The 57,070-nt window shown below is 69.6% G+C and carries 50 protein-coding genes (1 of these 50 running past the window's edge); 24 read left to right on the plus strand and 26 right to left on the minus strand.

Annotated features, from left to right (window positions below; genetic code table 11):
* Positions 1–11 precede the first annotated feature (11 nt).
* From trpS to sdhC, 7 genes are all read right to left on the minus strand, one after another.
* Positions 12–1,016, minus strand: coding sequence for a tryptophan--tRNA ligase (gene trpS / locus ACIQTT_RS16080; RefSeq protein ID WP_402792300.1), 1,005 nt, complete (start codon positions 1,014–1,016; stop codon positions 12–14).
* Between the two features lie 41 nt (positions 1,017–1,057).
* Positions 1,058–1,897, minus strand: coding sequence for an exodeoxyribonuclease III (locus ACIQTT_RS16085; protein ID WP_402792302.1), 840 nt, complete (start codon positions 1,895–1,897; stop codon positions 1,058–1,060).
* Between the two features lie 10 nt (positions 1,898–1,907).
* On the minus strand, positions 1,908–3,059 hold the full coding sequence (locus ACIQTT_RS16090) for a YihY/virulence factor BrkB family protein (RefSeq protein WP_402792305.1): 1,152 nt from the start codon (positions 3,057–3,059) through the stop codon (positions 1,908–1,910).
* A 97-nt stretch (positions 3,060–3,156) separates the two neighbouring features.
* On the minus strand, positions 3,157–3,924 hold the full coding sequence (locus tag ACIQTT_RS16095) for a succinate dehydrogenase iron-sulfur subunit (protein WP_247624840.1): 768 nt from the start codon (positions 3,922–3,924) through the stop codon (positions 3,157–3,159).
* A 2-nt stretch (positions 3,925–3,926) separates the two neighbouring features.
* The gene (gene sdhA, locus ACIQTT_RS16100; RefSeq protein WP_336641940.1) at positions 3,927–5,753 is read right to left on the minus strand and encodes a succinate dehydrogenase flavoprotein subunit; all 1,827 of its coding nucleotides are present in this window, start codon (positions 5,751–5,753) and stop codon (positions 3,927–3,929) included.
* A gap of 19 nt (positions 5,754–5,772) precedes the next feature.
* Positions 5,773–6,216, minus strand: coding sequence for a succinate dehydrogenase hydrophobic membrane anchor subunit (locus tag ACIQTT_RS16105; protein ID WP_402792310.1), 444 nt, complete (start codon positions 6,214–6,216; stop codon positions 5,773–5,775).
* Positions 6,216–6,653, minus strand: coding sequence for a succinate dehydrogenase, cytochrome b556 subunit (gene sdhC, locus ACIQTT_RS16110; RefSeq protein WP_247624837.1), 438 nt, complete (start codon positions 6,651–6,653; stop codon positions 6,216–6,218). The genes ACIQTT_RS16105 and sdhC overlap by 1 nt, the downstream gene beginning before the upstream one ends.
* A gap of 178 nt (positions 6,654–6,831) precedes the next feature.
* Between sdhC and ACIQTT_RS16115 the strand changes: the two genes are divergently transcribed.
* The 9 genes from ACIQTT_RS16115 (at position 6,832) to ACIQTT_RS16155 (ending at position 17,345) form a co-directional block, all read left to right on the plus strand.
* A complete protein-coding gene (locus ACIQTT_RS16115; protein WP_402792313.1) occupies positions 6,832–7,947 on the plus strand; it encodes a mannose-1-phosphate guanylyltransferase in 1,116 nt (371 codons plus the stop codon).
* Positions 7,948–8,096: 149 nt separating this feature from the next.
* Positions 8,097–9,191, plus strand: coding sequence for a BMP family protein (locus ACIQTT_RS16120; protein WP_402792316.1), 1,095 nt, complete (start codon positions 8,097–8,099; stop codon positions 9,189–9,191).
* 98 nt (positions 9,192–9,289) lie between these two features.
* Positions 9,290–10,798: an ABC transporter ATP-binding protein gene (locus ACIQTT_RS16125; RefSeq protein ID WP_402792318.1), complete on the plus strand. Its 1,509-nt coding sequence runs from the start codon at positions 9,290–9,292 to the stop codon at positions 10,796–10,798.
* A complete protein-coding gene (locus tag ACIQTT_RS16130; RefSeq protein ID WP_402792321.1) occupies positions 10,795–12,066 on the plus strand; it encodes an ABC transporter permease in 1,272 nt (423 codons plus the stop codon). Before ACIQTT_RS16125 ends, ACIQTT_RS16130 begins: the two co-directional genes overlap by 4 nt.
* Entirely contained in the window at positions 12,063–13,343 is a 1,281-nt protein-coding gene (locus ACIQTT_RS16135; RefSeq protein ID WP_402792324.1) for an ABC transporter permease, read from the plus strand. The genes ACIQTT_RS16130 and ACIQTT_RS16135 overlap by 4 nt, the downstream gene beginning before the upstream one ends.
* 7 nt (positions 13,344–13,350) lie before the next feature.
* Entirely contained in the window at positions 13,351–13,749 is a 399-nt protein-coding gene (locus ACIQTT_RS16140) for a cytidine deaminase (protein WP_247624831.1), read from the plus strand.
* Positions 13,746–15,041 (plus strand): thymidine phosphorylase, encoded by a 1,296-nt coding sequence (locus tag ACIQTT_RS16145; protein WP_402792327.1) that lies wholly within the window; start codon positions 13,746–13,748, stop codon positions 15,039–15,041. The genes ACIQTT_RS16140 and ACIQTT_RS16145 overlap by 4 nt, the downstream gene beginning before the upstream one ends.
* Positions 15,042–15,108: 67 nt before the next feature.
* Positions 15,109–16,224, plus strand: coding sequence for an adenosine deaminase (locus ACIQTT_RS16150; RefSeq protein WP_402792330.1), 1,116 nt, complete (start codon positions 15,109–15,111; stop codon positions 16,222–16,224).
* A 2-nt stretch (positions 16,225–16,226) separates the two neighbouring features.
* Entirely contained in the window at positions 16,227–17,345 is a 1,119-nt protein-coding gene (locus ACIQTT_RS16155; protein ID WP_402792333.1) for a polysaccharide deacetylase family protein, read from the plus strand.
* A 7-nt stretch (positions 17,346–17,352) separates the two neighbouring features.
* On the opposite strand, the gene ACIQTT_RS16160 is transcribed toward ACIQTT_RS16155, so the two are convergent.
* From ACIQTT_RS16160 to ACIQTT_RS16195, 8 genes are all read right to left on the minus strand, one after another.
* Positions 17,353–18,111, minus strand: a complete 759-nt coding sequence (locus tag ACIQTT_RS16160) for an alpha/beta hydrolase (protein WP_402792335.1) — start codon at positions 18,109–18,111, stop codon at positions 17,353–17,355.
* A gap of 40 nt (positions 18,112–18,151) precedes the next feature.
* Positions 18,152–19,444, minus strand: a complete 1,293-nt coding sequence (locus ACIQTT_RS16165) for a flavin-containing monooxygenase (RefSeq protein ID WP_402792337.1) — start codon at positions 19,442–19,444, stop codon at positions 18,152–18,154.
* Between the two features lie 81 nt (positions 19,445–19,525).
* Positions 19,526–20,683 carry a mannitol-1-phosphate 5-dehydrogenase gene (locus ACIQTT_RS16170; RefSeq protein ID WP_402792340.1) on the minus strand — a complete coding sequence of 386 codons (1,158 nt, stop codon included), beginning with the start codon at positions 20,681–20,683 and terminating at the stop codon, positions 19,526–19,528.
* Positions 20,680–21,114 carry a PTS sugar transporter subunit IIA gene (locus ACIQTT_RS16175; RefSeq protein ID WP_402792343.1) on the minus strand — a complete coding sequence of 145 codons (435 nt, stop codon included), beginning with the start codon at positions 21,112–21,114 and terminating at the stop codon, positions 20,680–20,682. Before ACIQTT_RS16175 ends, ACIQTT_RS16170 begins: the two co-directional genes overlap by 4 nt.
* Positions 21,115–21,177: 63 nt before the next feature.
* A complete protein-coding gene (locus tag ACIQTT_RS16180; protein ID WP_402792346.1) occupies positions 21,178–22,794 on the minus strand; it encodes a PTS mannitol transporter subunit IICB in 1,617 nt (538 codons plus the stop codon).
* Positions 22,791–24,476, minus strand: coding sequence for a phosphoenolpyruvate--protein phosphotransferase (gene ptsP / locus ACIQTT_RS16185; RefSeq protein ID WP_402792349.1), 1,686 nt, complete (start codon positions 24,474–24,476; stop codon positions 22,791–22,793). Before ptsP ends, ACIQTT_RS16180 begins: the two co-directional genes overlap by 4 nt.
* Positions 24,476–24,751: an HPr family phosphocarrier protein gene (locus ACIQTT_RS16190; protein WP_247624821.1), complete on the minus strand. Its 276-nt coding sequence runs from the start codon at positions 24,749–24,751 to the stop codon at positions 24,476–24,478. The genes ptsP and ACIQTT_RS16190 overlap by 1 nt, the downstream gene beginning before the upstream one ends.
* Positions 24,748–25,062 (minus strand): PTS sugar transporter subunit IIB, encoded by a 315-nt coding sequence (locus tag ACIQTT_RS16195; RefSeq protein WP_402792352.1) that lies wholly within the window; start codon positions 25,060–25,062, stop codon positions 24,748–24,750. Before ACIQTT_RS16195 ends, ACIQTT_RS16190 begins: the two co-directional genes overlap by 4 nt.
* A 171-nt stretch (positions 25,063–25,233) precedes the next feature.
* On the opposite strand from ACIQTT_RS16195, the gene ACIQTT_RS16200 reads away from it, so the two are divergent.
* Positions 25,234–27,153 (plus strand): BglG family transcription antiterminator, encoded by a 1,920-nt coding sequence (locus ACIQTT_RS16200; RefSeq protein WP_402792355.1) that lies wholly within the window; start codon positions 25,234–25,236, stop codon positions 27,151–27,153.
* Positions 27,154–27,202: 49 nt separating this feature from the next.
* On the opposite strand, the gene ACIQTT_RS16205 is transcribed toward ACIQTT_RS16200, so the two are convergent.
* The 3 genes from ACIQTT_RS16205 to ACIQTT_RS16215 form a co-directional block, all read right to left on the minus strand.
* On the minus strand, positions 27,203–27,466 hold the full coding sequence (locus tag ACIQTT_RS16205) for an HPr family phosphocarrier protein (RefSeq protein WP_402792358.1): 264 nt from the start codon (positions 27,464–27,466) through the stop codon (positions 27,203–27,205).
* Between the two features lie 66 nt (positions 27,467–27,532).
* Positions 27,533–29,203 carry a phospho-sugar mutase gene (locus ACIQTT_RS16210; RefSeq protein ID WP_402792361.1) on the minus strand — a complete coding sequence of 557 codons (1,671 nt, stop codon included), beginning with the start codon at positions 29,201–29,203 and terminating at the stop codon, positions 27,533–27,535.
* Complete coding sequence (locus ACIQTT_RS16215) at positions 29,200–30,033, minus strand: purine-nucleoside phosphorylase (RefSeq protein WP_402792364.1); 834 nt, start codon at positions 30,031–30,033, stop codon at positions 29,200–29,202. The genes ACIQTT_RS16210 and ACIQTT_RS16215 overlap by 4 nt, the downstream gene beginning before the upstream one ends.
* A gap of 49 nt (positions 30,034–30,082) precedes the next feature.
* Here ACIQTT_RS16215 and ACIQTT_RS16220 point away from each other — a divergent pair, with 49 nt between their 5' ends.
* Positions 30,083–31,531, plus strand: a complete 1,449-nt coding sequence (locus ACIQTT_RS16220; RefSeq protein ID WP_402792367.1) for an NAD(P)H-quinone dehydrogenase — start codon at positions 30,083–30,085, stop codon at positions 31,529–31,531.
* 95 nt (positions 31,532–31,626) lie between these two features.
* On the opposite strand, the gene ACIQTT_RS16225 is transcribed toward ACIQTT_RS16220, so the two are convergent.
* Positions 31,627–33,393, minus strand: a complete 1,767-nt coding sequence (locus ACIQTT_RS16225; RefSeq protein WP_402792370.1) for a biotin carboxylase N-terminal domain-containing protein — start codon at positions 33,391–33,393, stop codon at positions 31,627–31,629.
* Positions 33,394–33,471: 78 nt separating this feature from the next.
* The gene (locus ACIQTT_RS16230) at positions 33,472–34,128 is read right to left on the minus strand and encodes a Maf family protein (RefSeq protein WP_402792373.1); all 657 of its coding nucleotides are present in this window, start codon (positions 34,126–34,128) and stop codon (positions 33,472–33,474) included.
* A gap of 39 nt (positions 34,129–34,167) precedes the next feature.
* Between ACIQTT_RS16230 and ACIQTT_RS16235 the strand changes: the two genes are divergently transcribed.
* The 6 genes from ACIQTT_RS16235 (at position 34,168) to ACIQTT_RS16260 (ending at position 42,916) form a co-directional block, all read left to right on the plus strand.
* Positions 34,168–35,415 (plus strand): class I SAM-dependent RNA methyltransferase, encoded by a 1,248-nt coding sequence (locus ACIQTT_RS16235; RefSeq protein WP_402792375.1) that lies wholly within the window; start codon positions 34,168–34,170, stop codon positions 35,413–35,415.
* Positions 35,416–35,428: 13 nt separating this feature from the next.
* Positions 35,429–36,088: a response regulator gene (locus ACIQTT_RS16240; protein ID WP_402792378.1), complete on the plus strand. Its 660-nt coding sequence runs from the start codon at positions 35,429–35,431 to the stop codon at positions 36,086–36,088.
* Positions 36,078–37,313, plus strand: coding sequence for a sensor histidine kinase (locus ACIQTT_RS16245; RefSeq protein ID WP_402792381.1), 1,236 nt, complete (start codon positions 36,078–36,080; stop codon positions 37,311–37,313). Before ACIQTT_RS16240 ends, ACIQTT_RS16245 begins: the two co-directional genes overlap by 11 nt.
* Positions 37,310–38,317: a hypothetical protein gene (locus ACIQTT_RS16250; protein WP_402792384.1), complete on the plus strand. Its 1,008-nt coding sequence runs from the start codon at positions 37,310–37,312 to the stop codon at positions 38,315–38,317. Before ACIQTT_RS16245 ends, ACIQTT_RS16250 begins: the two co-directional genes overlap by 4 nt.
* A gap of 277 nt (positions 38,318–38,594) precedes the next feature.
* The gene (locus ACIQTT_RS16255) at positions 38,595–39,851 is read left to right on the plus strand and encodes an ROK family transcriptional regulator (RefSeq protein WP_402792386.1); all 1,257 of its coding nucleotides are present in this window, start codon (positions 38,595–38,597) and stop codon (positions 39,849–39,851) included.
* Positions 39,852–39,907: 56 nt separating this feature from the next.
* On the plus strand, positions 39,908–42,916 hold the full coding sequence (locus ACIQTT_RS16260) for an alpha-mannosidase (RefSeq protein ID WP_402792388.1): 3,009 nt from the start codon (positions 39,908–39,910) through the stop codon (positions 42,914–42,916).
* Between the two features lie 30 nt (positions 42,917–42,946).
* Here ACIQTT_RS16260 and ACIQTT_RS16265 read toward each other — a convergent pair whose 3' ends face one another.
* The 4 genes from ACIQTT_RS16265 to ACIQTT_RS16280 all read right to left on the minus strand — a co-directional run bounded on the left by ACIQTT_RS16265 (position 42,947) and on the right by ACIQTT_RS16280 (position 46,629).
* Positions 42,947–43,168 (minus strand): acyl-CoA carboxylase subunit epsilon, encoded by a 222-nt coding sequence (locus tag ACIQTT_RS16265; protein WP_402792391.1) that lies wholly within the window; start codon positions 43,166–43,168, stop codon positions 42,947–42,949.
* Positions 43,165–44,754 carry an acyl-CoA carboxylase subunit beta gene (locus ACIQTT_RS16270; protein WP_402792394.1) on the minus strand — a complete coding sequence of 530 codons (1,590 nt, stop codon included), beginning with the start codon at positions 44,752–44,754 and terminating at the stop codon, positions 43,165–43,167. Before ACIQTT_RS16270 ends, ACIQTT_RS16265 begins: the two co-directional genes overlap by 4 nt.
* A gap of 90 nt (positions 44,755–44,844) precedes the next feature.
* On the minus strand, positions 44,845–45,840 hold the full coding sequence (locus ACIQTT_RS16275; RefSeq protein WP_402792397.1) for a hypothetical protein: 996 nt from the start codon (positions 45,838–45,840) through the stop codon (positions 44,845–44,847).
* Between the two features lie 96 nt (positions 45,841–45,936).
* Entirely contained in the window at positions 45,937–46,629 is a 693-nt protein-coding gene (locus tag ACIQTT_RS16280) for an NTP transferase domain-containing protein (protein WP_247624803.1), read from the minus strand.
* A 240-nt stretch (positions 46,630–46,869) separates the two neighbouring features.
* Between ACIQTT_RS16280 and ACIQTT_RS16285 the strand changes: the two genes are divergently transcribed.
* From ACIQTT_RS16285 to ACIQTT_RS16295, 3 genes are read left to right on the plus strand one after another with little or no spacing between them, the layout of a single operon-like run.
* On the plus strand, positions 46,870–48,645 hold the full coding sequence (locus ACIQTT_RS16285) for an ABC transporter ATP-binding protein (protein WP_402792401.1): 1,776 nt from the start codon (positions 46,870–46,872) through the stop codon (positions 48,643–48,645).
* Positions 48,621–50,180: a hypothetical protein gene (locus ACIQTT_RS16290; protein ID WP_402792404.1), complete on the plus strand. Its 1,560-nt coding sequence runs from the start codon at positions 48,621–48,623 to the stop codon at positions 50,178–50,180. The genes ACIQTT_RS16285 and ACIQTT_RS16290 overlap by 25 nt, the downstream gene beginning before the upstream one ends.
* A 40-nt stretch (positions 50,181–50,220) precedes the next feature.
* A complete protein-coding gene (locus ACIQTT_RS16295) occupies positions 50,221–50,487 on the plus strand; it encodes a DUF3039 domain-containing protein (RefSeq protein ID WP_247624800.1) in 267 nt (88 codons plus the stop codon).
* A 16-nt stretch (positions 50,488–50,503) separates the two neighbouring features.
* Here the strand turns inward: ACIQTT_RS16295 and ACIQTT_RS16300 are convergent, their stop codons facing one another.
* Positions 50,504–51,829 (minus strand): nicotinate phosphoribosyltransferase, encoded by a 1,326-nt coding sequence (locus ACIQTT_RS16300; RefSeq protein ID WP_402792408.1) that lies wholly within the window; start codon positions 51,827–51,829, stop codon positions 50,504–50,506.
* Positions 51,830–51,891: 62 nt separating this feature from the next.
* Between ACIQTT_RS16300 and murI the strand changes: the two genes are divergently transcribed.
* The 4 genes from murI (at position 51,892) to ACIQTT_RS16320 (ending at position 55,408) form a co-directional block, all read left to right on the plus strand.
* Complete coding sequence (gene murI, locus ACIQTT_RS16305; protein WP_402792411.1) at positions 51,892–52,728, plus strand: glutamate racemase; 837 nt, start codon at positions 51,892–51,894, stop codon at positions 52,726–52,728.
* 43 nt (positions 52,729–52,771) lie between these two features.
* The gene (rph, locus tag ACIQTT_RS16310) at positions 52,772–53,509 is read left to right on the plus strand and encodes a ribonuclease PH (RefSeq protein ID WP_402792414.1); all 738 of its coding nucleotides are present in this window, start codon (positions 52,772–52,774) and stop codon (positions 53,507–53,509) included.
* Positions 53,510–53,511: 2 nt separating this feature from the next.
* Positions 53,512–54,105, plus strand: a complete 594-nt coding sequence (gene rdgB, locus ACIQTT_RS16315) for an RdgB/HAM1 family non-canonical purine NTP pyrophosphatase (protein WP_402792417.1) — start codon at positions 53,512–53,514, stop codon at positions 54,103–54,105.
* A gap of 382 nt (positions 54,106–54,487) precedes the next feature.
* Positions 54,488–55,408 carry a cation diffusion facilitator family transporter gene (locus ACIQTT_RS16320; protein WP_402792420.1) on the plus strand — a complete coding sequence of 307 codons (921 nt, stop codon included), beginning with the start codon at positions 54,488–54,490 and terminating at the stop codon, positions 55,406–55,408.
* Between the two features lie 3 nt (positions 55,409–55,411).
* On the opposite strand, the gene ligD is transcribed toward ACIQTT_RS16320, so the two are convergent.
* Positions 55,412–57,070, minus strand: the 3' portion of a protein-coding gene (ligD, locus tag ACIQTT_RS16325; protein WP_402792423.1) for a non-homologous end-joining DNA ligase. 306 nt of this gene lie beyond the right edge of the window; 1,659 of the gene's 1,965 nt are visible here — the last part of the coding sequence; its start codon lies beyond the right edge, outside the window — the gene reads right to left on this strand; its stop codon occupies positions 55,412–55,414.

Below are 57,070 nucleotides of genomic sequence, written 5' to 3' on the forward strand. Positions count from 1 at the left end.
AGGGTGAGGGGTCAGACCCGGCGGAGCAGGCCGACGCGGTCGTAGACCTGTGCGAGCGTCGCATCGGCCACGGCATCCGCGCGGCCGGCGTTGTCGGCCAGGATGCGGTCGAGCTCGGCCGGGTCGTCGAGGAGCTCGAGCGCGCGGGCGCGCACCGGCTCGAACTCCGAGACGACGACCTCCGCGAGGCCCTTCTTGAAGTCCCCGTAGCCGCGTCCAGCGTACTCGTCTTCGATCGACGCGACCTGGCGGCCGGAGAGGGCCGCATAGATCGTGAGCAGGTTCGAGACGCCGGGCTTGTTCTCGCGGTCGAAGCGCACGGAGCCCTCGTTGTCGGTCACCGCGCGCATGATCTTCTTCGCGGACTTGGCCGGGTCGTCGAGCATCCATAGCACGCCGGCATCGCTCTCAGCCGACTTCGACATCTTCGACGTCGGGTTCTGCAGGTCGTAGATGCGCGCGGTGTCCTTCTGGATCACCGGCATCGGCACCGTGAACGTTTCGCCGAAGCGCGAGTTGAAGCGCTCCGCGAGGTCGCGCGTGAGCTCGACGTGCTGCTTCTGATCGTCACCCACGGGTACCACATCGGTCTGGTACAGCAGGATGTCGGCGGCCATGAGCACCGGATACGTGAACAGCCCGACGCTCGTGGCGTCCTGACCGTAGCGCGCCGACTTGTCCTTGAACTGCGTCATGCGCCCGGCTTCGCCGAAGCCGGTGATCGTGCTGAGGATCCAGGCGAGCTCGGCGTGCGCGCGCACGTGCGACTGCACGTACAGGGTCGACAGCGACGGCTCGATGCCGGCGGCGATGTACTGCGCGGCGGTGCGGCGCGTCTTCTCGCGCAGCACCGCGGGGTCTTGAGCGACGGTGAGGGCATGCAGGTCGACGACCGAGAAGTAGGCGTCGTACGAGCTCTGCAGATCACGCCACTGGAGGAGCGCCCCGATGTAGTTGCCGATCTGGAGGGAGTCGGCGGAGGGCTGCATTCCGGAGTAGAGGCGAGGCTTGGTCACGCGTTCAATCCTATGGGGCGGCGGAAGTTCTGAGCGCCGGGTCAGTAGGTGTAGTCGACGACGACCGGGGCGTGGTCGCTCCAGCGCTGATCGTAGGCGGCCGCGCGGGCCACGTGGTAGCCGGTGGCGCGCTCGGCCAGCGCCGGCGTCGCGAGGTGGTAGTCGATGCGCCACCCGGAGTCGTTGTCGAACGCCTGTCCGCGCATCGACCACCAGGTGTAGGGCCCCTCGACTTCGCCGTGGAAGCGGCGGCCGACATCGACCCACCCGAGGCCGGTGCCGACCGTGCCGTCGACGCCCGTGACCTCGGTTCCTGCCGCGCCGAGGAAGCGGTCGAAGTACGCGCGTTCACGGGGGAGGAATCCGGCCTTCTTGCGGTTGCCGCGCCAGTTCTTGATGTCGAGCTCGCGGTGGCCGACGTTGAGGTCGCCCGTCACGAGGGCGAGGGCGTCCTCGGCTCCGAGCTCGCTCAGGCGCGGGCCGAAGGCGTCGAGGAACTTCCACTTCTCGTCCTGCTTGGGGGTGTCGGCCTCGCCCGAGTGCACGTAGGCGCTGACCACGGTGAGCGGACGGTCGCCGATCAGGAAGTCGGCCTCGATCCATCGGCCCTTCGAATCGAAGTCCTCGGCGCCGAAATCGGTGCGCGAGGCCCGGGCGGGAACGCGGCTGGCGATCGCGACGCCGGCGCGGCCCTTCGCGGTGGCCTCGTCGTGCACGAAGGACCACCCCGGCAGGGCGGCTTCGAGGTGCTCGTCCTGCCCGCGGACCTCCTGGAGGGTGAGGATGTCGACCTCGGCGGAGTCGAGCCATCCGCTCATCCCGTTCCGGGCGGCCGCCCGGATCCCGTTGACGTTGACCGAGGCGATACGCAGGTGAGGCATGTGATCCAGCCTACGGGCGGGGGCGGACATTGCCGGTCGTCACGCCGTCCGCCTCGGCATCCGCCCGCGCATCCGTCAGTCGCCGCTGCGCGGCCTTCAGCGTTCGCCGTGCGACCGGCCGCCGGTACCACGGCGCCGTGTCGACCGCTTCCTGCGCGCGCCGGACCTCGACCCGCGCGGCGAGGAGGAGCGCCTGCTCCTCGGCGCGCCGGGCGGCGGCCGCGTCCTCGTGCTCGAGCGGCTGATCCTTGTCCTCCGCAGCCACCGCGATCCAGGAGGCGGCCATGAGCACGACGATCGCCAGCCAGCGGCACCACAGCAGCAGACCGACGATCACGGTGAAGGAGGCGAGCAGGGGATTGCTCGGCACGTGCGAGAGCAGCAGGCCGGCGCCGAGCTGCAGCACGACCATCGCGCCCCCGCCGAGCATCGCGCCCGGCCAGATGAATCGCCAGTGCAGCTGGGTGCCGGTGAGGAAGCGCACGAGCATCGCCAGCGCCGTCGCGTCGAGCGCGAACGCGACGACGACCGACACGGTCTGCGCCCCGAACGAGAAGAACCAGGTGCTGGTGCTCCACGCGAAGAGCAGGAAGATCTGCTCGAGCGCCCAGACGCTCAGCGAGATGAGCACCGCGCCCACGAGCATCGCGCCGCCGAAGACGATCGCCGCGAAGAAGTCGCGAGCCTTGAGCAGCCAGTAGGCGCGGGCATCGAACGGCAGACCGAAGAGATCGCGCACGGCGCGACGGGTGAAGGTGACGGCGCTCACCGCTGTCCACAATGCCACGCCGACGGCGATCGCACCGGTGATCCCGAGGACCCCCGAGGCGTTCTGGGCGATCTCGGTCACGTTCTCGACCGTGAACACGCCGTCCGGGCCGATCAGGCCGGGGAGATACGTGTTCACGAGGCGCACGAGCGCCTCGATCGCGATACTGCTCGCCCCGAGCCAGAGGCCGGCGCCCGCGAACCCGACGTACAGGAGGGCGAAGAGGGCGAAGAGCACGTAGTAGCTCATGCCTGCCGACAGCAGGAAGCCGTTGCTGAACGCGAAGTTGCGCCAGACCCGCACCGGGAAGGCGGCGAGGGTGCGATCCTTCAGCTCCGTCACGCGCTCGAGGGGAGCCTCGAGTCGGGCGCGAAGGGGACGGGGAGCGGACATGCCCTCCACATTATCGACAAGGGAGAACAGGCCGAAACGCGAGAACAGGCGGTTCCGCGAGGGAACCGCCTGTTCTGAAAAGACTGCCTGCTGCGGGTCAGGGGCGACCGCGCAGGACCGCCTGCTTGACCTCGGCGATCGCCTTCGTGACCTCGATACCACGGGGGCAGGCCTCGGAGCAGTTGAAGGTCGTGCGGCAGCGCCAGACGCCTTCCTTGTCGTTGAGGATGTCGAGACGCACGGCGGCGTTGTCGTCGCGAGAGTCGAAGATGAAGCGGTGCGCGTTGACGATCGCGGCCGGGCCGAAGTACTGACCGTCGGTCCAGAAGACGGGGCACGACGAGGTGCACGCCGCGCACAGGATGCACTTGGTGGTGTCGTCGAAGATCTCGCGGTCGGCGATCGACTGCGTGCGCTCCTTGCCCTTCTCCGGGACCGAGCTCGCGACGAGGAACGGCTGCACCTCGCGGTAGGAGGCGAAGAACGGCTCCATGTCGACCACGAGGTCCTTCTCGAGGGGGAGACCCTTGATGGCTTCGACGTAGATCGGCTTCGAGATGTCGAGGTCCTTGATCAGCGTCTTGCAGGCGAGACGGTTGCGGCCGTTGATGCGCATGGCATCCGATCCGCAGATGCCGTGCGCGCAGGAGCGACGGAAGGTCAACGAGCCGTCGACCTCCCACTTGATCTTGTGCAGCGCGTCGAGCACGCGGTCGGTGGAGTAGAGCTCCACGTCGTAGTCGACCCAGTGCGGCTCGGAGTCGACCTCGGGGTCGAAGCGGCGGATGTTGAAGGTGACGATGAAGGACTGGATCCCGGTCTCTTCGGTCGTGTCTGCGGGGGCTTCGGCGATGGCGTTCGACATGCTCAGTACTTCCTCTCCATCGGCGGGTAGTTCAACTCGCCCTGCTCGTTCTTGGTGAAGACGACGGGCTTCCAGTCGAGCTTGATGTGGTCGCCCGGGTCGGACGAGTGCGCGTCTCCGGTGAGGTACGCCATCGTGTGCTGCATGTAGTTCTCGTCGTCGCGCTTCGGGAAGTCGTCGCGCATGTGACCGCCACGGCTCTCTTCGCGGTTCTGCGCGGCGTAGACGACGACCTCGGCGATGTCGAGCAGGAAGCCCAGTTCGACGGCCTCGAGGAGGTCGGTGTTGAAACGGTGGCCCTTGTCGTCGACGTGCACGTTCTTGTACCGCTCGCGCAGCTCGGCGATGACGCCCAGCACGTGCTGGAGCGACTCGTGCGTACGGAAGACCTGTGCGCCCTTGTCCATCTCGTCCTGCAGCGTCTTGCGCAGAACGGCGATGCGCTCGGTGCCCTGGTTGTTGCGCAGGCCCTCGAGCATGTCGGAGACGAAGGCCGCCGGGTTCTCGGGGAGCGGCACGAACTCGGCCGTCTTGACGTACTCGACCGCGTTGCGACCGGAGCGCTTGCCGAACACGTTGATGTCGAGCAGCGAGTTCGTGCCGAGGCGGTTGGCTCCGTGCACCGAGACGCATGCGCACTCGCCGGCCGCGTAGAGCCCCGGGACGATCGTGTCGTTGTCGGCGAGTACCTCGCCGTTGTTGTTCGTGGGGATGCCGCCCATCGCGTAGTGCGCGGTCGGCATCACGGGCACCGGCTCGACGACGGGGTCGACGCCCAGGTAGGTGCGCGCGAACTCGGTGATGTCGGGGAGCTTGGTCTCGAGGACCTCGGCACCCAGGTGCGTGCAGTCCAGCAGCACGTAGTCCTTGTGCGGACCGGCACCGCGGCCCTCCGCGACCTCCTGCACCATGCAGCGCGCGACGATGTCGCGGGGAGCGAGGTCCTTGATCGTCGGTGCGTAGCGCTCCATGAAGCGCTCGCCCGAGGCGTTGCGCAGGATCGCGCCCTCACCGCGGGCACCCTCGGTGAGCAGGATGCCGAGGCCGGCGAGGCCCGTCGGGTGGAACTGGAAGAACTCGAGGTCCTCGAGCGGGAGGCCCTTGCGCCAGACGATTCCGACGCCGTCGCCCGTGAGGGTGTGCGCGTTGGAGGTGGTCTTGAAGATCTTGCCGAATCCGCCGGTGGCGAAGATCACGGCCTTCGCCTGGAAGACGTGCAGCTCACCGGTGGAGAGGTCGTAGGCGACGACGCCGGAGACCTGCGTCTTGCCGTCGGCATCCTTCACCGTCAGCAGGTCGAGCACGTAGAACTCGTTGAAGAAGTTGATGCCGAGCTTCACGCAGTTCTGGAACAGCGTCTGCAGGATCATGTGGCCGGTACGGTCGGCCGCGTAGCAGGCGCGGCGCACCGGAGTCTTGCCGTGCTCGGCCGTGTGACCGCCGAAGCGGCGCTGGTCGATCTTGCCCTCGGGCGTGCGGTTGAAGGGGAGGCCCATGTTCTCGAGGTCGATGACCGCGTCGATGGCCTCCTTCGCGAGGATCTCCGCCGCGTCCTGGTCGACGAGGTAGTCGCCGCCCTTGACCGTGTCGAAGGTGTGCCACTCCCAGGAGTCCTCCTCGACGTTGGCGAGCGCTGCGGCCATGCCGCCCTGCGCCGCACCCGTGTGCGATCGAGTCGGATACAGCTTCGAGATCACCGCGGTCTTCGCACCGGGGCCCGCCTCGATCGCCGCGCGCATGCCGGCGCCGCCGGCGCCCACGATGACGATGTCGAACTGGTGGTAGTGCACGCCGTCACGGACGACGGAATCCTGCGTCTCGGTAGTCACTTCTCGTATGCCTTCTTCTTTAGTTGCCCAGCGACTGGCACGAATCCCACAGCGTGCTCGACTCGGTCACGCCCAAGCAGGGGTCGAACGTGAACACGACGAGCGTGCCGAGCAGGATCAGCAGTCCGGCGGCGAGGCCGAGTGCCCAGATGAGCGCCTTGCGGGCGGTGTTGTTCGTGACGTAGTCGTTCACGATCGTGCGCATGCCGTTCGCGCCGTGGATCAGCGCGAGCCACAGCATCAGCACGTCCCACCACTGCCAGAACGGGGTCGCGAACTTGCCGGCGATGAACGCGAAGTCCAGGGCGTGGATGCCCTCGCCGACCATGAGGTTGATGAAGAGGTGGCCGAAGATCAGCACGACGAGCACGAGGCCCGAGGCGCGCATGAAGATCCAGCCCCACTTCTCGAGGTTGAATCCGCGGCGGCGACGGGCCGGCGCTGCGATGGTCTGCGCGGACATCAGTGTCCACCTCCCGTGAATCCGGCGAACGCGAGCATGAGGTGTCGCGGCACGAAACCGGCCATGATGATGCCCCACACCAGCAGAACGCCCCAGAAGAGCTGGCGCTGGTACTTCGCGCCCTTCGACCAGAAGTCGACGGCGATGATGCGCAGTCCGTTCATGGCGTGGAACACGATGCCCGCGACCAGGACGACCTCGCCGATCGCCATGATCGGGTTCTTGTAGGTGCCGATGACGGCGTTGTACGCCTCCGGCGAGACCCTGATCAGCGCCGTGTCGAGCACGTGCACCAACAGGAAGAAGAAGATGGCGACTCCGGTGATGCGGTGAAGCACCCACGACCACATGCCTTCGCGACCCCGGTAGAGGGTGCCGCGGGGGGTCTTGGACGTGGTTTCCGAAATCGACGGTGTCAAGCGAGCGCTCGTGGACACGGTCGTCCTCCCTGGATCGATGTGCGTCGGTCGCATGCCGACAGGCACGCCCGATCGGGGTCCATCCTATTCCCGTCTCGGGTGGCGAGGCGACGAAGGGGAGCCTAAGTCCGGCGGGTCTTGAGGCGTTCTTGAGCGGCACCCCGAGTCTCCGATCGCCGCGGGATACCCTGGCGGGATGACGGACCCGATCGAAGACTTCTACGCCGTGATCCCCGCGGGCGGCATCGGCAGTCGGCTGTGGCCGCTGTCCCGAGCGGATGCACCGAAGTTCCTGCACGATCTCACCGGGTCGGGTCACTCGCTGCTGCGCGACACCTGGGACCGGCTCGTCCCCCTCGCGGGTCCCGATCGCATCGCCGTCGTCACCGGGCGCGCCCACCGCGCCGCCGTCGAGGAGCAGCTGCCGGGCATCGCCGATCTCAACGTCTTCCTCGAATCCGAGCCGCGCGAGTCCGCTGCCGCGATCGGCCTCGCCGCCGCCATCCTCCACCGCCGCGACCCCGACGTGATCATCGGCTCCTTCAGCGCCGACCACGTGATCCGCGGCACGCGCGTGTTCGAGTTCGCGGTGCGGGATGCCGTGGAGGTCGCCCGCGAGGGGTACATCTGCACCATCGGCATCTCTCCCACGGAGCCGGCCGTCGGATTCGGCTACATCAAGATGGGGCCCGAACTCGTGGTCGACGGGGCTCGCGAGGCCGCCCTCGTCGACACCTTCGTCGAGAAGCCTGATCTCGAGACGGCCAAGGAGTACCTCGCCGACCGTGGCTACCTCTGGAACGCGGGCATGTTCATCGCGAAGGCGAGCGTGCTGCTCGACGAGCTCGCGGCGAACGAGCCCGAGCTGCACGCCGGGCTCCAGGAGCTTGCCGAAGCCTGGGACGACCGCGAGACCCGAGGCCCCGCGGTCGATCGGATCTGGCCGCGTCTGAAGAAGATCGCGATCGATTACGCGGTGGCCGAGCCCGCCGCGCGCCGCGGGCGCCTCGCCGTGGTGCCGGGTCACTTCGACTGGGACGACGTGGGGGACTTCGCCTCTCTCACGAAGCTCATCACGAACGGGCGCAAGAACGACCTGGCCGTCCTCGGTCCGAACGCCCGCGTGCTCTCGGATGCCGCGAGCGGAATCCTCGTGAGCCAGACTTCGCGGGTCATCAGCCTGGTGGGCGTGCAGGACATCGTGGTGGTCGACACGCCCGATGCACTGCTGGTCACGACGGTCGAGCACGCGCAACGGGTGAAGGGCGTCGTGGAGTCGCTCAAACTCACGGGACGAGGCGATGTGCTCTGATGAGCACGGGGCGGTGCTCATCGGCGCTCCAGGTTTCGAGTTTGTAAAGATTCACCGGAGCGAGGGGCGCCGGTATACGCAATCGTTGAAACAGTAGGTAACTTTGATCGATCCGCGAGGGACGCGGTTCCGTTCAGGGAGGCACTGAGTTGACCATCTCCACCACCAAGAAGCTTCTCGGCGCGACCGTCGCCGCGAGCGTCATCTTCGCTCTCGCCGGTTGTGGCCAGGCACCGGCCGAATCGGGCGGCGACGCGGGCGGCGACACCCCCGACTTCCTGCCCTGCATCGTCTCCGACATGGGCGGCTTCGACGACAAGTCGTTCAACCAGCTCTCGTTCGAGGGCGCGACGAAGGCCGCCGATGAGCTCGGCGTCAAGCTGAAGGACGTCCAGTCCAACGCCGAGACCGAGTACGGCCCCAACATCACCAACCTCGTCGACGAGGGCTGCAACGCGATCGTCGCCGTGGGCTTCGCCCTCTCGGCCGCCACGGTCGAGGCCGCCACCGCCAACGAGGACGTCGACTTCATCCTCGTCGACGACGCCGCCGACAACGACTTCGACGGAACCAAGGATGCGGACAACATCAAGCCGCTCCTCTACGACACCGCTCAGGCCGCCTTCCTCGCGGGCTACCTGTCGGCCGGCTACTCGAAGACCGGCAAGGTCGGCACCTTCGGTGGCATGGAGTTCCCGACCGTCACCATCTTCATGGACGGCTTCAAGCAGGGCGTCGACCACTACAACGAGGTCAAGGGCACCGATGTCCAGGTCGTCGGTTGGGACGGCACGACCGGTTCGTTCACGGGCGGCTTCGAGGCCAACCAGGACGCCAAGCAGGTCGCGGTCAACGTTCTCGACCAGGACGTCGACGTCATCTTCCCCGTCGGCGGCCCGATCTACCAGTCGGCGCAGCAGGCCATCAAGGAGTCCGGTAAGGACGTCGCTCTGATCGGCGCCGACGCCGACCTGTTCGAGACCGACCCGAGCACGGCGGACGTCGTCCTCACCTCGGTCCTCAAGGCCATGGACCTCTCGACCTACGAGGCCGTCCTCGCCAGCGGCAAGGGCGAGTTCGACCCGGAGACCTACATCGGCACGCTGGAGAACGAGGGCGTCGGCATCGCCGACCTCCACAACTTCTCCGACAAGGTCGACTCCGGCCTGCAGGACGAGGTCACCCAGCTGCAGCAGGACATCATCGACGGCACCGTCACCGTCAACTCGTACCTGAGCGAGTGAATCACTGAGAACGGGGAGGCCGACGCTCGTCGGCCTCCCCGTTCCGTCCTGTCGGGAGGCATTCCCGACGCTCCGGTCTGCTGAATAGGATCGAATACATGAAGCTTGAACTGCGCGGCATCACGAAGAGATTCGGGGCGCTGACAGCCAACGACCACATCGATCTCACCGTCGAAGAGGGCGAGATCCACTGTCTTCTCGGTGAGAACGGCGCCGGGAAGTCGACGCTGATGAACGTTCTCTACGGCCTCTACCAGGCCGACGAGGGCGACATCCTGCTGGACGACGTCGTCCAGCACTTCGACGGACCCGGCGACGCCATGGCGGCCGGCATCGGGATGGTGCACCAGCACTTCATGCTGATCCCCGTCTTCACCGTCGCCGAGAACGTCATGCTCGGCCACGAGCAGACCCGATTCGGAGGTCGTCTCGACCTCGCGGCCGCTCGCGCGAAGGTGCGCGAGATCTCGGACCGCTTCGGATTCGCCGTCGACCCCGACGCGCTCGTCGAGGACCTCCCCGTCGGCGTGCAGCAGCGCGTCGAGATCATCAAGGCGCTCTCGCGCGAGGCGAAGGTGCTCGTGTTCGACGAGCCGACCGCCGTGCTCACGCCGCAGGAGACCGACGAGCTGATGGCCACGATGCGCCAGCTCAAGTCGCAGGGCACCTCGATCGTCTTCATCACCCACAAGCTCCGCGAGGTCCGCGAGGTCGCCGATCGCATCACCGTGATCCGCCTCGGCAAGGTCGTCGGCGAAGCATCGCCCACGGCTTCGAACGAGGAGCTCGCGTCGCTCATGGTCGGCCGCGCGGTCGAGCTCACCGTCCACAAGGACGCCCCGACGCTGCGCGACAACGGCCTGAGCGTCCAGGGCCTCACCGTCACCGACCGCTCCGGCATCGTCCTCGTCGACGACGCGAGCTTCGAGGTGCACGGGGGAGAGGTCCTCGCGATCGCCGGTGTGCAGGGCAACGGCCAGACAGAGCTCACCGAGGCGATCCTCGGCCTGCAGGATCACGTGCGCGGCAGCATCCGTCTCGACGGCGAGGAGCTCGTCGGACGCAGCGTGCGGCAGATCCTCGACGCGGGTGTGGGCTTCGTGCCCGAGGACCGCAGCGTCGACGGCCTCGTCAAGGAGTTCTCGATCTCGGAGAACCTCATGCTCGACCGGTCGTTCGGCGGGGAGTTCGTCTCCGCCGGAACGGTGCGCCGTGGTGCTCTCGACGAGTTCGCCCGCGCCAAGATCGCCGAGTTCGACATCCGTACGCAGGGACCGGCGCAGGCCGCCGGCCGCCTGTCGGGCGGCAACCAGCAGAAGGTCGTCCTCGCCCGCGAACTCAGCCGCGACCTCGCGCTGTTCGTCGCCGCGCAGCCGACCCGCGGAGTCGACGTCGGGTCGATCGAGTTCATCCACAAGCGCATCATCGACACGCGCGATGCCGGTGTTCCGGTGATCGTGATCTCGACCGAGCTCGACGAGGTCGCCGCCCTCGCCGACCGGATCCTCGTGATGTACCGCGGCCGCGTCGTCGGCATCGTGCCCGGCAACACCCCCCGCGATCAGCTCGGTCTGATGATGGCGGGCATGAACGGAGAGAACGCATGAGCGTCGCAGAGACCAAGGGACCGCTCGCCGAGCCGGAGACCGTCGTGGCCCCCTCGCGCTGGCGTGTGGCGTTCCAGCAGATCATCTCGGGCAACGCGATCATCTCGGTGCTCGCCGTCCTGATCGCGGTCGTCGTCGGCTCGATCATGATCGCGGCCACCAACGAAGAGGTGCAGGAGGCGGCGGGGTACTTCTTCGCCCGTCCCGGTGACATGATCGCCGCCGTCTGGCAGGCCGTCAGCGGTGCGTACGCCGCGCTGTTCCGCGGAGCGATCTACAACTTCAACGCCGACGACTTCGCCACCGGCATCCGCCCGCTCACCGAGACGCTCAAGTTCGCGACGCCGCTGATCGCGGCCGGACTCGGTGTCGGTCTGGCGTTCCGCGCCGGTCTGTTCAACATCGGTGGCCAGGGACAGATGCTGATGGCGGCCGCGGCCGGCGGATACGTCGCGACGCAGATCGACATGCCGTTCCCGCTGCACCTGATCGCCGCCGTCATCGCGGGTATGGTCGCCGCGGCCCTGTGGGCCGGTATCGCCGGATTCCTCAAGGCACGCACCGGCGCGCACGAGGTGATCACGACGATCATGCTCAACCACATCGCCTTCTACCTCCTGGCGTGGATGCTGGCGACGCAGGGCATCCTGCAGGCGCCGGGTTCGAGCAACCCGAAGACGGCTCCGATGCCCGACTCCGCGGTGCTCCCGTCGCTGCTGGGCGATTCCTACAAGCTGCACTGGGGCTTCGTCGTGGCACTCGCCGCCGTCGCCTTCACCTGGTGGCTGCTGGAGCGCTCGTCGCTCGGCTTCCGCTTCCGTGCCGTCGGCGAGAACCCGGCGGCCGCGCGCGTCGCCGGCATCAACGTCGGAAAGATGTACTTCGTCGTGATGCTGATCGCCGGAGCCCTCATCGGCATCGCGGGCATCAGCCAGATCCTCGGCACCGAGACCAGCGGCTTCGGCGGTTCGATCGACGCCGGTATCGGCTTCGACGCCATCACGGTCGCCCTGCTCGGGCGCTCGTCGCCGATCGGCATCCTCGGCGCCGGACTCCTCTTCGGCGCGTTCAAGACCGGTGGCTTCACGATGCAGTCCTCGCAGGGCATCCCGATCGAGATCGTGCTCGTCGTGCAGTCGCTGATCGTGCTCTTCATCGCCGCGCCCCCGCTGGTGCGTGCGATGTTCGGTCTCCCGCAGCCCGGGCGTCCCTCACGCAAGAAGACCCGAGCGGCCAAGAAGTCGCAGAAGCAGGAGGTGTCGGCATGAGCGCCGTCACGAATGCCGCCGTCGCGATCGAGGAGCCGCGCGCCGTCGCCGTCGCCTCGTGGAAGGCGCCGATCATCTTCGGGATCTTCACGGTCCTGTTCGCCCTGCTGCCCTTGCTGGCGCCGCGCGAGGGAGAGACGACCTTCCGTCTGGCCTCGGCCGATGCGTTCTTCGCGATCCCGGATGTGGTCCTGCCCGCGAACGCGACCGCGTGGATCGCCGTCGTCGTGCTCGCCGCCGTCACCGTGTTCGCGTTCGTGCGGGCATCGGCTCGCCGCAGCATCCCGCTGTGGCTGGTGATCGTCTACGTCGCGGCGCTCCTGCTGGGCTTCCTCGCCTGGGCCGCGGCCGGTGAGACGCTGCGCATGATCAGCCTGCTCGGGGGAGCGCTGGCCCTGGCCACGCCCCTGATCTTCGGCGCCCTGGGTGGCGTGATCGGTGAGCGCGCCGGTGTCGTGAACATCGCGATCGAGGCGCAGCTGCTGGCCGGTGCCTTCTCGGCCGCGATCGCCTCGTCGATCACGGGGTCGCCGTGGGCGGGTCTGGTCGCTGCGATGGGGGCGGGCATGCTCGTCTCGCTCGTGCTCGGCGTCTTCACGATCACGTACTACGTCGACCAGGTCATCGTCGGTGTCGTGCTGAACGTGCTGGTGATCGGTCTGACGACCTTCCTCTTCCGCGTGGTGCTCGCCCCGAACACCGAGACCCTCAACAGCCCGGCCACGTTCGACACCGTGTCGATCCCCGTGCTGAGCGAGATCCCGGTCATCGGCCCGATCCTGTTCCGCCAGTCGTTCATCGTCTACCTGATGTTCTTCGTGGTCGCGCTGGTCTGGTTCGGTCTGTACCGCACCCGCTGGGGTCTGCGTCTGCGCGCGGTCGGCGAGCACCCGCAGGCCGCTGACACGGTCGGCATCAAGGTGCTGGCGACCCGCTACCGGGCGATCCTGCTCGCGGGTGCCGTGGCCGGAATGGGCGGTGCGTTCTACACGCTCGTCTCGGTGCCGCGCTTCAACCAGGAGATGACGGCGGGCGCGGGATTCATCGCTCTCGCCGCGGTGATCTTCGGTAAGTGGGACCCGATCAAGGCCACCCTCGCGGCGCTGCTGTTCGGCTTCGCCACCAACCTGCAGGGCGTGCTCAGCGTCATCGGATCCCCGGTGCCGAGCCAGTTCATGCTCATGCTGCCGTACGTCGTGACGATCTTCGCGGTCGCCGGCCTCGTCGGGAAGTCGCGGGCCCCCGCGGCCGACGGCGAACCGTACATCAAGTCCTAGGAGAGACATGACAGACATCGACTGGGACGAGCTGCGTCAGGTCGCCACGTCCGCCATGGAGAAGGCCTACGCCCCGTATTCTCGCTACCGCGTGGGGGCTGCGGCCCTGGTGGGCGACGGTCGCATCGTCGCCGGCTGCAACGTCGAGAACGCCTCCTACGGCGTCACGCTGTGCGCCGAGTGCGCTCTCGTCGGCGATCTGCACATGTCGGGCGGCGGCCAGCTCGTCGCCTTCGTGTGCGTGAACAACGACGGGCAGACGATCATGCCGTGCGGACGCTGCCGTCAGCTGCTGTTCGAGCACGCGATGCCCGGGATGCTGCTCGAGACCGTCTCCGGCATCCGCACGATCGACGAAGTACTGCCGGATGCGTTCGGCCCCCGCGACCTGGAGGACGCACGATGATCACGGTAGAGCCCTACGACGCGGTCGACGTGATCCGCGCGAAGCGCGATGGCGGAGCCGTTCCGGAGCCCGCCCTGCGGTGGATGGTCGACGCGTACACGCGCGGCTACGTCTCGGACGCGCAGATGGCGTCGTTCGCGATGGCGATCTTCCAGCGCGGCATGGAGCGCGATGAGATCCGGGTGCTCACCGACGCGATGATCGCGTCGGGGGAGCGGATGAGCTTCGCCTCTCTGGGCAAGAAGACGGTCGACAAGCACTCCACGGGTGGCGTGGGCGACAAGATCACGCTGCCGCTCGCTCCGCTGGTCGCGGCGTTCGGGGTGGCGGTGCCGCAGCTCAGCGGCCGCGGCCTCGGCCACACGGGCGGCACGCTCGACAAGCTCGAGTCGATCCCCGGCTGGCGCGCGGCGCTCAGCAACGAGGAGATGTTCGCCCAGATGCAGGGCGACGTGGGTGCGGTGATCTGCGCGGCGGGTTCCGGTCTCGCCCCCGCCGACAAGAAGCTCTACGCGCTGCGCGACGTGACCGGCACGGTCGAGGCGATCCCGCTGATCGCGTCGAGCATCATGTCGAAGAAGATCGCGGAGGGCACGGACGCCCTCGTGCTCGACGTCAAGTTCGGGTCGGGCGCCTTCATGCAGGACATCGATCGTGCGCGCGAACTCGCGCGCACGATGGTCGCGCTCGGCACCGATTCGGGCGTCGCGACGACGGCTCTGCTCACCGACATGAACGTGCCCCTCGGCTTCGCGATCGGCAATGCCAACGAGGTGCGCGAGTCGGTCGAGATCCTGGCCGGCGCAGGTCCCGCCGACGTCCGCGAGCTCACGATCGCGCTGGCCCGCGAGATGCTCGCGCTGGCCGGTCAGCCGGATGCCGATGTGGAGGCGGCTCTCGACGACGGGCGCGCGATGGATCAGTGGAAGGCGATGATCCGCGCGCAGGACGGCGACCCGGATGCCGCGCTTCCGGTCGCCCGCGAGACCCACGTCGTCACGGCGCCCGCCGACGGCGTCGTCAGCCGCATGGACGCCCTGCCGTTCGGCATCGCGGCCTGGCGTCTCGGCGCCGGCCGTGCGCGCGCCGAGGACCCCGTGATCTTCGAGGCGGGGATCGACCTGCACGCGAAGCCGGGCGACCGCGTCGTCGCCGGACAGCCGCTGTTCACGCTCTCGGCGGCCGACGAGGCGCGCTTCCCGCGCGCGATCGAGGCGCTCGAGGGAGCGTGGGAGATCGGAGCGGATGCGCCCGCGCGCGGACCGATCGTGCGCGAACGCATCACGGCCTGACCTCCGGCCCGCTACCCTGAACACGGCGGTCACCACCGCCACACTTTTCTGCGACTGGAGGATCCCCATGGCGATCGATGCGAACGGCGACGTCAAGATCCAGGGGATCTCCCTGCGGAGTCTGCCGAAGGTGTCGCTGCACGACCATCTCGACGGCGCGCTGCGTCCGGCGACGATCGTCGAGCTGGCGGATGCCGCGGGCATCGAGCTGCCGCAGAGCGATGCACGCTCGCTCGGGCGCTGGTTCGCGAAGCAGAGCGATTCGGGCTCGCTGGTCGAGTACCTGAAGACGTTCGACCTCACGATCGCGGTCATGCAGACGCCGGAGGCGCTGACCCGGGTGGCCCGGGAGTTCGTGCAGGACCTGGCGAAGGACGGCGTGATCTACGGCGAGGTGCGCTGGGCACCCGAGCAGCATCTGGCGGGCGGCCTCAGCCTCGAGCAGGTCGTCGAGGCCGTGCAGCAGGGGATCGAGGAGGGCGAGGACGCCGCGGACGCCGCGGGGCACAGCATCCGGGTCGGCCAGCTGCTGTCGGCGATGCGCCAGCACGATCGCGCCCGCGAGATCGCGGAACTCGCGGTCGACTTCCGCGGGCGCGGCGTGGTGGGCTTCGACACCGCGGGCCCCGAGGACGGCTTCCCGTCGTCGAACTATGGCGAGGCCTTCGACTACCTCGCCGACAACTTCTTCCCCGTGACGGTGCACGCCGGCGAGGCGGCCGGACTCGACTCGATCCGCTCCGCGCTGCTCGACGGTCGCGCCCTGCGCCTGGGGCACGGCGTGCGCATCGCCGAGGACCTCGAGGTCATCACGCGTGAGGGCGACGAGGTGCAGGTGCAGTTCGGGGACGTGGCGCGCTGGGTGCGCGACCGTGAGATCCCTCTCGAGCTGTCGCCGTCGTCGAACCTGCAGACCGGGGCGGTCGCCGCCTGGGGCTCGGAGCTCGCCGACCACCCGTTCGACCTGCTCTACCAGCTCGGCTTCGCCGTCACCGTGAACGTCGACAACCGCACCATGAGCGCGACCTCGCTCACCCGGGAGCTCGCCCTGCTCGTCGAGGCGTTCGAGTACGACCTCGACGATCTCGAGACGTTCCAGTTCAACGCCGCGGCCGCGACGTTCCTCCCGGTCGAGGAGCGCGAAGAACTGGTGGAGATGATCGCCGAAGGCTTCGACGCCTGACCATGACGACACGGGGGAGCCGTTCGCGGGCGCGGCGCAGACGCCGGGGGATCTGGATCGGCGCGGTCGTCGCTGTGGTGGTCGTGGCCGGTGGTGCCGCGGCAGCGTTCACGTGGATGAATCGTGAGCCCGAACCGATCCCGCGCGTCGAGGCCACGCCGATCGAGCGCCCGCTGACCGCGGCGCAGCAGCTCGTCGCCGACTCCGGCGACCCGAACGGGTGCGCCGTGTCGTTCACGGGTGAGGGAATCGCGCTCGACATGCAGGTGCAGTCGCAGGGTGCGCTCTACGCGTACCTGCCGATCCCGGCGCAGGACGGCCGCGTGTTCGCCGGGTGGTACGCCACCGCCGACGACGCGGCGGCGCAGAACGTCGCGGCGCGCGTCAACGGCGCGGACGCGGTCGTGTGCACGGATGCCGAGGTCGAGCTGTTCGGCGCGTGGACGACGCCGGAGGCGAACGCGGCGGCCGATGTGCAGGTGCCGATCCTCATGTACCACCAGTTCACCGCGAACCCCGAGGGGGAGTCCGGGTGGCTGCGGGGCAACTACGCCTACATCGGCGACTTCGACGCGCAGATGAACCACATCGCGACCACCGGGTTCTACCTGCCCACATGGGACGAGCTGAGCGCGTTCATCGACGGTCGGCTGTCGCTTCCCGCGCGCTCCGTCATCATCACCGACGACGACGCCGACCAGACGTGGTTCGACCTCGCCGTGCCGGTCGTCGACAAGTACGAGCTGCTCTCGACGTCGTTCATGATCACCGCCTACCGCCAGGACCCGCCGCCGTCGCCGTACGTGCTGCGACGCTCGCACACGCACGACATGCACCAGGCCGGCGCCAACGGTCGGGGCCGCATGGAGAACTGGACCGCCGACGAGATCGCCGCCGACCTCAACACCTCCGGCGACGCACTGGGCGTGCGCGAGGTGATCGCCTACCCGTTCGGGCACTACAACGACACGGCGAAGCAGGGCGTGACGCAGGCCGGCTTCGAGATGGCCCGCACCATCGAGCCGGGCTACGTCGAGATCGGCACCGACAAGCTGGCGCTCCCCGTCGTGCGCATCGACTACGGAATGGGCCTCGACTCGCTGATCTCGCGGATCGGCTGAGCCGCGCTCAGCCGGCGGCGGCCAGCGCCTCCTCGGCGAGGAACGCACCGAGGAGCTCGGTGACGGTGGCGTGCATCTCGTCGTCGGGGATCGAGGGCGTGCCGTCGCCGGCCTGCGGCCCGTAGTCCCCGAACGAGGCGTGCGAGGCGCCGTCGATCTCGACGAGGTCGGCATCGGCGGGCAGGTTGCCGCGCGCATCCGCGATCTTCGCCGGCGTCGAGAGGCCGTCCTCGGAGCCGGCGAGGCTGAGGACCGCGAGATCGGTGTCGGACAGATCGTTGGAGCAGTAGGAGCCGAAGAGCACGAGGGCGTCGGCATCCGCCGCGAGCTGGCAGGCACGCACGCCGCCCAGCGAGTGGCCGCCCACGGCCCACGCGTCGACGTCGGGCGCGGCGGAGGTGAAGGAGTCGAGGGGTCGCGGGTCGAAGAAGGCGAGGTTCAGCCAGGGGCGGGTGATCACGACCGTGACCCCCTCCTCGACGACGCCCTGCAGGATCGCGGCGTACGCCCAGGGGTCGACCTTCGCGCCGGGCACGAAGACGAGCCCGATCTCGGAGTCGCCGTCGGCGGGCGTGAGGACGATGCCCTGCTCCGCGTCGTTGACCGTGATCGCGGGGTTCTCGCGCACGGCGGCGAGAGGTGCCTTCTCCGCCCCCATCACACCGATCTGGCTCCAGGCGACGATACCGCCGGCGCCGAGGACGAGGATGATCAGGATGCTCCACAGCGTCCACTTCAGGACGCGCCGGCCACGCTTCTTCTGCACCTGCCCAGCTTACGTCGGGCGCCTGTGAACGAGCACAGGTCTAAGCGCTGGCGAGGGCGCGCAGCTCGCGCCGGACCGCACCGCGGTAGGCGTCCTTGTTCACGTAGTAGGCCATGCGGTCGAGATTCAAGTAGTGGTAGCCGCCGGTGAGGTCTGGCCAGGCGGATTCGGTGACTCTCGCGCGGAACCGGGCCGCGCGAGACGGGTCGCGCTCGGCCGCGTCGAGATATGCGGCGACGAGCTCCGCCTGCTCGTAGCGCCCCTGCCAGCCGATCCCGGATGCCTCGATCATGCCCATCATGAACAGCCCGTTGAACGACGACGGGAAGATGTGCAGGAACAGCTCGGGGGAGGCGCCGCGCCAGTTCAGGTGCGCGGAGTCGACGAACGGGTAGTCGAGCCGATAGCCGGTCGCGAGGAGCACCAGGTCGTAGTCGCCGGACGACCCGTCGCGGAAATGCACGGTCGAGCCGTCGAAGCGGTCGACGTCGGGGCGGACGCGCAGGTCTCCCTGGCCGAGGTGATTGAGCACCATGGTGTTCACGATCGGGTGCGACTCGTAGATGCGGTAGTCGGGCTTCGGGAAGCCGAACCGCACGGGGTCACCCGTGAACGCACGCAGCACGCGGGAGTCGAGGGCCTGCTTGAGCCGGGCGGGGAGCGGGCGGCCCTGGTTCAGGGTGTCGCTCGGCCGGCCGAAGAGGTAGCGCGGCACGAAGTAGTAACCGCGACGCACGCTCATGTCGATCGCGTCGGCGCGGTGCACGGCATCCACCGCGATGTCGCAGCCCGAGTTCCCGGCGCCGACGATCAGCACCCGGCGTCCTGCGAGCTGCGCGGGAGAGGAGTAAGCGCTCGTGTGCAGCACCTCGCCGGCGAACCCGCCCGGGAAGGTGGGGACGTTCGGCTCGGCGAGCGTGCCGTTCGCGAGCACGACGCCGGCGTACCGGCGCGTGTGCTCGCCGTCCGGGCCGGCGCTCGTCAGGTCCCAACCGCCGTCGTCGCGGGGGTCGAGCCGGGTGACGCGCGTGTCGAAGCGGAAGAGCTCGGTGAGGCCGAAGTGGTCGGCGTACTCCCGGAAGTACTCGAGCAGCACCGCATGCCCGGGATAGTCGACCGTGGATCGCATCGGGAACTCGCGGAACTCGGTCGTCGTGCGCGACGAGATGAGGTGCGCCGACTCGTACATCGTGCTGCGCGGATTGGAGATGTCCCAGAGACCGCCGACGCCGTGCGAGGCCTCGTAACCGTCGACGGGGATGCCGCGCTTCTGGAGCGCGCGGACGGCGGCCAGGCCCGACGGGCCCGCACCGATCACGGCATAGGTGTCCATGTTGCCCCCGCACGTCTGTGTACCGAAAACGCCCCCGCACCCCGATCGTATCGGGGTGCGGGGGCGTCCGCGATCGATGGCTCAGGCGGCGCGGAGAGCGTCCTGCCGGGTGGCCACGACCGCCTCGACGGCGGCGAAGAGCGGATGCTGCGGCTCCAGTCCCGTCGTGCGCGTCGTGAACGTCTGCGCGTCCAGCGTGCCGAGCAACTGACGCAGCTCGACGGACTGGGTGTCCTCGGCATCCTCGAACTCGAGGGTCGCCGCGATCGCCGCGACGAGGGCATCCGTCGACAGGCCGTGCTCGGCCGCGGCGGCGGCCGGGCCGATGAACCGTTCGTGCCGGGAGATCTTGCGCAGCGGCTGGCGTCCGACGCGCTGCACCGTGTCGATGAGCGCCGGATTGCGGAAACGCTCCAGGATCGTCGCGCGGTACTCGGCGAGATCGGTCGGGTCCAGCCCGTGGGTCGCCGCGAGCACCGCCGAGGTCTCCTCGAGGGCCGCGCCGACCGCCGTGGCGATCTGCGGATCGGCGAGGGCGTCGGAGATCCGGTCGATGCCGGCACGGGCGCCGAAGTAGGCGGTGGCCGCGTGGCCGGTGTTGACCGTGAACAGCTTGCGCTCGATGTACGGGGCGAGGTCGTCGACGAAGTGCGCTCCGGGGATGCTCGGCAGCGTGCCACCGAAGGGGCCCTGCTCGATCGTCCACTCGAAGTACGGCTCGACCGTGACGTCGACGCCCGCACCCTCGGGCTGGGCCGGCACGATGCGATCGACGGCGGTGTTCGCGAACACCGCGCGTGCGAGCAGATCGGGCGCATCGGCGCCCGCGGCGCTCTCGATCTCGGCGCGGAGCAGATCGGTCGCGCCGATCGCGTTCTCGCACGCCATGATCACCAGCGGTGCAGCGTCGGGGGAGCGGCGGGTGAGGCCGGAGACGATCGTCGGCGCGATGAAGCGCAGCACCGTCGGTCCGACCGCGCACGTCACGACATCGGCCGTGGCGACCTCGTCGGCCGCGGTATCCGGATCGGTCTTGCTGTTGACGGCGCGGAACCCGGTCACCGTGCGGTCGATGCCCCCTGGCCCGACCTCGTGCACCGTGTACGAATCGACCGCGTTGATCGCGTCGACGAGTGCGTCCGCCACATCCGAGAAGACGACCTCGTAGCCGCCCTCGTGGAGCAGGAGACCCACGAAGCCGCGGCCGATGTTGCCGGCGCCGAACTGGACGGCCTTCATCCCTCGTTCACCGCCGAGAGCAGGGCGAAAAGCTCGTCGGGGGTCTGCGCCGCCGTCAGTTTCGCGACGTCGTCCTCGTCGGAGAACAGGATCGCGATCTGCGAGAGGATCTCGAGGTGCTCGTCACCGCGGCCGGCGATGCCGATCACGAACGTCGCGGGCTCGCCCGCCCAGTCCACGCCGCCGTCGTAGCGCACGACGGAGAGGGCCGAGGCGAGGATCGCGTCCTTGGTCTCGTTGGTGCCGTGCGGGATCGCGAGGCCGTTGCCCATGAAGGTCGAGACCGTCTCCTCGCGCTGACGCATCGCGTCGACGTAGGCCGGGGTCACTGCGCCCACCGAGACCAGGATGTCGGTCGCCTCCTGCAGGGCTTCCTCCTGCGTCACCGATCCCGGGTGGATCCGGATCTGGTCGAGGGTGAGAACGCTCATGATGATTCCTTTCTGAGAATGGTCCGGTGGGCGGATGCCGCAGCATCCGCCCACCGGGGTGTGTCACGCGTCGGTGCCGCGCTGGGCGCGCACCATCTCGACGACCTCTTCATACTTCGGGGAATTCATGAAGTTGTCGACCGATACGTGCAGGGAGTTCGGCGACTGGGCCTTCGCGCGATCCGTCAGCTGCTGCTGCGTGATCACGAGATCGGCCGTCCCGTCGAGGTTCGCGATCGCCTGATTGGTGACCGTGACGCCGTCGACGCCCGCCTTCTTGAACTTGTTGCGCAGGACGCTCGCGCCCATCGCGGAGGAACCCATACCGGCGTCGCACGCGAACACGACGTTCTCGATGCGGCGGTCGGTCGCGACGGCGGTGCCACCGGCGGCTGCGCCGCTCGAGGTGCGCAGTGCGTCCATCGCAGCGGAGGACTTGCCCTTGTTGGCCTCGGTCTGCGCGATCGCGGCGCCGAAGGTGTCGCCCTCTGCCTCGAGGTCGCGCTTGCGGGAGGCGCGGAGGATCACGGCGGTGATGAGGAAGGTCACGGCCGCGGCGATGAGCACCGACAGGTAGACGACGACGAGGTTGCCGACGCCCGAGCCGATCGCTCCGGCGGTGACGGCGATGATGCTGCCCGGTGCGGCCGGGAAGCCGAGACCGCCGCCGAGGACCATGTTCGTCGTGACACCGGCCGCGCCACCCGCGATGAGGGCGAGGATGGTGGTCGGCTTGCTGAGCGCGTACGGGAAGTAGATCTCGTGGATACCACCGAAGAACTGGATGACGGCCGCGCCCGGAGCCGAGGCCTTCGCCGCACCGACACCGAAGAAGGTGAACGCGAGCAGCAGACCGAGACCGGGGCCGGGGTTCGCCTCGATGAGGAAGAGGATCGACTTGCCCGTTTCGGCGGCCTGCTCGATGCCGAGCGGGGTGAAGACGCCGTGGTTGATGGCGTTGTTCAGGAAGAGCACCTTCGCGGGCTCGACGATGATCGAGACCAGGGGCAGCAGGTTGAGCGAGACGAGCCAGTCGACTGCCGCACCGAGCACGGCGCTGATGCCGAGCATCACCGGGCCGAAGGCGAAGAAGCCGACGATCGCAAGGATCATGCCGAGGATTCCGGCCGAGAAGTTGTTGACGAGCATCTCGAAGCCGGGGCGGATCTTGCCGTCCCACAGCTTGTCCATCTGCTTCGTGATCCACGCCGCGATCGGACCCATGATCATCGCGCCCAGGAACATCGGGATGTTGGTTCCGACGATGACACCCATGGTGGCGATCGTCGCCACGACGCCACCGCGCTCGCCGTAGACCATGCGGCCTGCGGTGTTCGCGATGAGCAGCGGCAGAAGGTAGGTGACCATCGGGCCGACCAGACCGACGTAAGCGAAGATGTTGCCGTCGGCCCCTTCGGCGACCGCTGTCATGGCCCCCTGCCATCCGATGACGGCGGAGTCTCCGCCGCCGCCGATGATCTCGGCCACCGGAGCCCAGTGCCAGCCGAAGGGGCTCTTGGCGCCGAAGAACCCGGCGGGGATGAACAGCATGGTGATGAAGCCCCACGCGATGAACGCCGCGATGTTGGGCATGATCATGCCGGAGAGGAACGTGCCGAAACGCTGCACGCCCGTTCGGAGCCCGTTCGCCTTGGCGGGGGCTGGTGACGTCGTCGTCATGATGTCGTCTCTTTCTGGTGAGGAGGGAGGGCCGCGGATGCTTCCACCACGGCCAGGCGTGCACCGGCGGCGTCGTCCGCCGCCAGTGCGAGCTCGGCGAGGTTACGGGCCTCGTCGAGCGTGCGTTCGGAGAGCGCGTGGCGGACGTCCGCCAGCGCTGCGGGAGCCATCGAGAGGCTCGTGGCGCCGAGGCCCACGAGTACGACGGCGAGGAGGGGATCGGCGGCGGCCTCGCCGCAGATGCCGACGGGCTTGCCCAGGCGAGAACCTGCGGTCCCGACCTCGCGCACGAGGCGCAGGACAGCGGGGTGCCAGGGGTCCTGGAAGCTCGCGACCGATCCGAGCAGGCGGTCCGCGGCCATCGTGTACTGCGTCAGGTCGTTGGTGCCGATCGAGGCGAAGTCCGCGTGCGCGAGCACCCGGTCGGCGAGCAGCGCGTTCGCCGGCACCTCGACCATGACGCCGGCGGTCTTCAGCCCGTATTCGCGGGCGAGGCCCGTGAAGTACGCGGTCTCCTCGACGGTGGTCACCATCGGTGCCATGACCCACAGGTCGGCGGAGGTGGCGGCATCCGCCTCGGCGAGAGCCGTGAGCTGCTCGCGCAGGATGTCCTCGCTCGCGCGCAGGGAACGCAGACCCCGGAGCCCGAGTGCCGGGTTCTCCTCGTGGGCGTCGTTGAGGAAGGCGAGCGGCTTGTCGGCGCCCGCGTCGAGCATGCGCACGACGACCTTCTTGCCCGGGAACGCGGCGAGCAGCTCGCGATACGACTCGCGCTGCTGAGCGATCGTGGGCGCCTGCGTGGCCGAGAGGAACAGGAACTCGGTGCGGAAGAGCCCCACGCCCTCGGCGCCGCGCTCGACGGCGTCCGCGGCATCCGCGGGCTTGCCGAGGTTCGCCAGCAGCGGGATCGCGGTGCCGTCGGCCAGCGCCCCCGGCGTCGCGGGTGCGGCGTCGGCGGAGGCGCGCTCCGCGGCGCGCTGGGCGGCGCGGTCGAGGGCGTCCTGCGCGGGGTCGGCGGTGACGATCCCTGCCGCGGCGTCGACGATGACCGTCGTGCCGGTCGCGAGAGCCGCTGCCTCGGTCGCTCCGACGATCGCGACGATGCCCTTCTCACGGGCGAGGATCGCGGTGTGCGAGGTGGGGCCGCCGTCGCTCGTGATGAGCGCGAGCACCTGGTCGAGATCGAGCAGGGCGGTGTCGGCGGGTGCGAGGTCGCGCGCCACCAGGACGAACGGATGCCCCGGGTTCGGCACACCGGGCGCCTCGACGCCGCGCAGACGGGCGAGCACCCGCTGGGCGATGTCGTCGAGGTCGGCGGCGCGCTCGCCGAGGTAGCCCCCGACGGCCTCGAGCGTGGCCTTGAATCCCGCGAAGGCGTCGTGCACGGCCCACTCGGCGGTGGATCCGGCGTCGATGCGCTCGTCGACCTCGTCCTGGAGCGTCGGGTCCTCGGCGATCATCGCCTGAGCTTCGAGCACGTCCTGGGCCGATCCGCCGGCTGCCTCGCCGCGAGCGGTGAGCTCCTGGGCGACGACCGCCACGGCCTCGCGCACGCGGGCGCGCTCCGCCTCGGCGCCGACGGTGCTGGGCGTCTGGTCGGGCGCGGGCAGCGCCTCGGTCATGCGCACGACCGGGCCCTGCGCGACGCCGAGCCCGATGCCGACTCCGCGCAGCTCGCTCATCACGATTCCTGGTCGTGGTCGGTGGTCAGCAGTTCGGTGAGCGTGTCGAGCACGCCCTCCGCGCTGTCACCGTCGGCCGTGAGGGTGACGTAGTCGCCGTGCTCGATCGCCAGGGCGATGACCCCGAGGATGCTGGCCGCGTTGACGGCCTTGCCGGAGTCCTTGGCGATCGTGACGGGGATGCCCGCCTCTTTGGCGGCCTGCGCGAAGAGCTTCGCGGGGCGCGCGTGCAGTCCGTGGGAGGAGCCGATCCGAACGGTGCGTGAAACGGTCATGGTGTTCCTTTCGGGGTGGTCTCCGCGGCGAGCAGCGCGCGCACCAGGGCGAGCGTCCGTTCCCCGTCGCGGTCGGCGAAGATGTCGGCGGGCAGGAGGGCGACGGGAACCCCGGCGCTCGCGCGCAGGGCGTCCACCCGGTCCGCGAGGTGCGGGCCGACGAGGAGCGCATCCTGTGCGCCGGGGAAGACGGAGGATTCCACTCCGGCGACGGCATCCCACGGGAGACCCGCGTCGGATGCGGCGCGCCGCAGTCGCTGTGCGACGAACGTGCTCGACGCACCCGCGCCGCACACAATGAGGATCCTCATCGATTCCACCTTCCTGAGAACAGTCTGTGAAAGACCGGGGGTGGGGTGCCAACAAGAACCTTTCCGCCCCTGCGGAACCCTGCTTCCGGCCCCCGCTCCGGCCTCGGCCTGACATCATGGGAGGGCGGCGCACAGAGAAGTCGCGCACGTACGACGAGCAGAGGGAGGATCATGTCGCGCCAGCGCCAGGACCAGATCCTCACCGCTCTGCTGCGCCGGGGCTCGTGGGCGACCGCCGCCAGCCTCGCCGATCTGGTCGGGGTGACACCCCGCAGCATCCGCTCGTACGTCGCCGCCCTCAACGCCCGCGTCGGCGGTGACGCCGTCGAGTCCGGACCCGCGGGCTATCGAGCGGGCCCCGCCGCGCGCGACGCCCTCCGCGCCCGGTCGGGTGGCGAGTCAGCCCCGCGCGATCGTCTGCACGCGGTGGTGCGGATGCTCCTCGACGAGCCGGACGGCATCGATATCTACGCGACCGCCGAGCGGATGCACGTGAGCGAGGCGACCCTCGAGGCCGACCTCGCCCGGGTCCGCGGTCTGCTCGACGGCACGGACCTCGTGCTCGAGCGCGATCGGGAGATCGTGCGGCTGCAGGGCACCGAGGAGGAGCAGCGCCGGCTGATCTCGCGCCTCGCCCACGACGAGATGGATGCCGCGTCGTTCCACCCCGAGACGTTCCGCCGTGCGCTCGCCGGCACGGGGATGTCGGCCGAGGCGGTCGGCCCGTTCAAGTCGGCGCTCGTGCGCGAACTCGGCACGCTCGGCTACTTCGTGAACGAACTCGCGATCTCGGACGTGCTCCTGCACATCGCGATCGCCACCGACCGTGTCGCCTCGGGGTACGCGATCGCCGGCGATCCGACCGGAGCGCACGACGAGATCCCGCGGATGGGGGAGATGATCTCCCGGCTGGCGACCGAGCACTTCGGCGTCGAACTGGGGGAGGGCGACAGCCGGCACCTCGCCTCGCTCGTGCTCACCCGGGTCGTCGCTCCCGGCGAGGAGGCGACACGGGAGGTCGCCCGCAGCGGTGTGGAGGCCGGGGTCGAAGACGCGGTGCGCGCCGAGCTCGCCCGCGCTGCGGCCGAGTACGACGTCGACCTCGTCGAGGACTCGTTCGTGCTCCGCCTCTCGCTGCACGTGCAGAACCTGCTCCGGCGTACGCAGGGCCAGGCCTTCGCCCGCAATCCGCTCACGCGCTCGCTGAAGACCTCGTACCCCATGATCTTCGAGGTCGCGGTGTCGATCGCCTCAGGGCTGCACGACCGTTTGGGCACACCGATCCACGACGACGAGATCGCCTACATCGCCATGCACGTCGGCGGCCGGCTCGAACGCAGCCGCAAGGCCGCGACGATCCTCACCGCGACCATCGTCTGCCCCGGGTACTACGAGTTGCACGAGCTGCTGCGCTCGAGCGTCGACCGTTCGCTCGGCTCGGCGATCGAGGTCACGAGCGTCGTGACCAGCGTCGACCCCGATTGGTCGTCGTTCGACACCGACCTCGTGCTCAGCACGATCGAGCCAGCCCTCACCGGCGAACGCTTCGTGCGCATCCACCCGTTCTTCACCGACTCCGACGTCGAGCGCGTGCAGCAGGCCGCCGGGCGTATCCGCCGCGGTCGCCGGCTCACGCACCTGCGCGAGGAGCTCGCCCAGTACTTCGACGCCGACGCCTTCGTGCACCCGCTCCCCGACGAGGGCGAGGAGGCGATCATCCGGCGCCTCGGCGGACTGCTCGTGGGCACCGGGGTGATCGGCGAGGACTACGTCGAGAACACGATCGTGCGCGAGCGCATGTCGTCGACTGCGTTCACGGACGCGCTCGCCGTGCCGCACGCACTGCAGATGACGGCGACGCGCACGTCCATCGCGATCGGCGTGGCCGACGGATCGGCCGCGTGGGCGGACGGCCGTGTGCAGGTCGTGGCGTTGGCCGCCTTCAGCGAGGGTGACCGCGCGGCGTTCCAGACCGTGTTCGAGCAGCTCGTCGAGGTCTTCAGCGAGCGCGAGAGCGTGCAACGGATCGTGCGCCGGGGAACGACCTTCGAGGCCTTCCTCGACGAGCTCGTCGCCGTCATCGACGGCTGAGCGTTCTCGCCGTCCCCGTTGCGGGCATCAGGGCGGTGTCAGAGCGGCGTCACGGCGCCGGGGCGAGCACGGACGCGAGCTCGTCGAGCAGATCGTCGGCACCCGGCCCCGCCGCGGTCTGCAGCTCGACGGCATCGCCGGTGCCGAGCGCGAGGTCCATCACCGCGAGCACGCTGCGCAGATCGACGGTCGTCCCGTCCGAGGTGCGCAGGGTCACGGGCGAGTCGTGGGCCTGCACGAGACGGACGATCTCGGCGACGGGTCGGGCATGCACTCCGTTGTGCGCGCTGACGATGACGTGGCGGGTCGGCATGCTCCGATCGTATCCGGGTATGCCGACGGCGCGCGGCCCCGCGGGGCCACGCGCCGTCGTGAGCGGTCAGGAGCGCTCGTCGAGGAGTTCCCGCACTCCGGTCTCGATCTCGACGACCGCCGCACGGGCATCGTCGGACGAGGCACCCGCGGCGTCGATGTAGACCTTGAGCTTGGGCTCGGTACCGCTCGGGCGCACGATCACCCGTGAGCCGTCGTCCAGCCGGTAGCGCAGTACATCGCCCGAGGGCTGGCTGGCGGCGGCGTGCAGGAGGTCGTCGACCGAGGCGACCGGCCGGCCGGCGATCTGGACCGGGGGCAGCGTGCGCAGGGCCAGCATGACGCGTCCGATGATCGAGAGATCGTCGACGCGGATCGAGACCTGACCGCTCGAGAAATGCCCGTAGGTGTCGCCGAGTTCCGCGAGCAGGTCCGCGATCGTCGCCCCGCGGTCGCGGGCCTCGGCGGCGAGGCCGAGGATCGCGACGGCCGCGGAGATGCCGTCCTTGTCGCGCACCGTTTCGGGGTTAACGAGGTAGCCGAGGGCTTCCTCGAAACCGAAGACGATGCCGGGGGCGCGTGAGATCCACTTGAAGCCGGTGAGCGTCTCGTGGAAGTCGAGACCGTGGTGCGCGGCGATCGCGCCGAGCCCCGGCGACGACACCAGCGAGCACGCCAGCGCTGCACCGGGCGTCCCGGCGGCGGCGCGCGCGGCACGGGCGCCCAGGAGCAGGCCGACCTCGTTGCCGGTGAGGCGACGCCATCCCTCGGGCGCCGAGTCGTCGGGGATGGCGACGGCGAGGCGGTCGGCATCCGGATCGTTGGCGAGGATGAAGTCCGCGTTCGTGCGGCGGGCCCGCGCGAACGCGAGGTCCATCGCTCCCGGCTCCTCCGGGTTGGGGAAGGAGACCGTGCGGAACGTCGCATCGGGTGCGAGCTGTTCGCCGACGACGGCCGGGCGGGGGTAACCCGCGGCGGTGACGATGCGTGCGAACGTCTCCCATCCGACGCCGTGCATCGCCGTGTACACCCAGCGCAGTCCCGACGCACCCTCGGGAGCGGGGGCGACCGCGGCCGTGGCCGCCACGTACGCATCGACGACGTCTTCGCCCGCGACCTCGTAGGAGGCAGAGCGGGGGAGAGCGGCGATGCTGCCGGCATCCGCGACGCGCTGGATGGATGCCGCGATCTCGGCGTCCGCGGGCGCGACGATCTGCGAACCCTCGTCAGCGCCGCCGAGGTAGACCTTGTAGCCGTTGTCGTTCGGCGGGTTGTGGCTCGCGGTCACCATGACCCCGGCATCCGCGCCGAGGTGGCGCACCGCGAAGGCGAGCACCGGTGTCGGCAGCAGACGGGGGAGGAGCACTGCGCGCAGCCCCGCACCGGCGAAGATCTCGGCGGAGTCGGTGGCGAAGACCCGCGAGTTGCGGCGTCCGTCATAGCCGATCACCACGGTCGGGATCGCGCCGCCCGCGCGCTCGCGCAAGTACGCCGCGAAGCCGGCGGCCGCCTGCGTGACGAGCACGCGGTTCATGCGGTTGCTCCCCGCACCGAGTTCGCCGCGCAGACCCGCCGTCCCGAAGGCCAGGCGGGCGCCGAAGCGATCGTCGAGGTCGGCCAGCGCGGCCTCCTCGCCGCTCGCCGCGCGCGTGATGATCCCGGCCAGCTGGTCGCGGGTTTCGTGGTCGGGGTCCTGGCGCATCCAGGCGCGAGCCTGGGCGAGCCGCTCCTCGCTCACAGCGCCTCGACCACTCGGGCGAGGAGGGCCGAGATCACCGGCTCCGCCTCGCGTCCGGCCTCGATCACCTCGGCGTGGCTGAGGGGAGTCTTCTGGATGCCGGCGGCGAGGTTCGTGATCAGCGAGAAGCCGAGCACCTCCATGCCCGCCTCGCGCGCGGCGATCGCCTCGAGGGCGGTCGACATGCCGACGATGTGCCCGCCGATGACCTTCGCCATCTGCACCTCCGCCGGCGTCTCGTAGTGCGGGCCGCGGAACTGCGTGTAGACGCCCTCGTCGAGGCTCGGGTCGACGCTGCGGGCGATGTCGCGCAGGCGCTTCGCGTACAGATCGGTGAGATCGATGAAGGTGGCGCCTTCGAGCGGGGAGTCGGCGGTGAGGTTGATGTGGTCGCTGATGAGCACCGGCTGGCCGGGCGTCCAGGTCTCGCGGATGCCGCCGGCACCGTTCGTGAGCACCATGATCTTGGCTCCGGTCGCCGCCGCCGTGCGCACGCTGTGCACGACACGGCGCACGCCGTGGTCCTCGTAGTAGTGGGTGCGCGCGCCGATGACGAGGACGTTCTTGCCGTCGGGGGTGCGGATGCTGCGCAGGGTGCCGACGTGGCCCTCGAGCGCGGGCTTCGAGAAACCGGTGACCTCGGTCGCGGGGATGGTCGCGACGGTCTCGCCGATGATGTCGGCGGCCTTGCCCCAACCGCTGCCGAGCGTGAGCGCGATGTCGTGCTTCTCGACGCCGGTGAGCCGTGCGATGTCGGCGGCGGCGGTGGCGGCGACCTCGAACGGGTCGGCGTTCGGGTCATCCAGGGGGTTGCTGTGAGTCTCGGACATAGGCTCCACTCTAGGAAGGTGACGGCTCGGCTGCCAAGATTGCGGAAGAATGGCTTTCATGTCTTCCACCCCTTTCGAGCGCACTCAGCGCGTCGCCGTCCTCGGCGGCGGTCCCGGCGGTTACGAGGCGGCCCTGGCTGCCGCTCAGCTCGGAGCCGAGGTGACCCTGGTCGAGCGCGTCGGCGTGGGCGGTGCGGCAGTCCTCACCGACGTCGTGCCGTCGAAGAGCCTGATCGCGACCGCCGATGCCGCGGTCGCGATCTCCGAGGCGAGCGACCTCGGTGTGCAGTTCTACGCGAAGGGCGAGAAGGGCAAGCCGCTCAAGCCCGAGATCGCGATCAACCTCGCCGCCGTCAACAAGCGACTGATGGCGCTCGCGGGGCAGCAGTCCGAGGACATGCGCGCGACTCTGCTCGAGGCGGGCGTGCGCATCCTCTCCGGTCACGGCCGCCTGGAGGGCTCCGACGCGATCGTCGTCTCGACCGGTCAGGGCGGCACCGACTTCGACCGCGTCGAGGCCGACACCATCGTGGTGGCGGTCGGCGCGGCTCCTCGCGAGCTGGACTCCGCCAAGCCCGACGGTCGCCGGATCCTCACGTGGACGCAGCTGTACGACATGAAGTCCCTTCCCGACCACCTGATCGTGGTCGGCTCGGGCGTCACCGGCGCCGAGTTCGCCTCCGCGTACATGAACCTCGGCGCGAAGGTGACGCTCGTCTCCAGCCGCGACCAGGTGCTTCCCGGAGAGGACCAGGATGCCGCCCGCGTGCTCGAGAAGGTCTTCAAGCGCGGTGGCATGACCGTGCTCTCGAAGGCCCGCGCCGACAAGGTCGAGACCACCAAGGACGGCGTTACCGTCACCCTCTCCGACGGCCGCACGGTCGACGGCAGCCACTGCCTCATGGCGGTCGGTTCCATCCCCAACACCGCCGACATCGGTCTCGCCGAGGCGGGGGTGGAACTCACCGAGCAGGGGCACATCCGCGTGAACCGCGTGGCGCGCACCTCGGTGCCCAACATCTACGCGGTGGGCGACTGCACGAACTTCTTCCCGCTGGCCTCGGTCGCGTCGATGCAGGGCCGCACGGCCGTGTTCCACGCGCTCGGCGACATCGTCATCCCGCTCGAGCAGATCAAGATCACCTCGAACATCTTCACCGCTCCCGAGATCGCGACCGTCGGATACTCCGAGAAGGACGTAGAAGACGGCGTGGCCGACGGCATGGTCTACAAGCTGCCGCTGGCCGCGAACCCGCGCGCGAAGATGATGGGCATCAAGGACGGCTTCGTGAAGCTCATCGCCCGCAAGGGGTCGGGAACGGTCATCGGCGGAGTGATCGTCGCCCCGAAGGCCTCCGAGCTGATCTACCCGATCGCGATCGCTGTCGAGCGGCGCCTCACGGTCGATCAGGTCTCGCGCGTCTTCGCGGCGTACCCGTCGCTGTCCAGCAGCATCACGGACGCGAGCCGGGCGATGCACCTGTTCAACATCTCCTGATCGGACGACGCGAAAGGCGCCCCACCCGCGGTGGGGCGCCTTTCGCGTACCTGGGTCCCTGAGCCTGTCGAAGGGGCCTGAGGTTCTGGACGGGCTCAGCTGATCGTGAGCAGCTGGTGCCCGGCGGAGACGGTGGCGCCGGCATCCGCATTGATGTTGCCGACGACGCCGTCCTTGTGGGCCTGCAGAGGCTGTTCCATCTTCATGGCCTCGAGCACGACGACGAGGTCGCCCTTGACGACCTGCTGCCCCTCCTCGACGGCGATCTTGACGACGGTGGCCTGCATGGGCGACTTGACCGCATCGCCCGAGGCGCCCGCGTTGGCGGTGGTGGCGTGGCTGCGACGTGCCGGCGGCACGGCGGCCGGGCGTCCGGCGCTGCCGGCGGCGACGGCCACGCGGTCGGGGAGGCTGACCTCGAGGCGTTTACCGGCGACCTCGACGACCACCGTGTGGCGACCGGCACCCGGTGCCGGGGCCTCGAGCTCGCCGTCCCACGCGGGGATGTCGTTGACGAACTCGGTCTCGATCCAGCGCGTGAAGATGCCGAACTCACCGTTCTCGGCGGTGAAAGCGGGATCGCGGACGACCTTGCGGTGGAAGGGGAGCACGGTCGGCAGACCCGAGACCTCGAACTCGTCGAGCGCGCGGCGCGAGCGCTCCAGCGCCTCCTCGCGGTTCTTGCCGGTGACGATGATCTTCGCGAGCAGCGAGTCGAAGGCACCCGAGACCGAGTCACCGGCGGTCACGCCGGAGTCGAGGCGGATGCCGGGGCCGCCGAAGGTCTTGAAGACGTGGACGGGGCCCGGCTGGGGGAGGAAGCCGCGGCCCGGGTCCTCGCCGTTGATGCGGAACTCGAAGGAGTGGCCCTGCGGCTCGGGGTCGGCATAGTCGATCGTGCCGCCGGCGGCGATGCGGAACTGCTCGCGCACGAGGTCGATGCCGGTGACCTCCTCGGAGACCGGGTGCTCGACCTGGAGGCGCGTGTTGACCTCGAGGAACGAGACGGTGCCGTCGGCGCCGATGAGGAACTCGCAGGTTCCGGCGCCCACGTAGCCGACCTCCTTGAGGATGGCCTTCGAGGCGGCGTAGAGCTGGGCGTTCTGCTCGTCGGTCAGGAACGGCGCGGGCGCCTCCTCGACGAGCTTCTGGTGACGGCGCTGCAGCGAGCAGTCGCGGGTCGAGATGACGACGACGTTGCCCTCGGCATCCGCCAGGCACTGGGTCTCGACGTGCCGGGGCTTGTCGAGGTACTTCTCGACGAAGCACTCGCCGCGACCGAAGGCCGAGACGGCCTCGCGCGTTGCCGACTCGAACAGCTCCGCGACCTCGTCGAGCTCACGGGCGACCTTGAGGCCGCGTCCGCCGCCGCCGTAGGCGGCCTTGATGGCGATCGGCAGGCCGAACTCCTTCGCGAAGGCGACGACCTCGTCGGCGGTCTCGACCGGACCGGGGGTGCCGGGGGCGAGCGGTGCGCCCACCTTCTCAGCGACGTGGCGTGCGGTGACCTTGTCGCCGAGCGCCTCGATGGCCTCGGGCGACGGGCCGATCCAGATGAGCCCCGCACCGATCACGGCGCGGGCGAACTCGGCGTTCTCGGCGAGGAAGCCGTAACCGGGGTGCACGGCGTCGGCGCCGGCGCGCCGGGCGACGGAGAGGATCTTCTCGATCTGGAGGTACGTCTCGGCGCTGGTCGCGCCTCCGAGTGCGTAGGCCTCGTCGGCGAGTCGCGTGTGCAGCGCGTCACGGTCCTGGTCGGCGTAGACGGCGACCGAGGCGATTCCGGAATCCCGGGCGGCGCGGATGATGCGGACGGCGATCTCGCCGCGGTTGGCGATGAGCACCTTGGCGATAGCAGGCATGGTTGCCAGCCTAGCGAGAAGCAGGGGGATCCATTTGACGACTCCCCACAAGAAAGAGCCGAGAACGTGGAGGGGAGTCTACGACCGGGTCGGGGCGTTCCAGAGGTCCGTCCAGACGACGCCGAGCTCGGCGGCGAGGCGTCGAACGGTCGAGAGCGACATCCCCACCACGGTCGAGGGATCACCGTCGACCCGGGTGATGAACGCACCGCCGAGGCTGTCGACGGTGAAGGCGCCCGCGACCAGCAACGGCTCGCCCGAGGCGACGTAGGCCGCGATCTCGTCATCGGTGATGTCGTCGGCGAAGGTCACGGATGCCGCAGCCGTCGCCGTGGCCTCGACCGGCTCCGCGCCGGGGGAGACGCGGAAGACGGAGTGCCCGGAGTGCAGCACGCCGGTGGCTCCCCGCATCTCGCGCCAGCGGCGCGTCGCCTCCTCCGCCGTGTAGGGCTTGCCGTAGACGCGTCCGTCGAGCTCGAACATCGAATCGCCCCCGATCACGATGCCGTCGAAGGCGGGGTCCTCGGACGAGAGGCGACGGGCGACATCGGCGGCCTTGGCCCGTCCCAACAGCAGCACGAGCTCCGCGGGCGGCAGCTCCGTTCCGCGTTCGGCTGCGGCGGCCGCAGCCACCGCGTCCTCGTCGACGTCGGGGGAGAGGGTGAGCGGCTCGATCCCCGCCTGCCGCAGCAGCATCAGACGGGCGGGAGAGGTGGAGGCGAGGCAGACGCGCATGTGGTCCACCGTATCCGTGGACCGCCGTATCCTCGAAGGATGACTTCCCCCGATGCGGACCTGCTCGACCTCGACATCACGGGGATCGCGCACGGCGGCACCTTCGTCGCCCGCCACGAAGGACGCGTCGTCTTCGTCTCCGATGCGATCCCGGGCGAGCGCGTTCGCGCACGCCTGATCGCTCCCGGCGAGGGAGCGGATGCCTCCACCCGCAGCTTCTGGCGCGCCGAGACCGTCGAGGTGCTCGACGCGTCCGAGCACCGCCGCCCGCACCTCTGGGCAGAGGCCGACGTGACCCGCGATCCCGCCGATCGTCCGGGCGGAGCCGATCTGGGGCACATCGATCTCGACCACCAGCGCGTCCTCAAGCGGCAGGTGCTGACCGAGGCGCTCGACCGCTTCGCCGGCGCGGGTCTCGAGGCCCCCGAGATCGAGGCCGTCGAGTCGGGTGACGGGAGCGGCTGGCGCACGCGTGTCACGCTGCACGTCGACGACGCGGGGCAGGTCGGTCCGTACGCGGCCCGCAGCCACCGCGTGATCCCCGTGACCTCCCACCCGCTCGCGCGCCCGGCGATCGCCGAGGCCGCACTCTCCCTGCGCGGAGAGGCCCCGGGGCGCATCGAACTGGTCGAACCGGCCGACGGCACGGTTCGGGTCATCCGCCGTGATTCCACCGAACGTCCGGCGAAGGTCGCCCGCGGGTTCCGACGCCGCCCGGCTCCCGAGGTGATCCACGAGGTCGTGAACGACCGGCGGTTCGCCGTCGACGCGACGGGGTTCTGGCAGGTGCATCCGCGTGCGGCATCCGTTCTGGATGCGGCGGTCTACGGCCTGCTCGACGGGCACGTCGACGATCAGGCGACGCACTTCGATCTCTACGGCGGGGTCGGGCTCTTCGCCGCGACGCTCGCCGATCTCGGCGGCACCGATATCGTGACCGTCGAGTCGAGCGCCCGCGCGACCCAGCACGCCGCCGAGAACCTCGCCCCTCTCGCGGTGAACGCGGTCACGGCGCGCGTCGACCGTTTCCTCGCCACGCGCACCGGCGGCGGACGCAGCGGCGCCGTCATCCTCGACCCGCCGCGCGCGGGCGCCGGACGCCAGGTCGTCGAGGCGGTGCACGCCCTCGCTCCGGAGGCGATCGCCTACGTCGCCTGCGATCCGGTCGCGCTGGCACGCGACCTCGGCACGTTCCGGGGGCTCGGCTGGAATGTCGACCGCCTGCGCGGGTTCGACCTGTTCCCGCATTCGCACCACTTCGAGGTCGTCGCGCTGCTCACCCGCTGACTAGGCTGTGGGGATGAGCACGGTCGCCCTCATCGATGATCACGAGTCTGTCCGCCTGGGACTCGAAGCGGCGTGCGCACGCGACGGTCAGACCATCGTCTTCTCGGGCAGCACGGTCGTGTCGTACCTCGACTGGCGGGCCGCGTCCGGCGCGGCTCCCGCCGAGGTCGTGGTGCTCGATCTCACCCTCGGCGACGGGACGACGGTCACCGAGAACGTGAACTCGCTGGTCACCGACGGCGCGAGCGTCGTCATCCACAGCGTCGCCGATCGCCCCGCCGCGGTCCGCGAAGCGCTCGCCGCCGGCGCCGCGGGCGTGGTCAGCAAATCCTCGGCGCTCGACGACGTGCTCGACGCGATCCGTACCGTCGCCCACGGTGAAGCCCTCAACAACGTGGAATGGGCGAGCGCGGTCGACGGCGACCGCGACTTCGCCGATGCGCAGCTCTCGACCCGCGAGCGCGAGGTGCTCCGCCTGTACGCCGCCGGACTTCCGCTGAAGGCGGTGGCCGAGCGTCTCGGCGTCGCGTACTCCACGGCCAAGGAGAACATCACCCGCATCCGCGTGAAGTACGTCGAGGTCGGGCGTCCGGCGCCGACGAAGGTCGATCTGCTCCGGCGGGCGATGGAAGACGGCATCGTCGAACCAGACGGGGCGTCGAGTGGCCGCTGAGTCCCTCAGCATCCGTGAGGCGTGGAACCAGATCCCGTCTCCCGGCGCGGCCGAGACCGAGTTCGAACGGTTCACCGGCAAGCGCATGGAGCGCATCCTCGCCACGGTCGTCGCGATCGGGTCGACGGCACTCGGCGTGCAGGCGCTGTTCTTCGCGATCCCTTCGCTCGCGGATGCGAACGTCGGCCATGCCGTCATCGTCTTCCTCGTCTACGTGCCGTTCGCGGTGATGCTGGTCTGCTGCCTGATCGGCCGGGGCGTGCGCATCGCTTCCGGGATCTTCGCGGTGACCTACGTGCTCGTGCTCGCCGCCTGGCCCAATGTCGTGACGAACGGCGACGGCCTCGCCGCCACGCAGCCGTGGATCTTCTACTTCGTCAACGTCGGCGTCGTGGCCGCGATGCTCGCCTTCCCCGTGCGCGTGCAGTACGCCTGGGCGGTCGCCGTGCCGTTCGTCTATGGCTACGTGCAGCTGGTGCAGGGGGAGTTCTCGCGGCCGTTCTGGGTCGCCACGGCGTTCGATGTGTCGTTCACCCTGATCCTCGGTCTCGTCATCATCTCGCTGGGATGGATGTTCCGGTCGGTTGCCGCCGGCGTCGACGACGCGCGAGGGCATGCGGTCGCCTCCTACGCGGCCGCCGCGGCGGCGGCCGCCGCGGAGGAGGAGCGCATCGCGATGTCGGCGCTCATGCACGACAGCGTGCTCGCGGCGCTGATCGCCGCCGAGCGTGCCGAGAGCGATCGGGCGAAGGAACTCGCCGTCGCGATGGCCCGCGAGGCGCTCACCCGCCTCGCCAACACCGAGGCGGCGGTCACCCAGGAAGGTAGCGACGAACCGGTCGCCGTCGCGCAGATCGTGTCAGAGCTGCGCCGAGCGCTCTCCGAGATGGGCGTCGATGCGATCGTCGAGGAGAATGGCGCACCGGGAGTCATCCCGGGCCGTGTGGCACGGGCGCTCGTGCTCGCCGCACGGCAGGCGATCGGCAACGCGGTCACGCATGCGGGTGGGCGCGGACTCCACATCGTTGCCGACTCGCAGGGTGACGACGGCATCCGCGTGACCGTGAGCGACACCGGAGCAGGGTTCGATCTCGCGGCCATCGGGGAAGACCGCCTGGGTATCCGCGCGTCAGTCCTCGCGCGTATGGCCGGTGTCGCGGGAACAGCGCAGATCGACTCGGATGCCGGGGGCACGACCGTGGCCCTGGGATGGAGTGCGCCATGAACCGTACCGTCCGCAGCACCGCGACCTCGCTCGCGGTCGGCTTCGCGCTGTACTTCGCTGCACGTGGTGTCGCGTGGACGGCCGATCCGTCTGCGCCCGTGTTCATGGTGCTCGCGATCGCGCTCTACCTGGTCGTCGTGAACCTGGCGATCCTCGGCTCGCCCGACACCGTGAAGCTGCCGCTGTGGTCGGCCGTGCTTGCCACGGTCGTCAGCGTGATCATTCCGGTCGCCGTGACGTTCTCGCTCACCGAACCCGTCCGCACGGCACCGTTCGCGACGTGGTACATCGGTGGCGTGGGCCTGCTGAGCGTCATTCTCGTCGTGCGGCGACGATTCCTGACGGGCTGGTTGATCCTCCTGCTCCTCGTCGCCACATCGTCCGCGTTCCTCGGGTTCTTCACCTCGCTCCGGCTCGGCCTGGTCGGATCGATCATGTGGGTGGTCGTCGCGAACCTTCTGGTGTGGTTCTGGGACCGGGCGGTGCGCGACACCGAGCGCCTCGCCGAGATCCAGCAGGCGGTGTCTGCCTGGCACGCCACGCAGCTCGTGCGTCAGCGTGAGCGGCGCGTGCGCACTCAGTTCGCTCTCGCGGTCGCGGGCCCCGTGCTCAGCCGGACCGTGGCCACGCGGGGCTCCCTGACCGAGGAGGAGCGTCTCGATGCGCGCCTCGCCGAGGGGCGGCTGCGTGACGAGCTGCGCGGAGCCGACCTGCTCAACGATGCGGTGCGTGATGCGATCGAGGCGGCCCGCCGACGCGGCGCAGTCGTCACCGTGTTCGACGAGGGCGGTCTCGACGGCGTCGACGAGTCGCGCCGCGTCGAGATCCGTGACGAGCTCGCCGGTGTCCTGGCAGAGGCTCACGCGGGACGCCTCATCATCCGCTCCGCCAAGGACGATCGCACCGCGGTGACGGTGGTCGGGCGCGTGGGATCGGGCTCGTCGCGCGACGACGACTCCGTCGACGTGTGGCACGAGATCCCGCGGAGCGCGGCCCACGGCTGAACCATCGGCGATGGCGCTTCTCTTCGGCTCCGGCTGGGGGAGGGTGCCGGAGTCGAAGAAGAAGTGAGAATGGGCGAGGGGCGGCGAAATCGCCAGCCCCTCGCCATGCGGCTCAGTTACCCGAAAACCAGCCGCGGATGATCGATCACCGTCTGTCTACCCTGGGACAGAGAGACCGATCGAACGCGAAGCGTCTCCATAAGTTTCGCGGGTCGCAACCCCCGTGTCTGTAGGTATTTTGGGGGACACAGGCGTCAGGATGCGGGAGGATGGCCGGATGAGCACGCGGCGCGGAACGAACCTGCCCCGGATGGGCGACTTCAATCAGGCGGTCGTGGTCGAGGCGATCCGGCGCGCTGGCGATGCGCTGAGCCGCACGGAGCTCGCGGCGGACACCGGCCTCTCCGCGCAGACCCTCACCAACATCGCCCGCCGGCTCCTCGACGAGGGCGTGATCGCGGAGGCCGGGCGTGCCATCAACGGGCCGGGAAAACCCCGGGTCCTGCTGCGCCTCGTGCCCGAGAGCCGCTACTCGGTGGGCGTCCACCTCGACCCCGCGGTCGTGACGGTGGTGCTCCTCGATCTCGCCGGGGCGGTGGTCGCCCGGCGCCTGATTCCGGTGGGGTCGCCAGAGCCCGCGGAGATCATCGACGAGATGGCCCGTGCGATCGACGCCCTCATCGAGGAGGCCGGTGTCGATCGCTCGCGGATCGTGGGCATCGGACTCGCGGCTCCCGGACCCCTCGACGAGGCGAACGGGACCGTCGTCGACCCGCCGATGCTGCGCGGATGGCGCCGCGTGCCGCTGCGCGAGCTGCTGTCGGCGGCAACAGGCTTCGCGGTCGCCCTGGAGAAGGACACCGCCGCGGCCGCCGCGGGCGAGCTCTGGACGCGCCGCGGCCCCGTCGACGACTCGTTCGTCTTCCTCTACCTCGGCACGGGGCTCGGCGCGGCGCTCGCGCGCGACGGTGAGGTCACGCGCGGCCGCACGGGCAACCTCGGCGAGATCGGGCACATCGTGGTCGATCCGGAGGGGCCGCCGTGCGCCTGCGGGTCTCGAGGGTGCGTCGCAGTCACGTGCACGCCGCAGTCGATCGTGGCGGAGGCGGTGCGGGCGGGCATGCTCCCTCCGGAGAACGACGATGGCGAGCCCGGCGCGCTCGAGGCACGGTTCGCGCAGCTGTGTGCACGGGCGGAACAGGGGGATGCGGTGGCCTCCGGCATCCTCGGTCATGCCGCCCGGTGCACGGCCGCTCTCCTGGTGGTACTCACGGATGTCCTCGATGTGGAGCGCGTCGTGCTCGGGGGGCCGTTCTGGGGGTACGTGTCGGCGGTCTACCTCGCCGAGCTGCCCGAGTACGTCCAGCGTCTGAGTGCGACGCGCGCTCTGCGGCAGATCCCGATCGACGGCACGGTCGTCGGTACCGATGTCGGGGCCGTCGGCGCAGCGTGCGTGGTGCTGGACGAGGCCCTCACTCCGCGGGCCTCCGCGCTGATGCTGTCGGAACGCGTGCCCGCTCCCGCCATCCCTTAAATCCAATCGATGTAGTATTTGAGACGTTCCCCGTCATCGTCGATCGGAATCCCATCATGCACGACAACTCCTCGCTGGTAGAAGCACGCATCCGCCGATTCGTCCGGGAGCGCCTCGAACCTGCGGTCCACGCATGCGCGCACGAGCTCACGCTCGAGGCCTGGGTCGTCCCGGGCGAACCCGTGCCCTTCGCCGAGGCGGTTGCGCAGACCTACGCTCCCTTCGCCGTCGGGTCGCCGTGGGGGCGTGCCTGGAGCACGATGTGGCTGCGGGTGACCGGAACGGTTCCGACGACGGAAGCGGGACAACGAGCCGAGGTCGTCTTCGACCTCGGCTTCCACGGCGCGCAGCCGGGGTTCCAGGCCGAGGGCACGGTGTACCGGGCGGACGGGTCCATCATCAAGGCGGTCGAACCGCGTAACGCGTACGTGCCGCTCGACGGGGCACCGGGCGACCCGATCGAGCTGTACCTCGAGGCGGCGGCGAACCCCGACGTGGGTGACGGGTTCCGCACCTTCGGTCCCACACCGCTCGGGGAATGGGACTCCGCCGGCGACGATCCTCTGTACGAGCTGCGGCGCGCCGACGTCGCCGTGCTCGATCTCACCGTCTGGGAACTTCTGCAGGACATCGCCGTGCTCGACGGTCTGCGCGTAGAGCTCCCCGAGAGTTCCTCCCGCCGGGCCGAGATCCTGCGCGCCCTGGAGCGCGCGGTCGACGCGACCGACCCGGACGACGTCGCGGGCACCGCCGCCGATGCACGCGGCGCTCTCGCGGCGGTGCTCGGACGCCCGGCATCCGCCTCTGCGCACTCCGCCCACGCGGTCGGGCACGCCCACATCGACTCAGCGTGGCTGTGGCCGGTGCGCGAGACGCAGCGCAAGGTGGCGCGCACGTTCTCGAACGTCCTCTCCCTGATCGGTGAGGACGCGGAGTTCTCGTTCGCGGCGTCGTCGGCGCAGCAGTACGCCTGGATGAAGCGGTTCCAGCCCGAGCTCTTCGAGCGACTGCGCGCCGCGGTCGCGGCCGGCCGCTTCCATCCCGCGGGCGGGATGTGGGTCGAGTCCGACACCAACATGCCGGGAGGCGAGGCCCTCGCGCGTCAGTTCGTGCGAGGTAAGCGCTTCTTCCTCGAGGAGTTCGGTGTCGAGCCCCTCGACGTCTGGTTGCCGGACTCGTTCGGATACTCGGCCGCGCTGCCGCAGATCGCCCGCGCTGCCGGGTCGCGGTGGATGCTGACGCAGAAGATGTCGTGGAACGAGACGAACACGATGCCCCATCACACCTTCACGTGGGAAGGTCTGGACGGTACCCGCATCTTCACGCATTTCCCGTCGGTCGACACGTACAACTCGCAGCTCTCCGGTGCTGATCTCGCCCGTGCCGAGCGCCAGTTCGCCGAGAAGGGCGCGGCGACGGTCTCGCTCGTGCCTTTCGGCTACGGCGACGGCGGTGGCGGGCCGACCCGCGAGATGCTCGCCGCCGCCGCACGACTGCGATCGCTGGAGGGGTCGCCGACCGTGACCCTCTCCGATCCGCGGCGCTTCTTCGAGACGGCGGAGGCTGAATACCCGAACCCGCCGGTGTGGTCCGGCGAGATGTACCTCGAGTTCCATCGCGGCACCTACACCTCGCAGGCGCGCACCAAGCGCGGCAACCGGCGCAGCGAGCACGCCCTGCGCGAGGCCGAGCTGTGGGCGACGTCCGCGGCGCTGGCGGGTGCGAAGTACCCGTACGAGGCACTGGAGGACGCGTGGGAGACCGTGCTCCTGCAGCAGTTCCACGACATCCTTCCCGGCAGTTCGATCGGCTGGGTGCACCGTGAGGCCGAGCGCCGCTACGCGGAGGTGCTCGAGACGCTCGACGGCCTCATCGGCACCGCGCTCGACGTCGTCGCAGGCCGCGGGGACGTGGAACTGGTCGCCAACGCGAGCCCCTACTCGTCGAGCGGTGTGGCAGGCCTGGCGATCGGGGTCGCGGAGTCCGATGAGACGGCGGCGCATGCCGGACGTCAGGGCGTGGACATCGTGCTGGAGAACGAGCATCTCCGGGTCGTGCTGGACGCCGATGGGCTCATCTCCTCGCTGCGGGTGCGCGCTACCGGACGCGAGACGATCCCGGCGGGGGAGCGCGGCAACCTGCTGACGCTGTACCGCGACACCCCCACGGCGTGGGACGCGTGGGACATCGACGAGCACTACCGCCGGCACGCCGTCGAGCTGACGGATGCCGTGGCGATCGAGGTCGTCGCGCACCCGACCGCCGGCGTCGTGCGGATCGAGCGGGAGGTCGGCACCTCCCGAATCACGCAGATCCTCACTCTTGCCGCGGGATCGCCCAGCCTCGACATCGAGACGATCGTGGACTGGCACGAGCGCCAGAAGCTGCTCAAGCTCGGCTTCCCGCTCGATGTGCACAGCGATCGTGCCGCATCCGAGATCCAGTTCGGCCACGTGCACCGGCCCACGCACACCAACACGTCGTGGGACGTCGCGCGCTTCGAGACGGTCGCGCACCGCTGGGTGCACGTCGGAGAACCGGGCTTCGGGGTCGCGATCGCGAACGACTCGACCTACGGCCACGACATCACGCGGTCGCCCCGCGAGGGCGGCGGCACCGCATCGACGGTGAGGCTCTCCCTGCTACGGGCGCCGCTGTTCCCCGATCCGGAGGCCGATCAGGGACGACACGCGTTCCGCGTCGGCATCCGTCCGGATGCGGGGATCGCTGATGCGGTGCGCGAGGGGTACCGCCTGAATCTGCCCGCACGCTCCGTGCGCGGCTCGGGCCCCGTCGCACCGCTGCTCTCGGTGTCGTCGGACGCGATCGTGATCGAGGCGGTCAAGCTCGCGGAGGACCGCAGCGGCGATGTCATCGTGCGGCTGTACGAGGCGCACGGCGGGCGGGCGGTGGGGGAGGTCACGCCGTCGTTCGACTTCCGGTCGGTCGTGGAGACCGACCTCCTCGAGCGGGAGATCCCGCGGGCAGCTGTCACGGGCGTCGCGGACGCTGTCGAGCTGTCGTTGCGGCCGTTCCAGCTGGTCACGCTGCGCTTCGCACGTTGAGCCGGGATTCCCGGGATGTCCCGGGGGCGCTCAGCGAGCGAAACGTCCCCAGGGGATGTCCCTGCGCAGAGGCTTGCGCAGGGAGCGTTGCGTGCGCGTCCAGGCCGAAACGACCGGCTCCTCGGCGACGGCATCCGATTCCTCGGCCGCGTAGGCGTCGCTGACCACCGCGATGAGCGCGGCGAGTTCTTCCTCGGTCGCGGTGCCGCGGGTGATCTCGAGCGCCGGGCGCTCGCCCCTCTCGTCGATCACAGCGGGATGTTCCCGTGCTTCTTCGGCGGCAGTTCGGCGCGTTTTCCGCGCAGGGCGCGGAGGGCCTTGGCGATCGAGACGCGCGTGTTCGCCGGCTCGATGATGCCGTCGAGCTCGCCGCGCTCGGCGGCGAGGAACGGCGAGGCGACGTTGTAGGTGTATTCGTTCGCGAGGCGGGTGCGCACGGCCGCGACGTCCTCGCCGGCTTCCTCGGCCTTCTTGATCTCACCGCGGTAGAGGATGTTGACGGCGCCCTGGCCGCCCATCACTGCGATCTCGGCGGTCGGCCATGCGAGGTTGACGTCGGCGCCGAGCTGCTTCGAGCCCATCACGATGTAGGCGCCGCCGTAGGCCTTGCGGAGGATGACGGTCACCAGCGGCACGGTGGCCTCGGCGTAGGCGTAGAGCAGCTTGGCGCCGCGTCGGATCACGCCGGTCCATTCCTGGTCGGTTCCGGGCAGGTAGCCCGGCACGTCGACGAGCGTCACGATCGGGATCGAGAAGGCATCGCAGAAGCGGACGAAGCGGCTGGCCTTCTCGCCGGCCTCGATGTTCAGCGTTCCGGCCATCTGTGAGGGCTGATTGGCGATGATGCCGACCGAGCGGCCCTCGATGCGGCCGAAGCCGATGACGATGTTCGGCGCGAAGAGCGGCTGCACCTCGAGGAAGTCGCCCTCGTCGACGACGTGCTCGATGACGGTCTTAATGTCGTACGGCTGGTTCGCCGAGTCCGGGATGATCGTGTTGAGCGAGCGGTCGGCATCCGTCGTCTCGAACTCGAAGACGCCCTCGTACGAGGGGAGTTCGGCCATGTTGTTGTCCGGCAGGAAACTGAGCAGAGTGCGCGCGTAGTCGAGCGCGTCGTCCTCGTCCTCCGCGAGGTAGTGCGCGACACCGGAGCGGGTGTTGTGCGTGTACGCGCCGCCCAGCTCCTCCATGCCGACGTCTTCGCCGGTGACCGTCTTGATGACGTCGGGGCCGGTGACGAACATCTGGCTCGTCTTGTCGACCATGATCACGAAGTCGGTGAGCGCGGGGGAGTACACCGCGCCACCGGCAGCCGGGCCCATGATGATCGAGATCTGCGGGATGACACCGGAGGCGCGGGTGTTCAGGCGGAAGATCTCGCCGTACTTGCCGAGGGCGACGACACCCTCCTGGATGCGCGCTCCTCCCGAGTCGAGGATGCCGATGCAGGGCATGCCGCCCGCGAGGGCGAACTCCATGACCTTGATGATCTTCTCGCCGGCGACCTCGCCGAGCGAGCCGCCGAACGTGGAGAAGTCCTGCGAGTAGACCGCGACCGTGCGTCCGTTGATCGTGCCGACACCGGTGACGACGGAGTCGCCGTAGGGTCGGGAACGGTCCATGCCGAACGCGGTCGTGCGGTGGCGCACGTACTCGTCGAACTCGACGAAGCTCCCCGGATCGACGAGCAGTTCGATGCGCTCGCGGGCGGTCATCTTGCCCTTGGCGTGCTGCTTCTCCTTCGCCTTCGCTTCTGCGTCGACGACGGCTTCGGTGTAGCGAGCGCGCAGATCCGCGATCTTGCCGGCGGTGGTAAAGAGGTCGGGCTTGTCCGTCACGGATTCCACACTATCGTCGCCGCGGCTCGGCCTGTTGGATGCTCGCCACAACGGGTGGCGCGATCCTTTGGCGAGGTGCTCTCTGTCCGATCAGCGCAGCGGGCCGTCGGTGCCCGGATTCTCGGGGAGTTCGTGGTCGCCGCGAGCCGCGGAATCGGACTCCAGTTCCCCGGTCGCGCCGCCGCGTCCGCGACGGGTGGTCAGTTCCCCGACCTTGCGACCCGCCCAGCCGACCCCGCGCACCGCCGTGCCGGCCGCGCCCGCGACCGCGGAGCCCGCGTAGCGCGCGCCCCGGAGCACCCGGAGTTCGACCTTCTCGGCACCGGGAACGGGTTCGAGCTCGAGCGGGAGGTCGAGGGGAGCGGCGCCGAACGCGCGGTGCGAGGTGGTGAGCACGCGTCGGCCGAGGATGTGGTTGCCCGCTCCGCCGATCGCCGCACCCACGCCGAACGGCAGTGCCTTGCCCAGGAACGAGGCTCCGCCGCGCGCCGCGAACTGCTTCACGAACATGCCCTTGAGCTGATCGACGAGCGGTCCGACAGCCGCACGGGGGAGGGATTTCGTCACGAGCTCGCCCCAGTACGCGTTACGGGTGCCGCCACGGCCGGCGACCTGACCGGCGAGCTGCCCGACCAGGTCGACGCCCTCCTTGCCGAGCATCAGGGTCATCACGAGCGCCCGGGCGCGGTCGGGGTTTGCGACGGCGATGCCGTGCACCTCGGCGACCGACTGCGCGAACAGAGCGGTCGACTCGACGAAGCCGACCGTTTCGACGCCGGAGAGCGCGAGCGTCACGCCGGTACCGATCCCCGGTACGACGGCGGTGGCACCGACCGCCGCGCCGCCGGTGGTGACGGCGGCGAGGTAGCGCCGCTCGAGGATCCGAACGATCTCGGCGGGTGAGGCATGGGGATTGCGCAGACGGATGCTGCGGATGTGCGCGAGCACGAGCGGGCGCTGGATCGAGAGGACGCGATCGAGGCCGCGGACGACGAACGGATGCTCGGGCGATCCCGTCGGAGGGATGCCCTTATCCCACGGGGCGTCGTCCGGGAGGGAGTGGATCTTGTGCACCTTCGGGGCCATGTCACGATCCTAGGAACCGTGACCGCGAAAACGCCGGGAGCCGCACCCCTGAGGGTACGGCTCCCGGCGTTTTCGCGCGAGGCGCTCGACAGCGACTCAGACGAAGAGGTTCGCCCGCTCGAGGTCTTCGGCGAAGTCGACCTCGACCGCGTACAGGTCGGAGACGTCCATCGGCTCGAGCAGGAGGCCGTCCTCGGCGATCGCGAGCTCGAGGCCGCGCTCGAAGTAGTCCTGGTCGTCGACGCGCTGCAGCTGGCGCATGAACGCCTTCTTCTGCGCCGACGAGATGTAGTTGATGCCCACGGCCTCGCCGAGGCCGCCGGTGACGGTCTTCGACAGCTCCTTGATGAAGCCCTCGGCCGTGACCGTGTACTTCACCTCTTCGTCGCTGACCTTGGAGGTGTTGACCGTGACGAACGACTGATCGCGCTCGATGAAGGCAGCCGCGCGGCCGAGGATCATCGGGTCGAAGACGACGTCGCCGTTCATCCACAGCACGCCGCCGCGCCCGGTCGCACCGAGGGCGCGCAGGAGGCTCTTCGACGTGTTGGTCTCGTCGTAGCGCTCGTTGTGCACGTAGTTCGCGGAGGGGAAGGCCTCGATGATGGTCTCGGCGCGGTAGCCGACCACGGTGGTGATGCGCGCGTCGGTGCCGAAGGCGGCGCGGATGTTGTCATGCTGCTGGCGCATGATCGTGCGGCCGTCGCCGAGTTCGGTGAGCGGCTTGGGCAGCGAACGGCCCAGGCGCGAGCCCATGCCGGCTGCGAGGATGACGGTCTGAAGAGTCACGAGTGCTCCTTTGGAAGGTGTGTTCATGGCCGGTTAACCAGCCGGACACTTCGTCGTGCCGCGTTCATGCTAGCGATGGAGCCTGGGAAACACCGGGTCTCACGGCGCCCGTTGCCGTTTCGTGACCCAGTCCACACCGTATACCCAGGGTCGATGTCGGGGAAGGCGCCCGGGTGATTGTCAGGGTGAATGTTGCGCCCGACCCCGGGGAAGTCTGCTCGCGTTGATACCGTAGAACCCGTGACTGCTTCCCCCGACGCCCGCCCCGAAAAGGCGGAAGACCCCACGACCGAATCGAAGGCGACCCCGGAGAAGCGGACGGCGACGTCGAAGCGAGCATCCGGGTCCTCCCCGGCGGCGAAGAAGGCTTCCCCGGCCCGCACGCCCGCCGCCAAGAAGACTCCCGCCGTGCGCACACCGGCGAAGCGCCCGACCGCGGCGAAGTCGGCGGCGGAGAAGGCGGCCGCGGGTACCGATGTCGTCATCGAACCCGTCGCAGCGGCGGGTTCGACTGCGGAGAAGAAGGCCCCCGCGCGTCCGGCGACCGCGGCGCGTACGCCTGCGAAGACCACTATGGCGAAGACCACTGCCGCGAAGACCACTGCGGCGAGGACGGCCGCGGCGAAGAAGACGACGGCCGCGAGCACGACTGCGGCGAAGTCCGGCGCGGCGGCGAAGACCGCTGCCGCGAAGTCCACCGCCGCGAGGTCGACCGCGGCGAAGACGGCCGCTGCGAAGTCGACGGCGGCGAAGACCGCCGCCGCCAAGACCGCGGCCACGAAGGCTCAGGCGGCGAAGACCACGGCGCGCACCGCCGCATCGCGCGCCGCCTCCACCCGCACGACCGCGGCGAAGACGGCTGCCGCCAAGACCGCTGCGGCCAAGGCTGCCGCCGCGAAGGCCGCGGAGGTCGCGGAACCGAAGCCGCAGGCTCCCGTCACGATCGAGCCGACTCGGATCGACCCGCCCGAGGCTGGGGTCGAGGTCGCTGAGGTCGAGGTCGCTGAGGTCGAGGTCGCCGCGGTCGAGACCGTTGAGGTCGAGGTCGCCGAGAGGATCGGTGCCGGAGAGGCCGCCGTCGTCGACGACGTGATCGTCGAACCCGTGATCGCCGAGCCGGAGCTCGTCGAGCCGGAGGCCGTCGAGGTTGCGCCGGAGGCCGAGAGCACCACCGCCGAAGCCGAGCCGGAGCACGTGGTCGTCGAGTCCGAGGCATCCGTCTCCGCCCCGGAGGCGGCCACTCCCGCCGCGGCGGACGTCGATGCCCTGCACATCCGCGGTCTCGTCAAGCACTTCGGCGACAACCGCGCCGTGCACGGAATCGACCTGTCGGTGCCTGCGGGCTCCTTCTACGGCATCGTCGGACCCAACGGTGCGGGTAAGACGACGACACTGTCGATCATCGCGGGGCTGCTGCGCGCCGACGCCGGGAGCGTCGTGATCTGCGGCATCGACCAGGCGACGAACTCCCAGGCGGCGAAGCGGGTGATGGGTGTCCTTCCGGATCGCCTGCGCACGTTCGACCGTCTGACCGGCCGTCAGCTCCTCTACTACTACGGGCTCCTGCGGGGCCTGGCCTCCGACGTGATCGAGAAGCGCGTCGCCGACCTCGCGCGCGCCTTCGATCTGGGGGATGCGCTCGGCCGCGTGGTCTCGGACTACTCGGCGGGCATGACGAAGAAGGTCATGCTCGCGGGGGCGATGATCCACTCGCCGCGCGTGCTCGTGCTCGACGAGCCGTTCGAGTCGGTCGACCCCGTCTCCTCGGCGGTGATCCTCGACATCCTGCGGGCGTACGTCGCGCACGGCGGAACCGTCATCCTCTCGAGTCACGGCATGGATCTCGTGGAGCGGGTGTGCTCGCGGGTCGCGATCATCGTCGACGGCGAGGTGCTCGCTGAGGGGACGATCGACGAGGTGCGGGCGGGCCAGACGCTCGAAGCGCGCTTCGTCGAGCTCTCCGGCGGTATCGGAGAGGTGGAGGGGCTCGAGTGGCTGCACACGTTCTCCGACTGAGGTTCGCCCTTCTGCTCGGATCGCTGCGCGGCGAGCGTCGGACGCGGTCGGTCCTGTCCTTCCTCGTGGTCGTGGCGATCACGGTCGTCGTGTGCACCTCCGTGCTCAGCCTCTCCGGCGCACCGCTCGGGGTCGCTCGCACGGTCACCGTCCTCGGCGGCGCCGCGATCCTCCTCGGATTCCTCATCGGTCCGATCCTCGTGGGGGCCGTCGACCAGCTCGATCCTCGCCGCTTCGCCGTCTTCGGCGTCGACGAGCGGCAGATGCCGTGGATCCTCGTCGTCGCATCGCTGATCAGCGTCCCGAGCCTCGCTCTCCTGGCCGTATATCTCAGTGTCGGCATCGTGGCGGTACAGCTCGGTGCCGCCTGGCCGCTCGCGGTCGGGATGACCCTGGTGGGCATCGTCAGCACGATCCTGGTCGCGCGCATCGGCATGGCGGTCAACGCGCTGCTGCTGCCCGAACGGCGCTCGCGCGAGCTCACGGCGCTGTTCGCGCTCGCCCTGCTCGTCGTGGCATTCCCGGTCGCCGTGTTCCTCGCGTCGTTCCGGTGGGACGGTGAGGTGCCCGCATCCCTGATCTCGCTCACGGGTGCGATCTCCCTCACCCCGCTCGGAGCGGCCCCCGGTGTGCTGTTCCAGGCGCCGGACAGCTCGACGGCGTGGCTCATCGGCCTCATCGCCGTCGTGACCCTCGCGGGGCTCTGGGTGCTGTGGGAATGGCTGGTGCGCCGTCTGCTCACCACGACCGAGCGGCCCGTGGCCGCGCGCGAGCGCACCGGTCTCGGGTGGTTCGCGCTGCTGCCGTCGACGGCCTTCGGAGCCATCGCCTCTCGCAGCCTCGTCTACTGGCTGCGCGACCGCCGCTACATCGTCAACGTGATCGTCGTGCCGGTCGCCGGGGTACTCACGGTGCTCCCGCTCCTCGTCGCCGGCGTGCCGCTCGAGATCGCCGCCCTGGTGCCGGTCCCCGTGATGGCGCTCTTCTTCGGATGGCTGCCGCACAATGACGTGGCCTACGACTCGACGGCCCTGTGGACGCACGTCGCCAGCGGCGTGCGCGGGCTGCCCGATCGGCTCGGGCGCCTGGTCCCGGTGCTCCTGGTGTCGGTACCGGTCCTGGCGATCGCCGTTCCGCTCACACTCGTCATCATCGACGACTGGCACCTTCTGCTGCCGCTCATCGGCCTCGGATCCAGCCTGCTGCTCTCGGCCCTCGGGCTGTCGAGCATCGTGTCGGTGGTCGCGCCGTATGCGGTGTCGCGCCCGGGCGACAGTCCGTTCCAGCAGCCGCAGCGTCCGACGTCGCGCGGCGCCTATGGGCCGGCCGTCGCGTTCCTCGGGGCGATCCTCGTCAGCGGTCCGGTCATCTGGCTCTTCGCCTCGAACCTCCTCTCGGGGGAGCAGCAGGCGATGGCGACGTTCTGGGCCGGCCTCGGCACCGGCGTCGGTGTCTTCGTCATCGGAGCGGTCGTCGGCGGCCTCATCTTCGAACGCAGCGGGGAACGCCTCATGGAGTTCGTCGAGACCGCGTGACGCCGCCCCGCGCACGTGTGGACGCGGCTAGACTCACGGGATGAGTACTCCGCTGGACAGCCCCGATCAGGGCGGCGTGGCAACGCTTGATCGCGAACTGGAAGAGCTCCTCCGAGAGGAGAATCTCGAGCCGGGTGACCACGAGCGTTTCTCGCATTACGTGAAGAAGGACAAGATCCTCGAGTCGGCGATCACCGGTAAGCCGGTCCGTGCACTCTGCGGCAAGAAGTGGACGCCGGGGCGCGACCCGGAGAAGTTCCCGATCTGCCCGACGTGCAAGGAGATCTACGAGTCGATGACGCGCTGACCGCGTCGCCGCGATCTCACTCGACGTCGATGTAGACGGTGGGGATCGCGGGGTCGGACTTGCTCAGCGCGAGCGCACGCACCGGCAGCTCCTCGCGGACTCGTAGGTGGTGCTCGCGGGCGGATGCCGTTCCCTCGGCGCCCTCGTGCGCGGAATCGATCTCGCCGTTGTCGACGAAGGTCACCTGCAGCGGGCGCCCTTCGACGGAGGATGCCGGCCCGTCCAACTTCTCGAAGCCGTCGGCGACCAGAACCTGCTCGGCGGTGGCGACGCCGTCCGCGAGGCGTCGGAAGGCCGCCTTGCGGCCGCCGTGCGAAGCCTTGTCGGCCGAGGCCTTGGCGACGCCGATCCAGGAGCCCGCGGCATCCTGCCGGGCGACGAGCTTGTAGACCATGCTGGCCGTCGGATACCCCGATCCCGTCACCACCGACGTGCCCACGCCGTAGGCGTCGACCGGCGATGCGGCGAGGGCCGCGATGGCGTACTCGTCGAGGTCGCTCGTGACCGTGATGCGGGTCGAGGTCGCGCCGAGTGCGTCGAGCTGCTCGCGCACGGCGGCGGCCACGGTCGGCAGGTCGCCGGAGTCGATGCGCACCCCGCCGAGGCCCGTGCCGGCGACGCGGATCGCCGTCTCCACCCCGGTGCGGATGTCGTAGGTGTCGACGAGCAGCGTGGTGTCGGTTCCGAGGCTCTCGATCTGCGACCGGAAGGCCTCCTCCTCGCTGTCGTGCAGCAGGGTCCAGGAGTGCGCGGCGGTACCCATGGTCGGGATGCCCCACGTGCGCCCTGCCTCGAGGTTGCTCGTCGCGCGGAATCCGGCGATGTAGGCGGCGCGGGCAGCTGCGACGGCGGACTGCTCGGCGGCGCGGCGCGATCCCATCTCCGCCAGGGGGCGCTCGCCCGCCGCGATGCTCATGCGCGAGGCTGCCGTGGCGACGGCCGAGTCGTGGTTGAGCACGCTCAACGCCAGCGTCTCGAGCACGACCGCGTCGGCGAAGCTGCCCTCGACGGTGAGGATGGGGGAGCCCGGGAAGTACAGCTCGCCTTCGCGGTAGCCGCGGATGGAACCCGTGAACCGGTAGTCCTCGAGGTAGCGCAAGGATGCCGCATCGACCACGTCGTTGTCGCGAAGGAAGCGCAGCTCGTCGTCACCGAAGCGGAAGTCGCGCACCAGACTGAGCAGGCGCCCGGTGCCGGCGACGACCCCGAATCGGCGCCCGCCCGACAGGCGGCGCGAGAAGAGCTCGAAGACGCTCGGGCGCGATGCCGTCCCGTCGCGCAGCGATGCGGCGAGCATCGTGAGTTCGTAGCGGTCGGTGAGCAGCGCCGTCGACGAGGTCATGCGCTCAGTTTAGTGAGCGCTGATCACCTGCGGCCGCGTCGTCGCGACTAGGCTGGGGAGTCATGAACGACGCGCCGATCGGTATCTTCGACTCCGGTGTCGGCGGGCTCACGGTGGCGCGGGCCATCCGCGCCCAGCTGCCCCGCGAGTCGTTCGTCTACATCGGAGACACCGCCCACTCGCCTTACGGTCCGAAGCCGATCGCCGATGTGCGCCGTTACTCGCTCGAGGTGCTCGACACCCTCGTCGACCAGGGCGTGAAGATGCTCGTGATCGCCTGCAACACGGCATCCTCGGCCATGCTCCGTGATGCGCGCGAGCGATACGACGTGCCGGTGGTCGAGGTCATCGGACCCGCCGTGCGGCGGGCCGTCTCGACGACCCGCAACGGACGCATCGGCGTCATCGGAACGGTCGGCACGATCGGTTCGCGCGCCTATCAGGACATGCTCGAGGTCAACGAGCGGCTGCAGGTGTTCACGGCGGCCTGCCCGCGCTTCGTCGAGTTCGTCGAGGCGGGCATCACCGGCACGCCGGAGGTGCTCGCGGTCGCCGAGGAGTACCTCGCGCCGCTGCGGGAGGCGGAGGTCGACACGCTCGTGCTCGGCTGCACCCACTACCCGTTCCTGCGCGGCGCCATCAGCTACGTGATGGGGGAGGGCGTCACGCTCGTGTCGAGCGACGACGAGACGGCCGGCGACGTCTACCGCCAGCTCGTCCGCGGCGACCTGCTGGCCCCGCCCGACGCGACCGCACGGTACGTGTACGAGGCCACGGGCGACTCCGCCGCCGATTTCACCGCGCTCGCGAACCGCCTGATGGGCCGTGAGGTGCGCGACGTGCAGCTCGTCCAGACCGGCGTCATCCCTCTTCCCGACTCCCTCTCCGAGCCGCGCTGAGCGGCACCCCTCTCCCCGAAACTCCCCGAAACGAAGGAAGCCCATGTCTGACATCGTGCGTGCCGACGGCCGCTCCACCGACCAGCTCCGCGAGGTCACCATCGAGCGCGGATGGAGCTCGCAGGCCGAGGGCTCCGCGCTGATCAGCTTCGGCGGCACGAAGGTGCTCTGCACGGCATCCTTCACCAACGGCGTTCCGCGCTGGCTCACCGGCAAGGGCAAGGGGTGGGTGACCGCCGAATACGCGATGCTCCCTCGCGCCACGAACAGCCGTAACGACCGCGAGAGCGTGAAGGGTCGCATCGGCGGACGCACGCACGAGATCTCCCGCCTGATCGGTCGCGCGCTGCGCGCGGTCGTCGACACCAAGGCGCTCGGCGAGAACACGATCGTGATCGACTGCGACGTGCTGCAGGCCGACGGTGGTACGCGCACCGCCGCGATCACGGGCGCCTACGTGGCCCTCGCCGACGCGATCGAATGGGGTCGCGAGAAGAAGTTCATCGGTCGTAACTCCACCCCGCTGCTCGACTCGGTCGCCGCCGTGTCGGTGGGCATCATCGATGGCGAGCCTATGCTCGATCTGGCATACGTCGAGGACGTGCGCGCAGAGACCGACATGAACATCGTCGTCACCGGCCGCGGACTGTTCGTCGAGGTGCAGGGGACCGCCGAGGGCGCGCCCTTCGACAAGCGCGAGCTCGACGCGCTGCTGCAGCTCGGCGTCGACGGCTGCGCGACGCTCACCGAGCGGCAGATCGCCGCCCTGAAGGCCGAGTGACGATGAAGGTCGTGCTGGCCACGCACAACCCGCACAAGGTCGCCGAGTTCCAGCAGATCGTCGCCCGGGTGCGCCCCGACCTCGAGGTGGTCGGTTACGACGGGCCCGAGCCGGTCGAAGACGGGGTGACCTTCGCCGACAACGCACTGATCAAGGCGCGCGCCGCGGCCGCGCACACCGGCCTCGCGGCCCTCGCCGACGACTCGGGGATCTGCGTCGACGTGCTCGGCGGCTCGCCGGGCGTGTTCTCCGCCTACTGGGCGGGGCAGAAGAAGGATGCCGTCGCCAACCTCGAGCTTCTCCTCGACCAGCTGCGCGACATCGCCGACCCGCACCGCGCCGCGCATTTCACCTCGACCATCGCACTGGTCGCTCCCGGCGGCACCGAGGAGGTCGTCACCGGCATCTGGCCCGGACGGCTCGCGCACGCCGCCTCCGGCGGGGGCGGATTCGGGTACGACCCGATCTTCATCCCCGACGGTCAGCCGGCGGGGGAGGAGCGCTCGGTCGGTGACTTCACCGACGAGGAGAAGCAGGCGCAGTCGCATCGTGCCCGCGCGTTCGAAGAGCTGGCTCCGCTGCTGACCGCGCTCTGAGCATCCGCGACCTGATCGCTTTCGAGCGTCCGTGTACTCCGTGGCTGCGGGTGCGATCAGTGTCCCAGTGCGGGGAGCAGCCATGCATACACTGCAGGGATGGTGAGGAGACCCGCACCGGAACAGCCGAGTATCACCGGGAGATGCCACCGCGGACTGCGAAAGTCAGCGCCGCCCTCTCTGCGGCTCTTCAGAGCCAGGAGGAATCCTGCGACGAGAAGCGCAGCACCGACGGTGAGCAAAACGAAGGTGACGATCGACATCCGCCGAAGGTACCAGGCTCGCGCTCCTTTTTCCTCGCATTCCTGAGACTGGTTCTCGTTACCCTTCCCGACTAGGGAAATCGCGGCTGAACGGCTGATTCTGCGTCTAGCCTTGAGGCATGCACGATCACGCTCCCGCTGCCGGCGGCATCCGCTCGGCCGGTCACAGGCGTCTCCTGACGATCTCGCTGTGCCTCACCGCGACGATCATGGTCGTGCAGGTGGTCGGGGCTCTGCTGACCGGTTCGCTGGCGCTGCTGGCCGACGCCGCTCATATGTTCACGGATGCTTCCGCGCTCGTGATCGCGCTCATCGCTGCGGCGGTCGCCGCACGCCCCGCCGACGACCGTCGCACGTTCGGATATCAGCGGGCCGAGGTCTTCGGCGCGCTGATCAACGCGATCATCCTGATCCTGCTCGCGGGGTGGGTGGGGTTCGAGGCCGTCGGGCGTCTGCTCGATCCCGGTGAGGTCGAGGTCGCGGGGCCGCTGATGCTCGCCGTCGCGGTCGTCGGTCTGCTGGCGAACGCGGTCTCGATGTGGCTGCTCAGCCGGGCGCAGCGCACCAGCATCAACGTGCGCGGCGCGTACCTCGAGGTGATGGGCGACCTGATCGGCTCGGCGGCCGTGATCATCGCCGCGATCGTGATCGTGGCGACCGGGTGGATGCCGGCGGATGCCATCGCCTCGATGTTCATCGCGATCCTCATCGTCCCGCGGGCGATCTCGCTCCTTCGAGAGGTCTTCTCGGTGCTCTCCGAGTCGGCACCGAAGGGGATGGCGGTGGCCGACATCCGCGCGCACCTGCTCGGCTACGACGGTGTGGTCGGGGTGCACGACGTGCACGTCTGGCAACTGACCCGTGGCGCGCCGGTGTTCAGCGCGCACGTGCTCGTCGACCCGGCGATCCTCGCCGACGGACGATCGACCCGGCTCCTCTCGGAGATGCAGGGATGCCTCGCCGAGCACTTCGACGTCGAGCACTCGACGTTTCAGATCGAGCCGGCTGAGCAGTCGGACTGCGAACCGCACCACGCCTGAACATCAGCTCTCGCGCACGACCTCCTCGGGTGACTTGTCGGGGCGAAGCCCCCGCCAACGGGCGTGCCGCAGGCTGCCGTCGGGCGTCCAGTTCGCGAACTCCACCTCGCCCACCAGCTCCGGGCGCACCCACAGCGCGTCGGAGGCGTCGGGCGCGGGAACCCCGTCGAGGGCAGCGGTCTTCGTGCGCAGTGGCTCGAGGAGTCCGAGGAGGTCGCGCAGGATGCGCTCGGTGAAGCCCGTACCGACCCGGCCGACGTAGCGCAGGGGTGAGCCGGGGGAGTCGTGCACTGCGAGCAGGAGCGAACCGAGCGTCCGCTCGCGATCACCCTTGCCCGGGCGGATGCCGACAATCACCGCCTCCTGCATGCGGGTGTGCTTGAGCTTGAGCCAGGAGGGCGAGCGCGTGCCGGCGCGGTAGCGCGAGTCGCGATCCTTCACGACGATTCCCTCGAGGCCGAAATCGTCGCTCGCGGCGAGGGCGTCGTCGACGTCGTCGAACACCGGCGGGACCTGCACCGGTGCGTCGAGATCGGCGACCAGGTCCTCGAGCAGGGTGCGCCGCTGATGCAGCGGCAGGCCGGTGACGTCGTGGCCGTCGAGGCGAAGCAGATCGAAGAGCATGTACACGATCGGCGTGCGCACGACCTCTCGTTCGATCTCTCGCGCTCGGGTCAGGTGCATGCGGTTCTGGAGCTGCGAGAAGCTCGGACGTCCGTCGTGGTCGAAGGCGACGATCTCTCCGTCGACGACCGCGTCCGCGGCGGGGAAGAACGGGGCTCCGTCGCTCGTGAGCTCGGGGTAGCGCGCCGTGATGTCGGTGCCCCGGCGGGCGTGCAGACGCATCCGTCCGTTCGACCAGGTGCCCATCGCGCGGATGCCGTCCCACTTCACTTCGGCCCAGGCGGGATCGCCCAGGCGCCGGGCGAGGGCAGGGGTGCCGTGCTCGGCGAGCATCGGCTCGAACGTCGGGAGCGTCGCCTCCGGATCGATCGCGACGGGCGAGGCGCCGCGGCTGCTCGGCCGGTGTCGCTCCGCCTTCGGTGGGGCGGCTGGCGGCGAGCTCGGGGCCGGTGCATCCGTCGGATGCAGCGCCGCCATCGGGTCGATGCCGGCTGCGGCCCGCTCGAGCACCTCGTCGAGGTCGAGCTGTGCGAGATCGGGGTCGTCGAGCTCGTCCCAGGTGCGGGGAGCCGCCACCCATGGCCGGGAGCGGCCGCGCAGCGAGTAGGGCGAGATCGTCGTCTTCTTGCCGTTGTTCTGACTCCAGTCGAGGAACACTCGACCCCCGCGCACGGCCTTCGACATGGTGGCGGTCGCGAGGTCGGGATGCTCGTTCTCGATGAGCCGTGCGAGCTCCTTCACGACCGCCGATATCTCGTCGCTCGTCTGCTCGCCGGGGAGGGCCGCATAGAGATGGATACCCTTGCTGCCGCTGGTCACCGGCACAGGGTCGAGCCCCATACCGGTCAGGATGCCGCGGGCGAGACGGGCGACGACAGCGCACTGCGCGAGGCCCACCCCGGGCCCCGGGTCGAGGTCGAGCACCAGGCGGTCGGGTCGCCCGGGCAGCCCATCGACCCCGAATCGCCACTGGGGCACGTGGAGCTCGATCGCCGCGACCTGCGCCAGCCATACCAGAGTCGGCACCTCGTCGACCAG

The sequence above is a fragment of the Microbacterium sp. NPDC090225 genome (genome assembly GCF_044772365.1).
Taxonomy (GTDB): Bacteria; Actinomycetota; Actinomycetes; order Actinomycetales; family Microbacteriaceae; genus Microbacterium.

Coding starts and splice junctions, on each gene's coding strand:
- ACIQTT_RS16085 (WP_402792302.1), bottom strand. CDS start 1,897: ATGCCTCACCTGCGTATCGCCTCGGTCAACGTCAACGGGATCCGGGCG.
- ACIQTT_RS16090 (WP_402792305.1), bottom strand. CDS start 3,059: ATGTCCGCTCCCCGTCCCCTTCGCGCCCGACTCGAGGCTCCCCTCGAG.
- ACIQTT_RS16095 (WP_247624840.1), bottom strand. CDS start 3,924: ATGTCGAACGCCATCGCCGAAGCCCCCGCAGACACGACCGAAGAGACC.
- ACIQTT_RS16105 (WP_402792310.1), bottom strand. CDS start 6,216: ATGTCCGCGCAGACCATCGCAGCGCCGGCCCGTCGCCGCCGCGGATTC.
- ACIQTT_RS16115 (WP_402792313.1), top strand. CDS start 6,832: ATGACGGACCCGATCGAAGACTTCTACGCCGTGATCCCCGCGGGCGGC.
- ACIQTT_RS16125 (WP_402792318.1), top strand. CDS start 9,290: ATGAAGCTTGAACTGCGCGGCATCACGAAGAGATTCGGGGCGCTGACA.
- ACIQTT_RS16130 (WP_402792321.1), top strand. CDS start 10,795: ATGAGCGTCGCAGAGACCAAGGGACCGCTCGCCGAGCCGGAGACCGTC.
- ACIQTT_RS16135 (WP_402792324.1), top strand. CDS start 12,063: ATGAGCGCCGTCACGAATGCCGCCGTCGCGATCGAGGAGCCGCGCGCC.
- ACIQTT_RS16140 (WP_247624831.1), top strand. CDS start 13,351: ATGACAGACATCGACTGGGACGAGCTGCGTCAGGTCGCCACGTCCGCC.
- ACIQTT_RS16145 (WP_402792327.1), top strand. CDS start 13,746: ATGATCACGGTAGAGCCCTACGACGCGGTCGACGTGATCCGCGCGAAG.
- ACIQTT_RS16150 (WP_402792330.1), top strand. CDS start 15,109: ATGGCGATCGATGCGAACGGCGACGTCAAGATCCAGGGGATCTCCCTG.
- ACIQTT_RS16155 (WP_402792333.1), top strand. CDS start 16,227: ATGACGACACGGGGGAGCCGTTCGCGGGCGCGGCGCAGACGCCGGGGG.
- ACIQTT_RS16165 (WP_402792337.1), bottom strand. CDS start 19,444: ATGGACACCTATGCCGTGATCGGTGCGGGCCCGTCGGGCCTGGCCGCC.
- ACIQTT_RS16170 (WP_402792340.1), bottom strand. CDS start 20,683: ATGAAGGCCGTCCAGTTCGGCGCCGGCAACATCGGCCGCGGCTTCGTG.
- ACIQTT_RS16175 (WP_402792343.1), bottom strand. CDS start 21,114: ATGAGCGTTCTCACCCTCGACCAGATCCGGATCCACCCGGGATCGGTG.
- ACIQTT_RS16180 (WP_402792346.1), bottom strand. CDS start 22,794: ATGACGACGACGTCACCAGCCCCCGCCAAGGCGAACGGGCTCCGAACG.
- ptsP (WP_402792349.1), bottom strand. CDS start 24,476: ATGAGCGAGCTGCGCGGAGTCGGCATCGGGCTCGGCGTCGCGCAGGGC.
- ACIQTT_RS16190 (WP_247624821.1), bottom strand. CDS start 24,751: ATGACCGTTTCACGCACCGTTCGGATCGGCTCCTCCCACGGACTGCAC.
- ACIQTT_RS16195 (WP_402792352.1), bottom strand. CDS start 25,062: ATGAGGATCCTCATTGTGTGCGGCGCGGGTGCGTCGAGCACGTTCGTC.
- ACIQTT_RS16200 (WP_402792355.1), top strand. CDS start 25,234: ATGTCGCGCCAGCGCCAGGACCAGATCCTCACCGCTCTGCTGCGCCGG.
- ACIQTT_RS16205 (WP_402792358.1), bottom strand. CDS start 27,466: ATGCCGACCCGCCACGTCATCGTCAGCGCGCACAACGGAGTGCATGCC.
- ACIQTT_RS16215 (WP_402792364.1), bottom strand. CDS start 30,033: ATGTCCGAGACTCACAGCAACCCCCTGGATGACCCGAACGCCGACCCG.
- ACIQTT_RS16220 (WP_402792367.1), top strand. CDS start 30,083: ATGGCTTTCATGTCTTCCACCCCTTTCGAGCGCACTCAGCGCGTCGCC.
- ACIQTT_RS16225 (WP_402792370.1), bottom strand. CDS start 33,393: ATGCCTGCTATCGCCAAGGTGCTCATCGCCAACCGCGGCGAGATCGCC.
- ACIQTT_RS16230 (WP_402792373.1), bottom strand. CDS start 34,128: ATGCGCGTCTGCCTCGCCTCCACCTCTCCCGCCCGTCTGATGCTGCTG.
- ACIQTT_RS16235 (WP_402792375.1), top strand. CDS start 34,168: ATGACTTCCCCCGATGCGGACCTGCTCGACCTCGACATCACGGGGATC.
- ACIQTT_RS16240 (WP_402792378.1), top strand. CDS start 35,429: ATGAGCACGGTCGCCCTCATCGATGATCACGAGTCTGTCCGCCTGGGA.
- ACIQTT_RS16250 (WP_402792384.1), top strand. CDS start 37,310: ATGAACCGTACCGTCCGCAGCACCGCGACCTCGCTCGCGGTCGGCTTC.
- ACIQTT_RS16255 (WP_402792386.1), top strand. CDS start 38,595: ATGAGCACGCGGCGCGGAACGAACCTGCCCCGGATGGGCGACTTCAAT.
- ACIQTT_RS16260 (WP_402792388.1), top strand. CDS start 39,908: ATGCACGACAACTCCTCGCTGGTAGAAGCACGCATCCGCCGATTCGTC.
- ACIQTT_RS16275 (WP_402792397.1), bottom strand. CDS start 45,840: ATGGCCCCGAAGGTGCACAAGATCCACTCCCTCCCGGACGACGCCCCG.
- ACIQTT_RS16295 (WP_247624800.1), top strand. CDS start 50,221: ATGAGTACTCCGCTGGACAGCCCCGATCAGGGCGGCGTGGCAACGCTT.
- ACIQTT_RS16300 (WP_402792408.1), bottom strand. CDS start 51,829: ATGACCTCGTCGACGGCGCTGCTCACCGACCGCTACGAACTCACGATG.
- murI (WP_402792411.1), top strand. CDS start 51,892: ATGAACGACGCGCCGATCGGTATCTTCGACTCCGGTGTCGGCGGGCTC.
- rph (WP_402792414.1), top strand. CDS start 52,772: ATGTCTGACATCGTGCGTGCCGACGGCCGCTCCACCGACCAGCTCCGC.
- rdgB (WP_402792417.1), top strand. CDS start 53,512: ATGAAGGTCGTGCTGGCCACGCACAACCCGCACAAGGTCGCCGAGTTC.
- ACIQTT_RS16320 (WP_402792420.1), top strand. CDS start 54,488: ATGCACGATCACGCTCCCGCTGCCGGCGGCATCCGCTCGGCCGGTCAC.